This is a genomic window from Paenibacillus sp. MAHUQ-63, assembly GCF_028765165.1.
In the GTDB taxonomy this organism is placed as follows: domain Bacteria; phylum Bacillota; class Bacilli; order Paenibacillales; family NBRC-103111; genus Paenibacillus_E.
This window is the reverse complement of sequence record NZ_JARADB010000002.1, coordinates 1,092,285-1,149,955: the sequence shown is the minus strand read 5'-3', so window position 1 is coordinate 1,149,955 and position 57,671 is coordinate 1,092,285. Positions and strand designations below refer to the sequence as shown.

The window sequence follows — 57,671 nt, the reverse complement described above, 5'->3', positions numbered from 1 at the left end:
ATGCTCTTATCCTTTCCGCGGTTGTTGTTTCATGATCAAAATGCCCAACCGCCGTTCCGGAAAATCGGCTGCGATTCGCCGTTTTCCAATATTCCGTCAATGCTCAAATCCGCCGCACCCATCATGAAATCGACATGCGTCAAGCTCGTATTCAAGCCGCGCTGCTGCCATTGCTCCGCGCTCATCGCAATGCCGTCCTTGAGGCAAAACGGAAATGCCCGGCCAATGGCAAAATGGCATGAAGCGTTCTCGTCGTATAACGTATTGTAGAAAACAAGACCGGTATCCGATATCGGGGAGCGATGCGGGACCAAGGCGATTTCCCCCAAGTAGTGGGAGCCTTCGTCCAATTCGATCAAGCTTTTCAAAACATCCTGCCCGTTCGCCGCATGGTAATCAACAATTCTTCCTTCTTCGAACGTTAACGAGAAATGTTCAATCAAGACGCCGTTATACACTAACGGCTTCGTGCTTCTAACGGTTCCGTTCACCCCTGTTTTCAGCGGCGATGTAAAGACTTCCTCTGTCGGTATATTGGCTATATACGTCGTGCCTTGCCGGTTCCTGCTGCCTGCCGAAACCCATAAATGATCCCGCGGCAGATCGATTCTGATGTCGGTGCCCTCAGCGCGATAATGCAGAGATTTGTATTGTTTCGCGTTGAGATATGACGATTTCGCCGACAGTGTGCTTGCATGCTCCTGCCAAGCTGTGATCGGATCTTCAAGGTCGACACGCGTCGCTTTGAAGATCGCATCCCATAATGCCTCCACCCGCTCTTCCGGCATCAGGTCCGGGAACACTTTATCCGCCCACTCCTGCGACGGCGCAGCGACGATAGCCCAGCTGACCTGATGGGTGAGCCTGGCGTTCGTTAGCCCCATCAAGGCTGTATTATTGGTTTTGCTGGCTGTCTGCAGGCGCTGCGGATCGATGCCCTTCATCAGGTCCGGATTGCTAACCTCCACGTACAAGAACGCGGCGTTCTGCCCGGCCAGCTCCTCGTAGCCTTTGGCCTGCCACATCGGGTATTCCAGCAAGGCGTCGAAAGGCGCCCGGTCATATTTGATACGTGTGATATAACTGTCGAACCACTCGACATAAACATGCTTGGCTCCGGCGTCATAAGCCCGATTGACCAAGCTGCGCACCAATTGAACGGCGCCTATTGGAGCAAAAATGACCAGCGATTGATTCTGCTGAAGATTCACACCCAATTGTATGGCTAGAGCAGCATAGGTATCTAATTTGTCTTGAAAAGTCGGCATCGTACTCCTCCTTTATTGTCCTGGTCACATAAAAAGACTGACCAGTCGTTTTATTATTATGTGTATAATCGTTATTCTCTGTCAAGCAAATTCTCACGATCCGGACAAATAAAAAAGAAGCTGCGATAAGGCAAGCTCCTTGACATCCATCAGGGTCATGATATTTCCCGTATATCGGCCGGAAAGGTGATTTCAAAAACCGTTCCCTTGCCTTTTTCACTATCTATTCTGATCTTGCCTTTCATCGCTCTGATCAAGCTGAAGGAGACCATCGTCCCGAGTCCGGTTCCTTTCTCCTTAGATGAAAAATAAGGCGTCCCCAGCCTGCCGATCTGCTCCTGCGTCATACCGATTCCGCTATCGCGGAAAGAAACGATCACGCTTCCGCCGTGCCCGGATGACGACGTTATTTCCAGCAATCCGCCGGTGTTCGCCATAGCTTCAATGGCATTCTTGCCGATATTGATGAACGATTGCCGCAGCTTGTTCCGGTCTCCCTCGATGATCATTTGGGAATGTTGCAAAGAAACCTCAATTTTGACGTCATGATAATTCGCCAGCGTTAATAAAACCTGAGAAACATAGTGTACTTCTTCGTTAATAAGGATAAGTTCATCTTTCTCGGGCTCAGGCTTTGCGACCGCCAAATAATCATTTATGATGGATTGAGCCCGATCCAGTTCCTCCAGCGAAATTCGCTGATAAAATTGTCTCTTCTCCGGGTCAATATTCGGCGCACCCATCAATTGGACGAACCCGCGCACAGTTGTAAGCGGATTTCGTATTTCATGAGCGACGGAAGCAGCCATTTCGCTGACGAATTGTACGGACTTCCAATGATAACGCGGCAAACAATCGTTGCCGCATATAAAACCATGGATACATAGATGCCTCCGTACAAAGAACCGATCAGCAAGGGAATGGATCGAAAATCATAAACCAATCCGTTGAAATTAACGGGAAAGAGCATCGATGCGGCAATTGCGAGTGTGAGAAATAATGCGATGACAACACGATACTTGAACACATCCCGCTGCGATCGGTACAAATACGGATAGACAGTCAATGGTGAAAAAATGAAGAAAATATTTAACAGAAAATCTTTGAAAAAATTGATCATCGAGACATCCTCTTAATAAGGCCCCCGAATATAATCTCTAACCTCTTCCCGATAAAAGGCTTGAAGACGTTCGAGCTCCTCCGGGCTGAAGGAGGCGACTTGCGCTGCGCCCAGGTTGTCTTCCACCTGACGTTCGTTCTTAAAGCCCGGGATTATGCAGGTGATATTCGGATTGTCCAAGATCCACCGCATGGATGCCTGAGCCATGCTCCCACGGCCTTCTGCGATCCAAGCCAATTCTCGCGCCAGCTCTACGCCTTTGACAAAAGGCAGGCCTGCGAAGGTCTCTCCGACGTTGAATTGGGCACCGTCCGCATTGAAATTGCGGTGATCGTCGGCCGCGAACGTGCTCGATTCCGTAAACTTCCCGGTCAATAATCCGCTGGCTAACGGGAGCCTGACCAGAATGCCTGCGCCGGTAGCCTTCGCTTGCGGGAACAACGTCTCGGCAGGTTTCTGCCGGAAGATGTTATAGATCACTTGCAGCGCCTTCACACCAGGCTTCGTCAGCGCGAACAGCCCTTCTTCGACGGTCTCCACGCTCACGCCGTAATGGCGGATTTTGCCCTCCGCTTGGAGCTTGTCGAGCACCTCGAACACTTGTCCATCCTGCAGAATGGCAAGCGGCGGACAGTGGATCTGATACAAGTCAATCCGTTCGCGCTGCAATCGTTTCAAACTGTTCTCGCAGTATTGGCGAACGGTTGCCTCCGAGTACGTATGCGGATCATGAATATCGCCTGCACGGCAAAATTTGGTCGCTATATATATGTCATCTTCCTTGCCTTTGGTAGCAGCAGCCAGAAGCTCTTCGGCATGACCCGATCCATAAACGTCCGCCGTATCAAAGAAGTTGACGCCCGCCTCCATCGCCATGCGCAGTCCGTTCAGCGCCTCGGCGTCTTTCGCCTCGCCCCATCCTCCTCCGATTGCCCAAGTGCCAAAGCTGACTTCACTAATGCTTAACTCCGTATCGCCCAGTTGACGGTACTTCATATCCATTTCCTCCCCTAGACCTAACGTTCCTCAAATAGTCGTACAGCGTAATGGTATTCTCCATAACTCCCCTAACTCCTCCTCCTTTTATTTCCAAAACCAATTCTCGTACACCAAATAGCCGAAATAAGAAAGGACGCCGAGAGAGATATTCAAAACTCCTGTAATCTGAGCGCTTTTTTTCTCTTTCAACATGTTTGCTTTTGCATACAATTTAACATCGAAGATCAACACGAGCAGCCCGGAAATCAATAGCAGCAAGACCGTGTAATTGTTAAAAGTAATCAAGCGTTTCGCCTTCCTTCGTTACTTGGTTTTCGTTCCGATCCGTCTAATTTTGACCTGCATGCTGACATCGACGGTTATCTCTTTGTACTTGTTGGCCCACATTTCTTTGTTGCGGACTTCCTTATTCCAGTAGCCCGGATGCATGGCCCGCACATACTCGCCGAAGCCAAAAATGTCACTTCCGTCTTTCTGTGTCTGCTGGATTAATTTCTCGAAGCCGACTTCGGCGTCTTTCTTGATCTTCTGCTCCAGCTTCATTATATTTTGTTTCGTCATCAGCAGTTTCTCGTTGGATTTCTCCTCCAAATCGCCTTCGACTTGACATTTGATATCCACATGCACCTGGTTATTCTGAATCATTGTCTTGATCTTCGATTTCCGATGCTTCGTTCTGAACATGACCGCCGTTTCCGAATCCGGCACCTGTTGAAGCACGCTGTACCCGCCAGGGTTAATCTCCTTCATGGCCATATAATGACCGATCTGCAGCGCCGTTGTTCTGCCAACCATTTTGTCATTGTGGAAATAGGCCATCCCGGCAATTTCCACGTTCGATTTCTTCTTCAGCTCCACGTAGGGAAGCGTCCCCTCCTGCCCTTTGGCAGACGCAGCACTCAAGAAGACGCCTAGGAAAATGTTCGGCAGTTTGCCCATCTCCCTGGCGTGTTCCAAAGTGGCTAACAAATACAGCGCCGGTACGCGCTCCAGCTGCGGGTTGGCATTCATGATGTCGGCTGCCTTCCCCTTCGACACTATCATCCAAACCGTTCTTCTCACTTGCGGCTGGCGGCGGAAGAAATCGTTCTCGTTCTGAATGCCTTCTCTAGCCAATTCCTCGGACAAAACAATTACCCGCAAATGACCGTAAAATAACCGGTCGGCGAGCTGCTGCTGCAAATTCATCAGGGAATCTTCTACCGTTTTGCCGACGCTGGTCAGCACCCAGACGGGCTTCTGCCCGGAAGGACCGCCTTCGCCCCCGCCGGCTCCAAGCGGAATGCGTCCCGGCACGGCGATTTGCGCCGTTGTCCGAATTAATTCTCCGCCGAGGTTGGGGGCATCTTGCAAAATATGCGTTGCATTGCTCGTCTCCTTCTCATCACCCGGTTTGGCTTTGTCAATACCGATCGCCAAGACGACTGCCCGGTCCTCAATTTCCAAACGGTCCCAGCAGCCTGTCAGCAGCGGAGTGACCAGCAGGAATATGAGAACCAATTTAATCAGGTTTTGCAGCAAGAGGCTCACCCCGACTTTGTTTCTTGCGAATAACCGCAATAACGAGTAAAGCCAATGGATAAGCAACCGTAAATACGAGGCCGAAGCGTCCGACGATTTGAATAATTTCATACATCTGCAGCAGGTTCTGCGGGAACATCGCAATGACATAGATAAAGGGCACGAGAAAGAAAGTAAACATCTTGTGGTCCTTTAAACGCAGCAGCTGGCTGCTGAAACTAATGGCCAAATAGTAGGTGGACAGCAAAGTAGTGAATACGGCAGTCACCCAAATCGCCAGGAAAGCACCGTCCAGCCGTTCCAAAATGTTCGCCGGGAGCGACGTCGTCTTCGCTAATTCCAATGTCGGCCAAACGAGCTGCTTGATTTCCTCTGAGCCGAAGACACCGACAGTTGCAATGACAATAAGCACGTACAGCGCTCCGGGAATGATCATGCCGATGTAACCGGCGATCATCGCCTTCTCCGGCCTGCGCATGGCCGGGATGACAATCGTCATCACAAACGAACCTTGAAACAATGCCGCCATCGTCAACATCCCGCTGATGAAATTGTTATGCTCGTTTCCCCACACGGGCAGCAGATTGACCAGATGCGCATTCTTCAGCGAGAGCACGACAATCAGAATCGCCGGAAATACGATGATGGGGAAATAGAAATGATGGAAATACGTAAAGGTCGTGATGTCTGCCCGCGATGAAACGGCTGCCAGCAGCAGCATTACGATGACCGTCACTTCTAACGGTGTTTTCGTTAATACGGAAGTGACGACGACTTCCCCGAATTCGCGGGCTGCCAATGACGTCAGCAGGGATACGAAGACGATGAGCAATACACTGAAGCTCCTGGCAACCCATTTGCCGATCAATTGTTCACTATACTGAATGATGGATTGATTCGGAAATCGCATCCCGAGCTTCGTGAGCAGCCAAAGTCCCAGTAAACCGATCAGGAAGCCTAACAAGGTTACGAACGGAGCGCCGGAATCGGCAGCTCTAGCTGCAAACAGGGATAGGGCTAGTACCCCTACCCCAATGATTGTGCTAATCAGAATGATCGCCGCCTGTATGACCGTTATCTGACGCGTATGCTCCTCCATGCGTTACGTCCCTCCTTGTATTTCCAACTTTCACTGGATCTAACGTGTTGTTAGGCGCCTCTTCGCTCATTTCTTTCGTTTTTTTACTTAACCGGTTCGCATCCGGCGTATGCAGGAGGGCCGGACGCTTCGGCATGGACCATAGCGGCAAGCGAGCCAGCGTATCCTTCATCCCTTGGAAATTGCCCGGAACGATCGGACTTAAGTAAGGTACACCGAACGAACGCAAGGACAGCATATGGTTCGCAATGAGAATCAAGCCGATCATCACCCCATACAAACCGAAGACGCCCGATAAAATGACCAGCGGAAAGCGCAGCAGCCTGAGCGCTAACGCCGCGTTGTAGGCCGGTGTTGCGAAGGAACCGATCGTTGTCAAGGCAATGATCACGACGGTGATCGGTGAGATGAAGCCTGCCGCCACCGCCGCTTGTCCGACGACAAGCACGCCGACGATCGAGAGGGCGCCGCCGACCTGCTGAGGCAGCCGTAGCGTCGCTTCCCGCAGTACTTCCATCGAGACTTCCATCACCAACACTTCGATAACGGATGGAAACGGCACACCCGCCCGGCCCCCGGCTACCGCGACGGCGAACTCCGTCGGAATGAGCTCCGGGTTGAAGGAGATAAGCGCCACATAGAGCGACGGGAAAATGAGCGAGAAAATGAGCGCAACCAACCGGGCTAACCGGATAAAGCTGACGAGAAGATACCGTTCGGAATAGTCCTCAACCGTTTGATAAAATTGGCTGAAAACCGTTGGTAATATGAGTGCGAACGGTGAACCGTCGACGAGCAGGATGACCCTGCCTTCCAGCAGATTGGCCACCGCTTTATCCGGCCGCTCGGTGTTCTGAATCTGAGGAAACGGTGAAGTATGATTATCCTCGATAAACTGCTCCAAGTATCCGGCATCCAGAATGCCGTCGATGTCGATCAGCGACAACCGCCTGTATACTTCTTCAACCAGCGCAGGATTAACAATGCCCTGCAGATAACAAATGGCTACTTTGGACTTGGTGACACGGCCGATACGCATCGTCTTCACCCGGAAATCCGGCGTCGGCAGCCGGTAGCGCAGCAGCGCCAGGTTCGTTCCCAGCATCTCGATGAACCCTTCCCTGGCGCCGCGGATAACCTGCTCGGTCTCCGGCTGACTGATCGAACGCTTGTCGACGTGGCGCGTGCTGAAGACGAAGGCCTCGGTCAAGCCTTCTACCACTACCACGGAATCGCCTTGCACGATCGCCTGAACAATTTCGGGCAGCAGCTTCTCCGTTCTTCCTTCACAGGTATAGATCGTTTCAGCCATCAGAAACTCTTGCAGCGGACGGCTGGATTGCGCCCACATATCATAGGAGGTCGGCTGCATGAGCGGTTTCAAGACATAATCGTTCAAGTTCTGCTTATCGATCAAATCAGCGAAGTACATGACAGCCGCAGGATATTCATCAAATATGCGGAAGTGGCGCATGACGAAGTCATCATTTTCGCCTAAAATGTCTTTGACCATGCCCAAAGTCTCGTTAATCTTGCCGTTGATTTGTACCTTTTCCTTCTGTTCCAGCAAATGATGAGGCGATTTTTCCTTACCGGGCAGCATCCGAGGCTGTTGATTTTGGGTTGCAGGTCTAGACCTTCGCTTATACCACTGCCAAACGGTCACACGGAATCCCCCCTACACTTGGCTGTCTGTTTCCCAAACATTGCCTTTCCCGTATTTTTATCCAAATCCCGGATTCTATGCATGCAAAAAAGCTGCCCCAATGGTTGACGAACCTTTGGGGCAGCTTCTGGCGCCGGATTTATTTATAAGGATCAATCGTCCGGATCGTGCCGTCTTCGTTGTAAGTAAGCTCCGCATATTTGACACAGCGTTTGTGGTTAACGCCGTCGGACAGCGAGCAGTCATGGTAGAACAGATACCATTTATCCTCAAACTGAACGATGGAATGGTGCGTTGTCCAGCCGATGACCGGAGTAAGAATAGTGCCTTTGAAAACGAACGGACCCTGCGGGTTCGGACTCACGGCATAGACCAGACAATGTGTGGTGCCCGTCGAGTAGGATAAGTAATAATTGCCATTATACTTATGCATCCAGGGGCCTTCAAAATATCTGCGATCCTCATCGCCGGCCAGAATCGGATTGCCCGCTTCGTCAATAATTTGAATCTCTTGCGGCGCTTCTTTGAACGTGAGCATGTCATCGTTCAATTCGGCGAATCTTGGCCCGAGCGCAGGCTCGTTCTCCGCCGGTCCGGCGGCGTCGGGAACGAAGGTGCCTGTCTGCCATTTCTCAAGCTGACCGCCCCATAGGCCGCCGAAATAGACATACGCCTTGTTGTCTTCATCGATGAATACGGCAGGGTCGATGCTGAAGCTGCCGGGGATATAATCGGGCTGAGGTGTGAACGGTCCGGCAGGCGAGGAACTCGTCGCTACGCCGATTCGGAAAATATCGTCCTTGTCTCTGGCCGGGAAGAATAGATAATATGTGTTGTTGCGGTATGCGGCATCCGGAGCCCATAGCTGCTGTTTCGCCCAAGGGATGTCTCGCAAATGCAGCGCCTCCCCATGATCGACACAAGGCGAATTGAAATCGTCCAGTGATAGCACGTGATAATCTTCCATGGCGTACTGATCGCCGTTATCGTTGGAAGGCCCGTCGTGATCCACATCGTGGGACGGATAAATATAAATTTTGCCTTCGAATACGTGAGCAGACGGATCGGCCGTATAAATATGGGTAACTAAAGGTTCTTTAGGCTGCACGGGCTTGGTCATCGGTATATTCTCCTCATTCGACTTAGTTTGTTTAATGAACTTACATACATAATTATACCGATGTTCGCCAAACTTTCAAGAAATTTTTGGACGTCCTGCACCGTCTTCTTTTTCTTCTTCCTCCACACCTATTTCTTAACGGCGGCAATCAATAAAAATATCGGCCGGCGCGCTTCGTGCCTCATCTCCGGATCTTTCATCAGTGCCTCTTGCGTTGGTCCAGGCTCTGACACTCTATCGATCGCGAAGCCGGCATCCAGAAGCGTGTTCATGTAGGAAGCTACCGTCCGGTGATATTTCACGACGTCATGGTCCAGAAAGCGCGCCGCCCGCTCGCCTTCGTCCTGGTAATGATCGATGGGCCAGTGCATTTTCTCGCCATGCTCGTCATAATGCCAATCCTGTTCGGCACGGGATGTAAATACCGGATGCTCAACGGACAGCACGAAGCTTCCCCCTTGCGCAAGGCAATAGTGAATTCGCCGGCTAAGAAGTTCGAAGTCTCTCACGTAATGGATGGCTAGCGAGGAAATGACCACATCGAACTGTCCGGCTTCATAGTCGATGTCCTCAATGGCCAGCTTGCGGTACGTGATTGCGGAGTCGTTCGTCATTTCTCTGGCGCGTTGAAGCATTTTCTCCGAGAGGTCGAGCCCGACAACCGAGTGCGCCCCTCTCTCGCGCGCATACCGGCAGTGCCAGCCGTACCCGCACCCGAGATCGAGCACGTTCTTACCGGCAAGCTCCGGCAGCAGCGCGCGGAGTGCCGGCCATTCCCCCGCAGCGTCCAATCCTCCGATCGAGCGCGCCATTTGACTATATTTCTCGAAAAAGCCGCTATCGTCATATTTGTTCTCTTTCATTTGTCTGATGCTCTCCCGTCGTAATCTTTTGTTTACCCGTACCTATTTTACATTTCTCACCTGCCCCATGCTAATGCAAGTTTGATTGTAATTAAATTATATGGGGCTTGCCGCATGGGCAAGGCCGCGATTTTTCCGTATAAAAATCGGATAATCGGATACATTACTAAGCGAAATGTCACAATGTGGAAAAGTGGTCACGTGCCGCTTTCATTGAATGGATAATTGGAGACGGCGATGAAACAAGAACAAATTAGCGCACTTCAGCTCTTCTACGTTATGCTCGGCTTCGAAATCGGGAATACGCTGATTTTCTCCGTCGGGGCCGGCGCTAAGCAGGACGCTTGGCTGGCCATTCTTGTTTCGATGCTAGGCGGTATTATTCTCATGGGCGTTTACATCAAACTATCTTCCATCTATCCCGAAGACACCCTAATTCAGATGCTTCCCAAAATTATCGGGAAATATCTGGCTTATCCGGTTATCGTTCTTTATATTTTCTACTTCACCTTTCTCGCAAGTACGGCATGCCGGGATTTCGCCGAATTGATCCTGTCGACGATATTGCCGAATACCCCGATGGTCGTCATCATCGGCTGTTTTGTCATGCTGATCATTTATTGCTTGCGCGGGGGCATTGAATCGTTCGGAAGGATGGGCGAATTGATGTTTCCCGTCTACATACTTGTCATGTTCGCCGTATGGATCCTCATCTTGATCACGAACGATGAATTCGATCTGCAGCGGCTGAAGCCGGTGCTGGGGGAAGGCTGGAAGCCGGTAATGAACGAAGTGTTTCCGTTCCCTTCACCCTCCATCCTGGTGTTTCCCTTCGGTGAAACCGTGTTGATCTTGATGTTCTTCCCGTTCCTCTCGAAGGTTAGCAAAGCCAAAACGGCGGGCTTCGCCGTCATTATTGCCGGGGGCATATTGCTTGCCCTTAATGCCATCGTCATGATAAGCGTGCTGGGTCCGCATATTTATAAAGAAGAATTTTTCCCGCTTCTCGCCGCAACCCGAATGGTTTCCATCGCCGACTTCCTCGAACGTTTCGATGCCGTCATCATTTTGCTGATGGTGGCCGGCGTCTTCTTGAAGGTAGGCGGATGGACTTTCGGAGCTTCCGTCGCTATCGCCCAACTGTTCCATATTAAAAATTACGACTCGATAGCTCTCGCTCTTGGCGCGCTAATCACACCGTTTTCCATTATTTTGGCAACTAACTTCGTTCAATTCCGTTTCATCGGCTCAAACTTTATTGATCCTTATCTGCATGTGCCATTGCAAATCGTCATCCCGATCGGACTGCTCGTCATTGCAATGATTCGCAAAAAAAGCAAAACGTAAAATTCCAATTCGTTCATGGAGGCGTTCATGATGGTACAGGAAAGGACGGTTTTGACGGGTATTCTGCAAGACGACTTCCAGCAACTAGAAGTTATGTTTGAGCGTACCTTCGATTTCGCCTACCGGAATTTCGAAATTAACGCCTCCCTCGACGCTGTCATGGTGTACATTAACGGGCTGGTCAATATGGAGCGGCTGGATTCGAATGTGCTTCAGCCCCTGCTGCGGTATAGCGGAACCATTGATCTGCTAACGGAATTTCCTCCCGAATTGGAGCAGGCCGTCACCTCTGGCGGTGTAAGTAAGTGCGTCACGCTCGAAGAGGTAGCCAGCCACTTGCTGGAAGGGGATACGATTCTCCTCGTAGACGGCTGCACGCAAGCCCTGATCATAAGCGAGAAGACGTTGGAACAACGGTCTGTTGAGGATCCTAATACCGAGGTGGTTGTATACGGTCCACGCGACGGATTTGTCGAGAGCTTGCGCACAAATACAAGCTTGGTACGGCGAAGACTCAAAACAACGCAGTTCAAAATGGAAAGTATGACCATCGGCACGTTATCGAAGACCGAAGTTGTGATTGCTTATCTAGACGGAATCGCCGATCCCGCCGTCATTGAGGAAGTTCGCCTGCGGGTTAACCGGATTCAAATCGATGGCGTGGAGGAAAGCAACTATATTCAAGAGTTTATTGAGGATAACCCGTACTCCGTCTTTCCGCAGGTGCTGCAAACCGAGCGGCCCGACCGGGTGGTCGGCAATTTGCTGGAAGGCCGGATCGCCATTTTCACCGATAATACGCCATTCGTGCTGATTGTTCCCATTACGTTCTACCAATTGATGAATGCGACGGAAGATTACTATGAGCGGTTCATACTGGCTTCAGCCATTCGTCTCCTGCGCTATCTGTTCCTGGGAATCGCGCTTCTCTTCCCATCCATCTATATTGCTGTCACTACGTTTCATCAAGAGCTGCTGCCGACGAATCTGATGTTCAGCGTTGCCGCCGCCAGAGAAACCGTTCCTTTCCCGGTCATCGTAGCCGCATTGCTCATGGAAATATCGTTCGAAGCGCTGCGTGAAGCCGGAATTCGGCTTCCTCGTCCGATCGGCAGTGCCGTCTCCATCGTCGGCGCGCTCGTGATCGGCCAAGCCGCCGTACAAGCGGGTATCGTGGGGGCTCCGCTTGTCATTGTCGTTTCGATCACGGGGATCGCCTCCTTCATGTTTCCGAGCTACAGCCTTACCGGAGCGATCCGCTTGCTGCGTTTTCCGATGATGATTCTCGCATCCGTGCTCGGTTTATACGGAATTCTGATCGGTATCTTCTTCATTATTATCCATCTCACGCGGCTTCGGTCCTTCGGAGTTCCTTACCTGACCCCTCTGGCGCCTTTTAACTTTAACGGGCTTAAAGATGTACTCATTCGCGCACCGTGGTGGGCGATGACGAAGAGGCCTCAAGAGACGGCCAAGCAGAATCAAAGACGTTTCAAGAAGTGGCTCCGTCCCGGCCCCTCGAACCGCAACAACTAGACCGCGCACAAAGGCAGATGAAATTGTTGAAAAACTTCAGACTCGTATCGCTGCTGGCTTGTATCGTCCTCTTGCTAACAGGCTGCTGGAACCGGAAAGAGATCAATGACATCGGCATCGTTACAGCGACCGGCTTGGACTTGATGCCGAATAAAGAGATTCGTCTTTCGGTTCAAATCGGCATTCCTGCCAAATTGGGATCCACAGCCGCCGGCAGCGGCAGCTCCGATATTAAGAACAGTACACTCGTTATTTCCGAGACTGGGGAGACGATCTCCGACGCCTACCGGAACTTGCAGAAGAAAATATCGAGGCATATTTTTTTCGCACACAGCCGCAGTCTGGTGATCGGAGAGAAATTGGCCAAGGAAGGCGTTGCGCATATTATCGACTTTTTCGCCAGGTACCACGAACCGCGGCTGCACAGCTACCTGATCCTCACGAAAGGCGAAGCCGTCGAGCTGTTGAACAGCAGAACGCTGCTGGAGAAGGTTCCTTCCGAGGAAACGCGAGAGCTCGTCAAACAAGGCATCGGCTTGAAGATCACGATCAAAGATTTCTGGGACATGATGCTCGCCGATGGGCTCGAACCGGTCGCACCGCAAATCAATATCACCCCGCGGGAAGTCGGCGCGATGGCTGACGCAGCAGCCGACTCGGATCCCAAGACACAAATTATCGAGGGCTCAGCCGTCTTCCGGAAAGATAAACTGGTCGGTTGGATGGACGATATGGAAACACGTGGGATCCTGTATCTGCGCAACGAAATATCCATCGGGGTCATAACGGTCAGTTTGCCTAAGGAGAAAGGCGGGGGTAAAGTCAGCGTGGAAATTATCAAAGTGGAATCGAACATTACGCCGAACCTGGGAGACGGGCAATTATCCATCGATGTCGATATTCGCTCCAATGTGAACGTCCTGGAGAGTGCTTCTGCCATTAATCTCGCGCAAAATGATATGATCCTCTACCTGCAAAGCAGGTTGAACAAAGAATTGAAAGACCGCGTCGAACTTGCGCTCAAGCAAGCACAGCAAAAATATCGATCCGATATTCTCGGCTTAGGGCGTGCCGTTTATCGGGCCTATCCCAAGGAATGGAACCGGCATTACAAAGATAATTGGGATGACATCTTTCCTGACTTGAAAGTTGCCATTCACCCAAATGTCGTCATTGGCCGGATCGGTCTTATTAAAGGGACGGGTGGCTAATGCAATGACAATTATTATTTTCACCGTATTGTTCTATGGCGCACTGACTGCCTATGAATTCCCCCGTTTGAAGAAAAAAAAAGAAAAGAACGAATGGTTCGTTTTTGTCGCTCTCATGCTGGTAGGATTAACCTTAAGCATCCTGATCGCCAATCATATCACATTCAAAATCGCCCCAAGAGCTTAAGTCGAACGAATTCGGAACTAGGTGAATATCCTACTGTTGTATAAACGTTGGGAGGATCGCCTATGCATCCGATGTATCCTTATTACAGCTATGAAATGAAATGTGAAAACAAGCCCATTACGTTCCCGCCGCAGCATCAGGCTCAACAGCCCGGCTTGGAATACTTGATGGTTCCGGCGCCGATATCGGATAATCCGGATTATGTCGGAAGCGGCAAGCTGCAAGGAAAGGTGGCCATTATTACCGGCGGCGACAGCGGCATCGGGCGCGCGGTTGCCATCGGCTTCGCCAAAGAAGGCGCGGATGTCGTTCTTGTTTATCTCAATGAGCACCAAGACGCGCAGGCAACCGCTGACATGGTCGCCAAGTACGGCCGTCAAGCGCTGCCCATTGCCGGCGATCTCAGAGACGAAGCTTTCTCCGCCGAGGTTGTGCGCCGGTCGTTGGAATGCTTCGGAAGAATCGATGTGCTAATCTTGAATCAAGCGGTGCAATTCCCCCAGGAAAGCATTCTCAACATCAGCAGCGAGCAGCTTGAGGACACGTTCCGGACGAATATTTTCCCGCACTTCTATATGACGAAGGCGGCGCTGCCGCATCTGAAACCCGGCAGCGCCATTATTAATACCGCTTCTGTTACGGCGTATGCCGGCGCTCCGCTGCTGGTCGACTATTCGTCTACCAAAGGGGCTATCGTCTCTTTCACCCGCTCCTTGTCGCTGCAGCTCGTGGACAAAGGAATCCGCGTCAACGCAGTCGCTCCCGGTCCGATCTGGACCCCGCTCATCGTCTCCAGCTACTCAGCCGACTATGTGCGGTCGTTCGGTCTGGAAACGCCGATGAAGCGGGCCGGTCAACCCTTCGAGCTGGCACCCGCTTACATCTATTTGGCGTCGGATGACGCTTCGTTCGTTACGGGGCAGGTGCTGCATGTCAATGGCGGGATCATCACGGAGACGTAAGCCAAAAAACCTGGCCCAGGGCCAGGTTTTTCAGTGCTTCGGCGGACTGCCGTCCCCGTACGGCTGCCGGTTTACCGGCATCCCGGGAACATGCCTGTGGAGATAGCAATCCGGTTCCAAGCATTGATCGTATTGATAGCCATAATCAGCGTTACAAACTCCCGCTCATCAAAATGCTCCCGAACCCGCTCATAGACCGCCTGCGGAACGCCTTGCGCGGAGATCGATGTGACAGCCTCCGTAAGCTCCAGCACCGCTTTCTCCCGGTCCGAATAGAACGGAACTTCGCGCCAGACGCCCAGCAGTTGGATGCGCTGCTCCGTCTCGCCCATGCTGCGCAGCTCCGTCATATGCATATCCAGGCAGAAAGCGCAGCCGTTGATTTGCGAAGCCCTAATCTTGATGAACTCGTACAAAGTTCGGTCCAAGCCGCTGCTTTTAATGAAGCCCTCCAGCTTATACATCGTTTGCTGCGCCTCCGGATTAGCCTTGTTGTATTGAAATCTAACTTCCATGCGAATCTCCTCCATTGCGGTTAATTTTGTTCCCGCTTAGGAGACCGATCAGCTTGGCGTTTTGTGACAGGTCAGCGAAAAAAAGATGTTCTGAAGCTTATCGGGATTAACAATCATATAAATTCCCGCTGCCTGCTGCCCCTGTGCAGGCAGGTGGAAGGCGATGAACTTGACCGGTTCACGGTCTTGAACAAGCAGCAAACCGTCCTGTCCATTGTGGCGGACCGGGAGCCATTCCCCTTGCAGCGACCCTTTGGCGACAATCCCTTGGAAGAAGGCTTGAATGCGCAGCTTGCCGATAATCGGATGGATCGCAGCCCGCCTCTTGCCTCCCCCATCGGAAATCAAAACCGCTTCATCCGTCAGCATCGAGACGAACGCAGTGAAATTGCCCGTCGAGACGGCACGCATAAACAGCCGGGCAAGCGGCTCGGTATCTCCTGCCGGATCGGAGGACCGCTCGCCTGAGCCTGCGACTTTGCTTTTGGCCCGGCTGAATATTTTCCGGCAGTTATCCTCCGATTTATGCAGCATGTCGGCAATTTCGGCGTATTCGTAGCCGAGCGCTTCTCGCAGAATGAAGACGGCCCGTTCCGTGGCTGTCAGCTTCTGGAGCAGGACAAGGAACGCATAGTTGACAGTTTCGTCCTGCTCGATGCGCCGCATCGGATCATGGGCGGCGTTTTGAATTTGCGGCTCCGGCAGCCACGGTCCTACGTAGACTTCCCTCGTCTTGCGCGCTAATTTCACGACGTTCAGACAGCGGTTCGTTACCATTTTGACCAAATAGGCTTTCAGATTGTCGACGCTCGCCAAATCTACCGATGGAAGCTTCATATAAATTTCCTGCAGGATGTCCTCCGCATCAGCTTCAGACCCAAGCATGCGGTAAGCGACGGCGAAAAGCAGCTTATGATAAGTCCGATAGATCTCCTCCATATGGAATTTCCTTTCCATTTATCTTCATGAGCTTTGCTGTATTCATACCACAATGGGTCCCCCTCTGTAAAGAACGCAGCAAGGCGTCTGTACGCTGACAAGCATACGGACGCCTTGGCGAAATGATTAATGAAATTGTTTGATCAAACGCTTGGCGGTGCCGTTAGGCGTGGCGATGACTTCGTACATATTGACGACGACACCGGTGTCCACCTGCTCGTTTTTGAGACCCGAAACGACGACCTTCTGCACGCCGTTCGTCAGCTTCGCGGTACCGGTAAGAGCGGACGTTTGGGTGCCGACGATGCGGCCTAGCGAATCCACCATTTCGAATTCAATCGTCGAGAAATTCGAATCGATGATCACTTGATCCTCATGCGTGATTGTAAGATCGAGCGTTAATTGATAGGAATAGCTGCCTCCGCTGTACAGCCAGGAGATCGAATCGCTGTTCACCTTCAACGAGAATGGATACAGATCTATCGTATCGCCGCCAATATCTTGCTGCAAGGCGACTTGATAGGTGCCTAGCGAGACTTTGCCTTCGGAGACGGACTTATCGTCATAGATGTTCAGGGCGAAGGACTCGTCATCCTCCGTTGTCCGGTTCGGAAGCAGATACGAGTAGCTCACGACATAAGAACTGCCGGGCGTAAGCTGAGCCGCAACGGTGCTTTGGCGCGTGCCCGTGTAGGAATTGCCGCTGCTGTCCAGGAGCTCATTTTGCAGCTCCGGCAGCGCGATGGTCGTGGATCCGTGATTCGTAATCTTATACTTGGCGATGGCCGTCTTATAGCCGAGATCGTCGTTCTCGTGGGCATGGAGCTCGACCAGAGCGACATCCACATTCTTGTTCAGAACCGAGTTGTCGGTTAACTTCAGCTTCGTACCCAAATCATAGCTCACCGCAGTCGTAAACCCGCTTGGGGCTTCCTTGGCACCCTTAAGCAGGAACACGGCAACAGGCATTTGCCCCGAAGCACCGGCATTGGAGCTTCCGGAGCTTCCGGAGATGCCGGTGCTGCTGCTGCTGCTGGTGCTGCCAGAGCTCGAGCCGGAGCCGGTTGTCGCTGCGGCAGCCGTACCCGAGGCCGCCGTGCCGGACGCGCTGCTCGCCGTCGAAGATGACGATGTCTTCTCCCAGAGGACAAGCTGCGCCGAATTCGGGTCGGTGCCTGCCGGCAGTACCGCATTGAAATAATAGGCAGCCGTTTCTTCCGGAGCCAGATAGCTGCTGCGCGCCGTATTATCCTCTGCCGTAACGGCTGTCCCTGAATCGCCAACCTGATAGGTGGCGAAAAACGAAGGAATCGCTGCGCTTTCCTTCCCGTCATTGCTAAGCGTCACGATCGTTTGCACGTGTACACCGTCGGCTTGCTCCGCATATTGCGTCGAGTTGGCCCGAACCGTCATCTGCTCCCCGGTTTGCTGCCCGATGTAGGCTTGTTTCGTATCCAGCGGTGTCGTCTGCATCGATGCATGCAAGCTCATGCTGCCGAGCGAAACCTCCTCGGTCAGATTCAAGTAATAAAATTCCAGCGACGCTCCGTTCAGGTTCATCCCTTTGGAAATTGGCGTCTTCAGCGTAATCGTATCCCCTTCGCCCGGGAGGAAGGTTGTTCCGGACCCGTCCAGCACCGTCGATGTGTATTCCATACCGGCTGCGTCTACGAGTCTGAGCTGCAAGCCTGTCGGCAGCTTCACGCTGCTGGAGCCCAGGTTCTTGGCCGCCACCTGCGTGTACAAATACCACTTGCCATTCTCCGAAACCCGCACGCTCTGACCCAACTGGAAGGCAAGGGCCGCATCGTTCGGGAGGGTGCTGTCGATGGAGTGGAGATTCACAATCTCCTCAGGGACCGTCGTTTGTCCTTCGCCGATGACAGAGCTGACCGGCAAATCTCCCAAATGGTTCATGAAATCAACCTGGCTTGCATCCCAGCGGAAGACGTCAATCTTCAGCCGGTCCGCCGTTTCCCCTTCTCCCAGATTCGCATAGAAGCGGAAGCTTTGCTCCTGACCGGGAAGAACGCTCGCGCTCTTCTTCTCGCTTAATTTGGCCGTAAAGCTGTGTCCTGCATCATCGGTTACTCGGACACCATATTGATTGAAATCGATGGCCTTGCTGTCGCCGTTATGCAAAGCGACTTCGAACTGAAGGGATGAAGACGAAAGCGCCGCTTGATTCAATATGAAGTAGGATGAGGACGTGATGTATACGGCTTCGCCCGCCGCAAGCGCGGAACCGCCGGGCAGCGCCGCAGCCAATAAACTGCCTGTGAAGAGCAGCGCCAGGCTGCTTTGCTTGAATGGAATCGATTTGAATTTGCGTATCATGATGAATAACCTCCCAGAGCTAGATATGGTTGCTGGTTGCGCCGAATTAATCGTACCGGAGTGCGTCGATCGGTTTTAATTTGGATGCTTTATTCGCTGGATACAAGCCGAAGATGACGCCGACCAGCGCAGAGAACAAGAAGGCATATACCCCCACATTAAGCGAAAGACTGGTCGTCTGGCTGGGATTGATATACGGCCAAGCCAGCGATAACCCGACACCGACCACAAGGCCGATGAATCCGCCCATTCCGCTAATCAGCGTTGCTTCCACGAGGAATTGGAGCAGTATGTTCCGCCGCTTGGCGCCGATCGACTTGCGAATGCCGATTTCCCGCGTCCGCTCGCTAACCGTCACGAGCATGATGTTCATAATCCCGATACCGCCTACAAGCAGGGATATGGCGGCAACGGCGACCAGCTGATTCGTCAACGTACTGGAAGCCGCCTGTCTGGCACTTATCAATTCGGAGGAATTGAAAATATTGTAGCCGGTCGTACTTTTGAATTTGTTATACAGCCAGCGTTCCAATACCGCCTGTACCCGGCTTATATCGTCACCCGTAGCCGCCTCCACATACGTGGAACGAATGTTGCCCAGCTTGAAATCCCGGCTCATCGTCGGCAGCGGCACGATGACTGCACTGTCGAGCGACGTTCCGCTCGTATTGGAACCTTTGCTTTTCAAAACGCCGATAATGGTGTACATGTAACCGTTGACGTTGATTTCTTCGTTGAGAGGATCTTCTTTACCGAAAAATTTGGCGGCAACCTCCGTCCCGATCACGGCAACGTGGTTGCGGAAATCCAAATCCGCCGGTGCCAGGAAACGGCCGGTGCCGACCTCCCCTTTTTGCATATCCAAATAACGGTCATTCGTTCCGATCACACTATACGTCTGCGTAGTTCGATCGAATTTAATGCTCGTATTCGCTCTGGTCATCGTCGGCGCGATGCCGCTAATGCCCGATGTCCCCTCCAGCTCCATGATTTCGTCATACTTCAGCTGCGTAGCCCGGCCGTTGCCAAGCAGGTTGACGGTCAGCAGGTTCGTCCCCAAGCCTTCGTACTGCTTCTCAATCGCTTTGGACGTTCCTTGCCCGATAGAAACGAGTGTGATGACTGAGCTAACCCCGATAATGACGCCGAGCATCGTAAGAATCGTGCGCAGCGGATTGGCTCTAACCGTCGCCATGGCCATCTGAATAAGCTCCCAAGGCCTCATAACGCAACCACCTCCTGGCCGGCCGCCGCCGGCACGGGTTCGTTGCGCACATCCTTGATGATTTGACCGTCGCGAAGCGTGACGACACGCTTGGCATGATCGGCAATATGATTGTCATGGGTGATCAGCACGATCGTATTTCCCTGCCGGTTCAGCTCCTGGATCAGCTCCAGCACTTCAATGCCGGTCTTGGAATCCAACGCGCCGGTCGGCTCGTCGGCCAGGATGAGCGAGGGCGATATCGCCAATGCCCTTGCTATCGCGACACGCTGCTGCTGGCCGCCGGACAGCTCGCTGGGCTTATGATGTCCGCGCTGGCCCATCCCGAGCTTCTCCAGCATGCGCTGCGCCTGTTCCCGGCGTTGTTTGGCCGGAACGCCCGCATAGATCATGGGCAGCTCGACATTCTCGATCGCCGACAATCGGGGCAGCAGGTTGAACTGCTGGAATATAAATCCGATCTTCAGGTTGCGCAGCTCGGCCAGTCCGTTATCGGACATTTTCTCCGTCGAAACGCCGTCCAGCGCATACGTGCCCGAGGTCGGGATATCCAGCAGCCCGATCGTATTCATCAAGGTGGATTTGCCGGAGCCGCTGGGACCGATAATCGCAACAAAATCGCCTTGTGCGATGTTCAGCGTGATTCCTTTCAGAATCTGCAGCTCTTCCTCGCCACGGGCATAGCTCTTGGTAATTCCGGATAATTCAATGATATTCATGCGATTGGCTCCTTTCTGCGGGATGAGTGATCACTGACGCGTTCCTCCCCCGCCTTGGCCTTGGAAGCCGCCGTTGCCTCCGCCGCCTTGGAAGCCCGCGGGCGGACCGCCTTCGCCGCCAGGGAAGCCTCCCGTTTGCTGCTGGCCGGTCGTCGTCGTCGCTTTGCGCGTCGGCATGACGACTTCGTCGCCTTCGGCCAATCCGCTGACGATCTCGACTTGCGTTTTGCTGCGAATCCCCGTCTTGATTTCATGCTGCTCTTCCACGGTTCCATCCGCTTTCTTCAGCGTAACGGTCGATTTGCCTCGCGTTGTCGTCACGACTTGAATCGGTAGCACGAGAATATCTTTCTTATCCTGGATATAAATTTCCGCCGTTGCCGTCATGGCATATTTCAGCTCATTGGACGCTGAGTTCGGAATGGAAACAACCGCATCATAGGTCGTGACCCCGTTCGTCGTCGTTCCTACATTGGAAACCGAGGTCACTTCGCCCTCGAACGATTTCCCGGAAATCGCGTCGACTTTCACGACAGCCTTCTGGCCTACCTTCACACTCGTCAAGTCCAGTTCATCCACCGCAATGGCGAGCTGCATCGTGCTCAAACTGGCCACAGCGCCTAATGTCGTATTGGCCGTGATTTGCGCACCGACCGGATAGTTGCGCAGCACATTGCTCTTGCTGTTGGCGAAGTCGGCCGAGAACACGCCGTCGAACGGTGCGGTGATCGTCAATTGGTTGACCTTCTGCTGCGCGTCGTCCACCTTGATTTGCTGGCTTTCAATAGCCGCTTGCTTGCTTACGATGTTCTGCTGGAGATCGTCGTTGAACAGTGACGCAATCAAGTCTCCCTGCTTCACCGTCTCGCCGTCTTTGAATTTCATCGTTTTGATCGTGCCGCCGGCTTCAGCGAACACCGGCGTCGTCCGCACGTATTCCAAGGCCGCCTGCTCGGTCGATTCGATCAAGCTGTCGCCGCTTCCGACGCTGCCTTTCATCTTCAAACCGGCCGAAAGCGTCCCGTCATTCGTAACCAACACTTCCACGTCGACGATCTTGTTTCCGTTCGCATCCGCTTTGATTTCACGCGAAACGGAGGATACCGTCCCCACCTTGGTGAGCAAATAACCGTCCACCGAGAGCTCGACATTCCCGCCCTTCTGCAATTGAACCGCATCCTGCAGCGGGAACGGCAGCTTCACCTTAAATTGCGACGTATCCGAGATCGTGCCGATCTTCGTCGTTTTGCTCACCTGGCTGCCTGCATCCAAATTGGCGGTCAGCGTCAGCTTGCCGCTCATCGTCGCAGATACGGACATATGGTTCTGTTCGCTCTGCAGCTCCGCCAACTCCTTCTCTAACTGCTGAAGGGTGACTTGCGCCTCCTTCAGATTCGTTTCGGTAGAAGGAACGGAGAGCTCAAGAAGCACATCGCCTTTCTTCACCGGCTGATTCTGCGTCAAGTTCATCGTTTTGATGATACCGTCCACCGGGATGACGATATTTTGCTTGTCCTTCGCATCCAGCTGGGAAGTACCAGAGATCGAGGAGGAGATCGCTCCTTTGGACACCTTCATGGCCGTCTGCTGCTGTGTGGCGGCTGTCGCAGGCTGCGCCTTGTTCTGTATGTAATAATAAGTTCCGGCACCGCACAGCATCGCTGCCAAGACGATAATGATCCATTTCTTCTTCCGACTTACGCTCATTGATGATTCCCCTCTCCAAGTTCCAAGACCACGATTGTCTTCGTCATAACCATCTCACAAGTTGAAGTGTAAGGGACACGGCTGAATCCATACTGAGCGGCGGCTGAATAAAAGTTGAAAGCTGTCTGAACGTTTGCTGAAAAATGGTACGGCCGCCACGGCTCCGGCTCAGACCGGGCGGCGGCGCCTCACGACAAAAAAGCTCGGCTCCTCTAAGAGAGCCAAGCCTCTACCGAGAGTCCCGCCCATAGCGGGAATTTCTCCTGTTACATGCAGCCTGGCGGATCCTCGAATGCTCAATAACAGGAATTCCTCCCGTTATTCAGCCCGTACTCGCAGCCTTTACGCGAAATGGGGACGAATTAACGGGAGGAATTCCCTTTATTCGTACAACTGGGCTAATTTTCTCGCGAATAACGGGAGAAATTCCAGTTACGCCCTGCGTTTGACCAAGAAAAGCTCGGCTCCCTCAACGAGAGAGCCCCGCCACGCCGCAGTAAGAAAAACCGTCAGGGAATATCCCCCTAACGGTCCTTTTAAGTTTGACGAACATCGGTAAACTTGTATTCATGCCCACGAATACCTTTGTAATACTCAGGATGCATCGCTTCACCACAGTTTTCACAACCGAATTGTGGGGTGAAAAAAACCTGGCACGCCGCAGGTCTCGCATCCGATTCCTCTCACATCGATCTTATCCGTACAGGTACGATTTCACATCTTTTCCCACATAGGCTTTCCAAATGATGAGATTATAGGGATAACTCCAGTCGATCTCATAGCCGCCGTACATTTCGTGCAGCCGGTTGCTGTTGAAAATGATCGAGCCTTTCTGATCGAAAGCGACGCCGTCCACCCATAGCATCCTGTCGTCCGACACGAATTTGTGGAAGCTGCGGTCTCTGGCATCGAAGAAGCCGACCCCTTTCCCCTCCAGCATCGTATAAAACAAATTCCCCCTGTTATCCGCATGCATGCCGTCTGTCGTCGTGCCTTTGCTGCCTAGCACTTGCACGGAGGCGTTCAACTGCTCCGCAGGAACTTGCTCGTTCCGGAGCAGTCCCGTATGGATCGCATATAAATTGCGGCCGGTTACTTGGCAGTAGAATAAAGTCGACCTGTCTGCGGACAAGGCGATCCCGTCGGCGCCGATACGCAAGGGAACTTTTTTGTAAACCGGCTTGTAGTCGATCTGGAAATGGAAGCCCGGAAAGTCCTGCGTGCTGTCCTGCCGGTCCAATACGCGCCGGAACGTTCGAGTTCGCATGTTATAGACGATGATGCCTCCGCGCAAAGGACGTTTGGGATCGCCGCAGCCGGAATCGGTTATATACACAAAGCCGTTTCTATTATCCACGACCAAATCGTTCAGAAAAGAAGTTTGGTACGGCGCAATCGCATCGGGGATGACGATGGAATCGAGGAGCTTGTTCGCGTTCAAATCCCAGATCACTAGCTTCTGCGAGCCTTCCGGCGAAGGCTGATACGCGATTTTCCCTTGATCCAGCAGCCACATCCGGTTGTGCTCATCGATCTCATAGCCGAGCACGGATTGCAGGGCATCCGCCTGTCCCTCTTCATTCCACTCCCAGCTGGGAAAGGCGTCCAGCAGCGGCTTACCGTCCTTGGATACGATGCGGTTCATCGTAGCCGGAATGCCGGATACCCAGCGCGGTACAGAGACGTAATACTGGCCGTGATGATCGATTTTCACGCCGGCGGGCATTGCTTTTTTCCAAATTTCACGACTCTCGTAATCCTGCTTCTTCGCTTCTTGCGGGAAGTGCCAATCCAACCGGTTCCAGTGGCAAATGATCTTATACATGATGCAGGCCTCCTGTCACCTCTTGATCTCCATATGCTCCTATCCTATAGGTATGCGCTCAAGATCAAAAGGCGTGGGCGCGCAGCCTGCTAATGGGGCTTCGTATTCACTTCGAAAATCCAGACGGTCCCTTTCTTATCGATGCCAAAATCGTACCCCAGCATGCCGATGCCCGGATAACGCGCTTCCAGCAGCATGGTCGAGGTTCGGGCGACGCCGATCATCGTGGCGATTTTGTCTCTAACGATCGATGCAGGGAACGTCCGCCTAACAGCCTCTCTGCCTTTCAGCTGCGTCCCCCCTTGGCAGAGGTTGGTAACGAATAATCCCGGACGCGCCAACCGTCCTACAACCGCGCGGATCTCCCAATTCCTTCCTACTTTGGCCAGCTTGACGCGGTAATCCACCGGTCTGCCGCCAATCGTCGTCAGATGAATCCCCTGCTGCAGCATGAGCGCCCGTTTCCCGGCGATTCGCCGAATGGCTTGCAGCAGCTCGTTCATGCTGCCGTAGGTCTTCTTCACCCCTGCATGGTGCAGTACGAAGCCGCTGCCCGCTTTGTACAGCTTCATGACCCGGTTACCGCCTGTTCCGACTATCGGTTTGGCCACGATAAACGAATGCTGACGAAGCATCGCCTCCAGATTCTCCGGGCTAAACCGGCGCATAGCCGGGATGTGCTTGGCCACGCCGGAATGCTGCTGCAGGACTGCAAATTTCACCCATTTATTAGCAACCTTACGCAATGAAACACGCCTCCTCTGTACATGCTCTCCTCTCTGCTACTGTATGTCTGTCTCTCTGGAAACGAAACGGACAATCCGGCAAACAATCCGCGAATGAGATTTAGCGGCATATCAAAAAAGCAGATGTCGGATTTCTCCGCATCTGCTTCTGAAGGTTCATATTCATGGCGCAACGATCAGCCGCAATTGGATATCCGACGGGTCCGTAACGATCAGGGCCTCGCCGTCTGCCGCGCAGCGCGATCCGGCGCGCGCCAACCGTTCCGCCGCTTCGTTCCGGGACTCGGCATCCGGGAAAATGAGGGTGCAATAAGCTAACCCCGTGCCGTGCGGCGGACGTGACGGGGCGTCTTCCCCCGCCCAGACGTTCAGCCCGATGTGATGATGGTACCCGCCCGCCGAGATGAACAAAGCTCTCATCGAGGCTCTGGCATCGGCCGCAATGTCAAAGCCAAGTACATCGCAGTAGAAGGCTTTGGATTGCTCCAGACTTTTGACATGGAAATGGATATGGCCCATTGTGGTGCCCGCTGGCAGCCCGTTCCAGACCGTTCCTTCCGCTTCCTTCAGCAAGCCCTCCCAATCGATCGGGTCCGCGGCCATCACATAATAACCTTCGGCGTCCCGCTGCCAAGCGCTTCGCGGGCGGTCGCAGTAAATTTCGATCCCGTTCTGATCCGGATCGGTGATGTACAGCGCTTCGCTCACCAAATGGTCCGCTTGACCGATATGGATGCCGGAAGCGATCAGATTCCTCAGGCTTCGGCCAAGCGCTGCCCGGTCAGGCAGGAGAATGGCAAAATGATACAATCCGGCAGCCGATCTGCGCGGAGTCACCGTGGCATGCGGCAGTTCCTCGAGCAGCAGAAACGGTTCGCTGCCGTCAATCGTAAGGTCCGCCTTCGTTCTATCGCAACTTCCCAGCCGCAGCCCGACGATGTCCCGGTAAAAGCGGATGGAGCGCTCCAGATTGGAAACATACAGCTTCACGACACCAAGCTTCATATCCGAAGGTAAAACTGAACTCATGCTGTCGCCTCCTTGACTTACTATTTATAATCAAGTTTAGTTAAGTTATTTAATTACGTCAAGCGCGTCATTTGTGCCCATTCCTTCATAAGCTCCCTAAGTTCCTCCGATGTCCGTTCCATAAACTCCTGAATCGTATCCATCGTTATGTACGCAGGAGTGATCCGCGGCTCCATAGATGCATCCCGCAAGTCCCTGACAACCCGATCACCGTAAGAAGCAATTTCCTGCTCCTTCAGCAAAGGCGGCAGGGAATACGCACGAGAACGGGCGACGGAAGCAAGCATAGCATCCGCTCGTTTCTCCATTCTCAGTAAGTCATAATCCAGTTGACATACTTCCCGATTATAGATACTTTTCAAATCTCCAAACGGTTCGATCCGCTGCTGTCCCGCTTGTTCGACAAACGATTGCCAGACCGTCTGCGTCCAACGCAGATCCGTCCATATATGAGCGGCATAGCCCAGCGCAAATTGCCTGAAGAAAGGATCCCGACTGCGTAAGCGCTCTTCGCAAAAACGATGAATGACCGCAAGATCCGGCATCGTGCCATCGTCCAGACACAAATGAGTCCGCCCCTTGTCCTGCCGGTTCGTCCCCTCCCTCATATGGATGGCATCCGGCGCCAAACTCCCCAATAGGAACTCAGGAGTCAACTCCTCCTCCCAAACTCGTAACGCAATACTAAAATGAACCATTGGCCAAGGCATTGTCCCCGCACGCTCCCCAAACATCATCATCTCCCATACAGAGAATAGACGCTTCCAGCATGTGGAAAGTTGAAAAAAAGCCCAAGTCCCGTTCGTCACGGACCTGGGCTGGCATATCCTTACATGCCGGCATCTGCTGCGGCAGGTGCCGACGGAAGCTCTTCCTTGGAGGAGAGCACTTCCTTCTTCAACAGCAGACAGGCGGCGAAGGCGGCAATGGCGAAGACGATGCTGATCGCAAATATGTGCTGGAAGCTCTCCGCAAACACCAGCTTGATCTTCAGCAGCAGGTCAGCCGAAAGCCCCTGAGGCATACCTCCGTTCATAATCGTCTCGCTTGTGCCTGACGGAAATTGCCCTGACAAGCCGGTTATGCCGGTGACGATTTGTCGCGATAGAAGGCTGCCGAAGATGCTGAAGCCGAGCGTCGTCCCGATCGCCTGGAATAATTGCACGGTCGCTACGCCTACGCCGGAATGCTCTTTGGCAACAGACTCTTGAACGATCAAATTGTCGGAACCGAACAAGACCCCGATGCCCAGTCCCATGATGAAGAAGGAAGCGATGATATACAGCACCGTGGTGTCCGTATGAAGGCGCGACAGCAGGATGAAGCTGGCGACCGGGAATAGAAAGGAAACGATAAACAGCCGTTTGTAGGCAACCCGCGTAATCAATCGCCCGCAAATGATACTTGCCGGAATGGCGCCCGCCATGAAGGCCAGCGACAAATAACCGGAGGCTGTCGGCGTCATGCCCATAACGTTCTGGGCAAAGAACGGAAAGGCGGAGATGCCGCCCATGATGCCAAGCATCGTGATGAAGACAATGCAGGATAATACGACGACGGAGCGGTTGCGGAACAAGGCCAGCGGAATAATCGGTTCCAGGGCTTTCGACTCGATGCGGATGAATACGGCAATCAGCGCAGCGGACAGCACCAAAAGGCCGATAACGGCCGGCGAGCCCCATGTATAGCCCTTCACGTCGATAAGTACGGGAGCCAATAACAGGGAAAGCATGGAAAGAACCAGCGTGACGGCTCCCCACCAGTCAATCGATTTCCTAGCGTCGCTCACGGATTCGCGCAAGCCTTTGGCGACGAAGATGGCCGACGTCATCCCAACCGGTATATTAATCAGGAATATCCAATGCCAGCTGACATGGCTGACGAGGTAACCGCCGACGGTCGGGCCCAATAACTGAGGCAGAATTAGCAAAGGACCGACCAGGCTCTGTACTTTGGCCCTCATCTCCAGCGGGAACGTATCGCCGATGATGATCATGCCGAGCGGCATTAATCCCCCGGCGCCGATGCCTTGCATGCATCTGCCGATAAGCAGCATCGTCATTGAGCCCGACAAGCCGCAGATGACGGAGCCCAATAGAAAGAGCGTCACACAGCTCAAATAAATTTTCTTCCTGCCGTAAATATCGGCCAGTTTGCCGAAGATCGGCATGAACATGGTGATCGAAAGCATGTAAATTCCCGCCACCCAGCCGTAGAGCGAGAGTCCGTGCAGCTCACGGATGATTGTCGGCAGCGCCGTGGAGACCACGGTTTGATCCAGCTCCGAGAATACCAAGCCAAGCAGGAGCCCGATTAATATGAGTTTTTTGTCATTGCCTTGCTTATTCACACCTACACCTCATCTTTCAACTTATTTGGTATAGGTTAATCTTACCTTCGCGGACGCAGGAGATCATCGGACCGGAGAATTTAAAATGTATCCGTCTCCAGACGTAGTCCGGTTTCCGAACGGCCCTCGGAACAAGTCAAGCATTCAAGCTGCTTATCTTCCCGTATCACGCCTTCCAGGAAACCGTCCGCGCAGAAAATATCTTTGCCGCAAACACTGCACTGCCCAACAAGCTCTCGCATAAGTGCCCTCCCCTTCAGTTCCCGGTCATGTGCCGACAATCTTGTAATAGTGCTCGAAAAATCGCTGCCGATTCACATCCGACGCGATCTCATGGCAGCCGGCGCTGCTCGCTTGAAATTCCATCATGCCAAGCCTCTGCTCTTGCCTAAACTCCACCTCGATCTTTCCTCTGCGGTACGCGCACAGCTCCGGCTCGAACAGACAAGCCGCTACAAGCGGATCGTGGAACGTCATCTCATGGTGCTCAAGCCAGGGTGAGCCGAAAGCCTCCACCGCCTGCATCACGGCGGATTGAAACAGATCAGGCTTCTCGCTTCGCGCCAGGACCAGCTGCGTCGTGACATTCAACCCGAACGTGCGCATCACCGGCACATCCGCCGCATAAACGATGGCTGCGGCGTGAGGATCCACCCACGCGTTCCAATTATCCTGCGGCATATTCAAGCTTCTCTCCAACGATTCCGAGAATACGCCGCTCATGATGTACAGCTCTTTGATCAGCTTCGGAATGCCGGGATCAACGGCGAAGAGCAGCGCAATATTCGTCAAATGGCCGATCGCGGCGAGCGAAATTTCGTGCGGATGCTCGCGGATCACCTGCCGCATCCGGTCTACGGCCTCATACTTGCGGAAGGATGTATCGTGGGGGAACTGGTCAAGACGCCGCGCCCCATCCGGCGTGGGATACAGACTGCTTGGGAGCAGCTGCCGGTCAGCCCCTGCATATACCGGGATATTTCGGCCTGCAGCCTTGCAGATGGCGTCCGCAATCATGGCTCGCTTCTCCGCTTCTCCGCCAACGCTAGAAATGCCAATCAGCTCGCAAGCAGGTTGGCGCAGCAGATAGGCCAAACAAAGGGCATCATCAATATCGCCGCCGATATCGGTATCCAACCACACCTTTTTCATTGCTCGATGAAACCTCCCGCTCATTCATATATGGCTGCCGCATCCTGTGGCAGCTGACGAACATGAGCGAGATGGGCGCTAACCCGCTCATCTTCCTGGACATTATAAGCAAAGCCGCCATACTGGGCCACTTCCTTCGCCGTCTCCCGAAACAGTCCGCACATCGTTTCAAGTCCTTCCCAGATATGGTCATAATCACCGTCCGGGTATGTCCGCACGAATGCCTCCCACAGCCTCGGCTCCAGCCATTGCTCGAAATATTTGCCGCATTTCCCAGAATCCGCGGTGAACCCCGTTCTTATCCCGATATGCCACTGAAGCATCCTGACCAGCATATCGCGCACCGGCCTTTCATACATAAATTTCGCGTAGGAGAGCTCCCTGCGCCACAGCCCTTTGGCAATGTACGTACTGACCCACCAGAATTCATTGCAGCAAGCGGCGAACTCGGCAGCCGTCGGCGGTTTCGTCAAATAGTCGCTATTGCTGGGCTCCGCAAAAGGCTCGATCGATCCGTCCTTATCCAATAGCAGCTTGCTGAGGCTGTCTCTTGAAAGTGTATCCATGCTGTCTGCTGCGCAGAACGTCAAGTCGATCCGGTTGCCGTCGGTAAATTGCATAAGAAATGCAAAACGCTGCAAAGGACGCATCCATTCGCCGTCCATCTCGTCGGGCGTCTGCATGATAATCAGCTCCCCGAACCGTTCGATCCAGCTGCGATCCTCGACAAATGCGGCTACCGAGGTGACGAAGAACACGATGTCATAGTCCTGAAAAATGTCGCGCGGCGCCTCCGGATTCACCCGCGAACCGTTCATTATGACAGCTCGAACGCAGTCGTTCTCCTCGGCAAAGGCAAGAATGAAATCCATCATTTCTTTTTCCGTTCTCACTAACACATCTCTCCTTATGTATATCGTCCGACTGCCACATCTCATCGACTCACAATATTTACCTTGGGCAATATCCCCACTAGACCCAGTAATCAACTAGGGATCACTAAGTTTTTCTATGGTACAGTAATCCCATACAAACGCTTAACTACCAAAACTGGAAAAAGGATGTGCGATTTCTTTTGAAAAAATTAATTCTTTCCACTTCGGTTGCTCTATCCGTTTTATTTTCGACAGCGGGACTGTCCATGCCTGCTTCCGCCTCGGCTCAAGAAATTTATGCGACCAACGGCCATAAGTTTGTAAATACAGCAAAATCATATATCGGTCGAGTAACCTACCGTTTCGGTACGAGAGATCCTCAACACTTGGTGTTCGATTGCTCCGCGTTCACGCAGTTTGTATTCAAGAAGAACGGCGTCAATCTTCCTTGGGGCTCCAAGGCGCAGACAAGCTTCGGATCCAGAGTGCCTAGCAAGAGCCAATTGGCGATCGGCGATCTGGTCATGTTCAGCGTCAGCAGGCCTGGGCAGATCGACCACGTCGGCATTTATGTCGGGAATGGCAATTTCATCAGCAACACGAAGAGTGAAGGTGTCGTGATCAAATCATTGAACACCGGATACTGGGGCAGCAGATACATAACAGCTAGACATTACTAGCACCCGCCGGATTGAAAAAGAGAGTTCAAGGAAATGCTAATCCTGAACTCTCTCTTTTTTTATTTGATGGCTAAGAATGGACGGCAGGCAGGTGTTCATGAATTGTGGCTAGAACAGCGTGCGGTTCGTCAATTTGAAATATGACTTTTCCGAATTCGTGTCCTTCAAGCTCAAGTATGACGACGTCCTGATGATTTTCGTAAGATACGAAGCACCAGCGGTCACCGATCAGGAACCGGCCCTCGCGAATATCAGCAATCGAAGTACCGACTCTGAAGCGAAACATGGAAAGCTTGTAATCGTCGACGGTGGCTAGCTTGATTTGGCTATATGGAATGTCTACCTCGCGTTTCAACGCCGCGGCGCTTGTTAATCCTGATAGATGAAGAATAAGGCTATCTTTCGTAAATTCAATATTTCTTGCCATTGAAATCCCTCCATGCCTTCTTTTTCTGTTATGAACAACTATATTACGTCCAGGCCCGGAAGATCGTTCACGCCATCCTGAATTTTTTTGCGGGGAGGCCCTTCCTGCCTTTACCGATCTAGTTCCGAGAATGATATCATCTAAAATTGATTTTGTTTTTGCGATGACTTTTCAATAGAATGATTAAATTCGCTAACAACTATGCAAAGAAGGAATCAGCATGCCTTTTCTCCGTTTCAAAGGATTTCAGAGCGATTTCGTGACTTCGATTTCAAGCGATATTATTGAAGAGTTTTCTAGAATTACAGGTGTTGTGCAGCAAAAAGTAAAAATTGAGCTTCTCCTGGTCGAGCAGCTGAACAATTCCCCGCAATCGCTGGAGATTATGATGTTCCCGAGAGATCAGGACATGCACGACCGCATCGCACTAGCCATGAACAACCTGCTGGCCGCGCACGGTTTCGGTGAGGTTCACATCTTCTTCATCCTGCTTTCGCCGCACCTGTACTATAAAGAAGGACAACCCCTGAAATCGAATCTGGAAGAGCCGATTTCGCTCACTTGAGCGTACATACGCACACTTCCGTTACGCAGGAAAAACCCGAGGCATGCCTCGGGTTTTATTTGCATAAGGGCCATCACGATGACGGCTATTCATTCACCGTTCCATTCTGGTATTTATATTTCCAACCCATCAACGCCGCCACATTCCTTGTTGTAATCGAGTGAACGCCCATTGCTATAAACGTCTTCATCAGCGGTTCGTCATTGACCGTCCAGACATAAACCTCCAAGCCGTATTTCGCAGCGAATCGAATCAGCTCCGGTCTTACGACTGAATAGTTTAGATTGAGTCCGAAGCAATGAGCACGGACAGCGTCTTCGCAGATGAGACGAACCGCGTCCATATAGCCGTGCGCGGTGAATACGGCCGGATCGACGTTCAGCAGCTTACGCAGCTGCGGGTTCACCTGTTGAACGAGCAGCGCACGTTCGAGCTCACAACCCGACAGGAGTACCCGCTGCGTCAGCCCATGCTGTTCTACCCATGCCGCAACGGGCTCGACACACGCGTCGGATTTGAGATCCAGATTCATCGCGATGCCCGGCGCTTCACAGAAAGGCAGGATGGCATCCAACGGAAGCACCTTCATCATCTCGCCCGGCACACCGCCATGGGCTCTCACTTCCAGCTCGCTGAGCTGGGCGAAGCTTAACTGTGAGATGAGCCGCTCCGTTCCGTCGGCCAACCGAACTAGATCGTCGTGGGACAACACCAGGACGCCGTCGGCCGTCAGGAGCAGATCCTCCTCCAGAATATCGGCTCCGCTGCGCAGTCCGGCTTCAAGCGATCTCCGCGTATTGTCCGGCATGCCCATGCAGCCGGTATGAGCGGTTATTTTGGGGAACACTTCCATATGCCCATCTCCTTCCTAATGTACCTGCCGAATACCGCGTTGGGCAATGTCCAGCGCCTTGCCCCCGGATTCCGTCTTGATGACGAAATCTAACATATGAACCTGCTCCATGGCCTCCATCAGCTTAACCGAATTCTGTGCATGAAGCACGAATTCCAGCTGCATGGAAGTGACTTCCCCGGAGTTCCTCGAAGCCTCATGGCGTGACATTTTCACCTTCATGATTTGAATGCCTTCCCTGCTTAGCGCAGTGGCGATTTGCGCCAGCGCACTCGGATTATCCAGCGTCTTGATGGTCATTTCGTGATACCGCCGGTTGCGCATCACATGCTTCTCCCATTTGTTCAGGGCGAACAAGGAAATCAGGGAAAGCATGGTCGCGAAGACGGCTGCATAAGTAAAGCCTGCACCGATACATAAGCCGATTCCGGCAACGACCCAGATCGAAGCGGCCGTCGTCAAGCCGCTGATCACGGAGCCGTTCCGCAGGATCGCACCGGCTCCGATAAAGCCGATTCCGCTGATCACCTGAGCGGCCAGGCGGGCCGGATCCATTCGCACGTTCGGCTCGTTCGCGAACTCGGAGAATCCGTACATCGACAGCAGCATGATCGTCGTCGAACCCAAGCATACTAGGATATGCGTTCGGAAGCCCGCAGCATGATTATGCCATTCCCGTTCGATCCCGACTGCCCCTCCCATGAAAACAGCGAGCACTAACCGCAATAACAGCTCGCTATGACTAATCGTCCACACACTCGCAGTTCCCGTCATGTGATGACATTCTCCCTTCTGACTTTGGACATGCTTATTTTGGCTTTAGCTTCCCTAATCACAGTATCCGCACCCATCCATGGTAAGGTAAGCGCTTAACCTTTTGACAAAAAGCTAGACCGCCATACCTGCCGCATGTTCACGCAGCAAGCGGGGACAGTCTACTGTCTACCTGTATGTACCTGTTGAATGACGCAATACAAGCTCCGGCAGCAGGACAACCCGCTGCTTCAGCACTTTCTCCCCTTGGATCTCCTGGACGAGCAGGTCGACCGCCCGGCGTCCGATCTCCTGGATCGGCTGTGCGATCGTCGTGAGCGGCGGATCAATTAACGTTGCCAGAATCGTATTGTCAAAGCCTACGACCGAAAGATCGCGCGGCAGCTGCAGACCCGCTTCCCTGGCTGCCCGTATAGCGCCGATCGCCAGCAAATCGTTGCAGGCGAACACGGCGGTCGGGCGATCCTCCAATCCGATCAGCTGTGCCATCGCCTTGTGGCCGGTCTCTACCGTGAAGCCTCCGGTAGCGATATGCCGCTCCTCCACCTGTAAGCCCGCATTGGCTAAGGCTTGCTTGCAGCCTCTGATCCGCTCGCGGTTGCTCGTATTATCCGGATCTTCCACAAGGATCGCAATATGCCTATGGCCCAGCTCCACCAGATGGCTGCCTGCTTGGAATCCCCCCAGATAATCGTCGACCATCACCGTATCGACTGCCAGAGTTGGCATTTCGCCAGTAATTAAAGCGATCGGGATATTGTGCTGGATCAGCTTCTTGAGAAAGCGGTCGTTCTGAATCCGGGTTGCGGATATCATCCCGTCCACCCGCTTCTGCGTGAGCAGGGATAAATATTTCACTTCCTTATCCGGATCATTATCCGTCGAGCAAATAAACACGCTGAAGCCGCACTCGTGTCCCCTGTCCTCCACCGCACGGGCTATTTCGGCAAAGAACGGGTTGGCCAAATCAGGCAGCGTAAGCCCGATCGTATACGTGCTCTTCCCTGTCAGTGCGGACGCGACCATGCTCGGCTTGTATTTCAGCTGCTGCATGACCTGCTGCACATGCGCCCGCGTTTTCTCGCTGATGCGGCCCGTCTCGTTAATCACCTTGGATACGGTGGCGATCGATACTCCGGCGGCTTGCGCCACGTCGTAGATAGTCGGTTTCATTCCATGCCCCTCTCAACGTTCGGTTCTATCGCATTTTGGGTCTATCATACGATAAGATCCGCACACTGTAAATATGAAGGGCCGCCGTTACATAACAAGCCGCAGCGTATGCACCTCGAAGGGCTTCGTGAACAGCCCGTAATGGTGCCGGTTCATCGTCGCGACCTCCTCATCCTGCTCTAGAAGATTCGTGATCCGCAGCTCCTTCACGACTTCCGGGAGCACGATCTCGACGAGTCTGCTCTCTCCCTTGCATTCGCGGAGACGAAGGATGAAGCCCTCGCCGTTCTCTGCGGCTTTCAGACAGGTGACTGCCATCCCGTCCAGCCCCGCCGGAAGCAGCTCCTGAACGGGATGCTGCGTATCGGCTTGCACCGCAGCCGTCACGGTCCGATGCATCGTTTCCTGCGCGATCCGCCAAACCTCGCCCTGCCGCCAATCGCCGGCATGAGGGACAAGCCTGTAGCGGTAGCGCAAATCTCCCCCGCTCCATTGCGGGAAATTCGTTCCCCACCAATTGTTGAACAGATTGAAATGCAGCTCCGGTTTCTCGGGCTTATACGCATGCTCATAGTCCCACATGCCGTTCTTCCCGATGAAAAAGAGCGGTGAATCCTGGGCAATAATCGCCATGCCGGCAAAGCCGTTGGAGACATCCACAAAGTGTTCGCAGCAGTGCAGCAAAGTACTGGAGGAACGTATCGTATCCGTGACGGGATTGACGACCGACCCTAGCTTGTTCACGCTGAATTGCGGCCGTTCCAGCATGAGCGGGAACACGATATGGCCCGACTCCGCGAGCGGCGTTTCCTGCTTGTCATGCAGCATATAGTCCAAATCCAAGTATGGCGCATCCACACCCAGGGAATAGCTCCATTCCACTTTGGGCGCGTTTCCGTACGCTGACGTTGTTTCCGTCTCGGACATCGCCGAGCAGAGGATACGGACGGCATGCCCCTCTTCCATGACACGCACGTCAACGCGGTCGGTTGTAAACGTGAGTCTTCGCTGTCCTTCGGGATAATCCGTTTTACCGAAATCGTGAACGCCCCAATCGTAGAACCGGTAAGCATATTTCTTCAAATAACGCGTAATTTCCTGATTGGAATAAATATCGTAGACATACTGTCCGAAACCGTTTTCAGAAGTGCGGTCAATCCATTCTTTCCGCAGCTTTTTGTCCCAGAGACTTCGAATCCAACCTGTGCGGCGGTCCACCTGAACGACCATATGCGCGTTCTCGATGACGGCTTCGGTCTCCGTTACATAGCTCTTCAACTGCTTATCGGTCACCTGCGGTACCGGGGCGCCAAGCTGATCCGTCTTCACATAGCGCAGCGTCTTATACCCGAGCGCAGGGAGCCCGTCAATCCAAGCTTCCGCGCCGCCCTCGCAAGGCTGCAGTACAATCGCTTCACCCGATTCCGCATCGATCAGCGTTTCATGCTCGTCAGGCAGGTCGCAGGCTGCGATGAACGCTTTGCCGCTGCGTTTCCAACCGAGCGAGTGATGAACCCGCAGCGCTTTCTCGCCAGGTGACGGCTCCGTATGCAGCATCGCTTTCGCTTCATTGAGCAAATCTTCAGCCTTGTTCAAGTAATCGGCTTGCTCCGCCCAGGACTGCTCCATTCGCTGATAACGCTCCGTTTGCTTCAACTCCAGGAATGACTTCTTGTCGTATGCGGCCCTCGGGAACAGGAATGTTTTGCAATCCATTCCCCATGTGTGCTCGCCGAACAGCAGCGTTTGCTCGTAGCTTGCATCGATGACCGCTTTGGCCGCCTCTCGGCTTCCCGGCTTCTCATCGGCTAACCGGCTGACCGCCAGCGCGCTTTCCACCGCCGCAATCTCACTCCGCAGCGCTCTCACTCTGGACACCTCACGCGGTGCAGTGCCTACGCCGTGAATCCATGAATCGGCCATATCGCCGCGCACCACCGGTATTTCCGGATTCCTCGAGAGGAAATCCGCAGCGAAATCGCCCAGAGAGCCGATATGCAGTTGAGCGGACGAGCCGCTGTCCCGAATCGAGGCCTTCATCTCTTCGATAATGCCGGCCTCATGCGGTCCGTGATTGTCGCTGGTCTGAATCATGGCGAGCCAGACCGGATGCTTCCATTCCGGCGGCGGCAAAATTCCCGTGCCATAAGAGCCCTTGGAATAGAAGGTCAACAGCCTCTCGCCGTCCGGACCTTCCCAATAGAAAACAGGCGGCACGTCAGGCGGCGTCGTTGCCGGGTTACAGCCGAGGTGCAGGATGTCCACGCCGGCTTTCTTCAGCAAAGACGGCACGATCCACGTATGTCCCGGGACATCCGTCATTTTGGCGTCCTTCGGGTCATATCCGAAGCGGTCCGTCAGTCCCTTCGAGACATACATGCCGCGAATCCATTCCTCCAAACCGCAAAATTCCGTATGCGTCGTATAAGGGAGCTTATGCCAAATCAACTGCCTGTTGTGCAGAAAAGCCTGCGCCTTCTCTTGCTCCTCTGCGCTGCTGCCAATCAGCGACTGAAGCAGCGGCCACGCCGACATCGTCCAGACGTATTGCTCACGCTCGGCATTGTCTTGCGTCTTTTCGCAAATATCGATGACATCCTTCAACATCTCCGTTCTGTATCTCTGCACGACATCGGATGCCAAACCTGTAAAACCAATATCAAAATGCGTTTTAAATACGACATAAATTTTCTCTACCGTCATGCCCCTGTCTCCTCCCGCCCGTTAGCCGAATGCAAGCTCCTCGCACTCCGGTCACTTCTCGAAATATATCGGATTGGTAAGTCCCGCCATTAAGGTCTGATTCACTTCCTCGAAATGGCGCCATACTTCTACGCGGTAGAACAGCCGGCCGCTCCGTTCAACCTCGAAATCGATTGATCCGGCAGTCGTACAAATCTCCGTCCGCTCGACACCAAGTTCGCTGATCAGCTTGATCTCATCGCCGGCGAGCAGCTGCTGCACATGCACCTTAACAGGCTCCGCAGCGTCAGCGGGCACCGCATCTCCCGTCATGTAAGCGCCGCAAGCCAGCTGCGCGAACGGTCCCTCAGGCGAATACGTGATGGCAACGCGGCCTTGGCCAATCGCTTCCAGGATGCCTGGAACCGTTCTCGTCGCGGCATATACCCACGTACACGGCATGGCATGCTTGACGTACGGATCAGGGCGATGCACATCGCTGCCCCCGATTGCGACAAGCCGCCGGCCCGAAGCAAGCTGTTCCTGCCACCACGCCAGCGCACGGTCATTGCGGGCCGTCCAAGGGCCGTTCCATACTTCCCACCAATCGTGATCGACCTGCAAGTCCCACTCCCACGGACAATAGTCGCAATGCGGATGGTTAAGCACGATTTTGGCGCCTCGCTCGCGCGCAGTCGCCAGCCGGGCGTTCACGTCCGCTTGATTGCTCACCCGGAAATCGTCGATCGGCTCGGCAATCCCCAGGAAATTGCTGTGCCCGAAATTGGTCGTAAACTCCATGCCCGGAATCATGACGACCGATGTGCTGCGAGGGTATGTATAATTCTGGCTGACGGCATTGTGATCCGTCATGGCGATGAAATCGCAGCCAAGCTCTTCCATAATGGCGGCGCTTTCCTCTAAGGTATAAGAACCGTCGCTGTTAACGCTATGCGTATGCAGATCTCCCTTCAACCATCGCGGCGTCTGGAAATAGAACGTTACGGTCAGCTCCACTTCGCAGCCTTCCTCCGGCACCTTATAAGCGTTATGCAGCACCGCCCAATCGCCGCTCTGCAGCTCCCCCGGCAAATAGCCGGGCGTCGCCTTCTCCAGCCCGATGAAGAACCCGGTGCGGGCGCCGCCGCTCCAGCCCCGTACCTTCCGGCTGTCCCTTATGCCCAGATCGATGACCGGTCTGGATTCGCCAAGCGAGCGCACTATGAAGTTCACATGAATTTCCTCTACCTGCTCAGGCATCTGGAACGGCACCTCAAGGTAAGTGCTCTGCTCCGCATGCACAATCACTCTTCGATACGTTTCGATTTGTTTTCTTCGTTGATCCATCAACATCATATCGCTTTTCACGCATCCTTCCGCTTACTCTTTATTGGCACCGACTAGAATGCCCTTGACGAAATATTTCTGCACATAAGGATAAATAATGACGAGCGGGATCAGCGCGATGACAATACCGGCCATTCGCACGTTGGTCGTCACGATAAAATTGCTCGACGTAGAATCCGTATCGACAATTAGCGATTTCAAGGCGATTTGCAGCGTATACTTCGCATGATTGCTGATGAACAGCAGCGCAGGCGTAAACTGATTCCACCGGCTGACGAATTCGAACAGCGTTACCGTCGCAAGCCCTGCCGCTGCCAGCGGGATATACATGGTGAAGAAAATACGGAACGCTCCGGCTCCGTCCATCGTAGCGGATTCCGACATTTCGCCGGGCACGGACAAGAAGAAATTACGCATCAGCAAAATGCTGAATCCGGACACCAAGCCGGACATGATTAATGCCGTTAATGAATTTAACAGGCCAAGCTCCTTATTCACCACATATAGCGGGATCATGATCGCTTCTCCTGGAATCGTCATGGTAAGCAAAATTGCGGAGACCATCAGCTTTTTACCCGGCAGTCCCTTCTGGATCAGTACGTATCCTGCCATCGAGCACAAGAATACATGGCATACCGTACCTACAAGCGTTACGATTACATTGTTCATGAACGGCAAATACAATTGCATGCGATTCCAAACGGTTGTGAAGCCTTGAAGGCTGAACTCTCTTGGATATAGAATGATGCCCGGCTGCATGGAAGCAAAATTAGATGAGAACGCGAGCGCGAACGTATTGAGCAATGGAATGAGCATCGTAGCAAGCAGCAGCATGAGAAAAAGAAGGTTAACTCCATCGAACAACCGGCTTCCCCAGCTTGTATTCATTTTGTTGACTTTCATGAAGTTCTCTTCACCCCTCGTCATAACGGATGACCGCTCGGGTCACGAACGTAATGATTAACGTTGCAAAAATGACTAAAAAACCTGCCGATGTCGCCAATCCGACCTTGAACTCCAGAATCCCCTTCTGATACGTGTACATCATGATGACATCGACTTTCTTGGCGATCGCGCCGTTTCTCATCACAATGATTTGATCGAAGATCCGCAGAATGCTGAGGATGTTCAGCATGATGACAACTTTCATCGTCGAAACAAGCGACGGCAGCGTCACGTACCGGACCAGCTGCCAGCGGTTCGCCCCGTCGATGCGGGCCGCTTCGTACAGCGCCGGATTAATCGCGACGATCGTCGCCAAGTACAGGATGCAGATGAAGCCCATCTCTTTCCACACCGAAGTGAGTACCATGACCCATCGGGCCGTATCGGTACCCGACATGAATGCAACCGGCTTCTCCGAACCAAGCAGCTTCAAGATCGCATTCACGATTCCCGTGTCCGGGGAAAGCATGAGAATCCACATGCCGCCAACGACGACCCAGGAGAACAGGTGCGGGATATAGACGATCATTTGAATCACTTTTTTAAACCAAGCCTGTAAAATTTCATTTAGCGACAGCGCCAGCACGATCGGCATGACGAAACCGATGATCAGCATACCCCCGCCGAGCAGCAGCGTATTTTGCAGCATCTCCCAGAATGTAGGATCTTTGAGCACCGTCAAGTAATTGTCGAACCCGACAAACGGCCTGTTACCGATCAACCGGAACTCCTGAAAAGAGATGATAAAGCCTCTTACAAGCGGATAATAGGAGAAAACAACAAAGTAGGCCATGATCGGAAGCATCATCAGGTATAGCGCTTTGAATCTCCATATAGCTTTCAAACGAAGTCACCACCATGCTATGAATAGTCAGGGGACTATGACGGTGCATACTCCCCTGTGTGCAGAAGCTAATCGATCAATTTCGCCGCTTTCAATTGTTCGCGCATTTTCTTCACCGCATCGGCAGCAGGCATCTCGCCGAGGATCGCTTTGAAGGAGTATTCGTTAATAATTTTCTCGGCATCCGCCCATTTCGGAGGCGTCAGTTCCAGGGTTGCGTTCTTGATCACCAGATCCTGCGCTTCTTTCACGCCCGGCAGCAGTCCGAACGGATTCGGAAACTTCTTGTTATACCAGAACGGTACGCCATGGTCCATCGCATGGTCTTTCCCTGCTTGTGTCAGCTCATATTTGCCGCCGTTTTCCCTGTAATCCGTATCTTTGATCCCCATGCTGCCCAGCACGATGCCGTCCTTGGAATGCCACCACTCAATGAATTCGAAAGCGGTCTTCGGACTTTGCGCATTTACCGGAATGACCCATACGTCCGGATCGCCACGGCGCAGCATATACTTCCCGTCGGCGCCGGCGATACCCGGCAAGCCTTTGGCATCGAAGGCGGTATTGCTATCTGCCAGCTTACGCGTATTGTTCAGCATGCCGACCCAGGCATCCCAGTAAGTAATCATGCCAACCCGGTCAGCCAGGAACAGGTTACGCATTTTGCCTGTGTCATTCGTTGCGAAGTTCGGATCGAGAATGCCTTCTTTATACAGCTTGTTCAACCATTCATAGACGGGAATCGCCGCATCCGTCGAGTAAGGCACGTCCAGCTTACCGTCCTTCTCCACATAACGCTGTTTAAGACCGGCGCCGCTGAAGAAGCCCTGCAGCTCGTACATTCCGGCTGTGCTAAGTCCGTAGGTATCTTTCTTGCCGTTGCCGTCTGGATCTTGCTCCGTGAAAGCTTTCAATACCTTATAGTAGTCGTCGAACGTCTTGGGCTCCGGCAGATTGAGCTTCTTCAACCAGTCGGCCCGTACGATCGGCATGGTTCCGCCCTGGAATTTGCTGAAGACGCCATAGATTTGGCCATCCTTCGTTTTCACCTGATCCCATTCCTGCGTCGGCAGCACGTCTGGATCCTGCAAGGTTTTGGACGCCTTGACCTGATCCGTTAGCGGCATCAGAATGCCTTGGGCCGTCAGCGTGTTCATCAACTCTTTACTAACTTGCAGCAGATCGTATTTCTCGCCGGAGGAAACGGCCGCCATCAGCTTCTGGTTATAGTCGGACGCAGGCTTCTCCAGCTTAGCTTTGATACCCGTCAAGCGTTCGATCTCCTTCTCGAACAAGACGTTCTCTTCCGGCGTTTTGCCGCCAATGACGGCGGACATCATGCGCAGGGAGCGCTCTTCCTTCTTCCCTTCGGCCTTAGGCTGCTCGGAACCGGCAGGTGCTGGCGCTCCGCTGCCGCTATCCGTCGTACAACCTGCCGTTAAACTTCCTACGAGCAGTACAGCCAGCATCGAACTTGCAATTTTCGTTTTCTTGGCTTTCATATTACCCCTCCGTTATGGCGTTTATATGGTGAAGCTCGTTTACGAAACCTTAATAAAGCGCTTTCATTCCAAGCGGCAAACCTCTCTAGGAAGAGAGTCAACTCTCCTAGACGGTTCTGCAGGATTCTCTGCGGATCAGCTCCGCCTGCACAATACGCTGCTCGGTAGCGGACGGATCGTTCATCTTCTGAATCAAGATGCGGCCTGCCTCCGCGCCCAGCGTTTCCGCCGAAAGCTCCACAGAGGTCAGCTTCGGTGTCATTTCTTCGGCAAGTCTCACATCATTGCTTAATGCGACAATGGAGAGATCTCTCGGCACTTCCATCCCCAGCTCTCTTGTAGCCCGTAAAATACCGAGCGCAACGCGGTCTGTGTCCGCAATGACAGCCGTATAACCAAGCTTGCGATATGTTCCCATCGTCGTTATGTATCCGTAATCGATCGGCGATGCATGCTGTTTCCTCACATAATTGATGACATGCTCGTTCCTGAACGAAATGCCTTGTTCCGCGAAAGCTCTTCGGAGTCCGTTCTCCCGATCGACTGAAACCGTCATATCGTTCGAGGCGTTCAGGAAGAGAATGGAACGGTGACCTTCCGACAGCAGGTACGTGCCGACGTCATAGGCCAGCTTCTCATTGTCATTATCCACATAGGAAATTGCGCTGTCCAAAGGATCGGGACGGCCGACGAGAACCAGAGGGATTCGCATCTGCTCGTATCTGGCAATGCGCTGATCGTCCTTGCGCGGATTCAGCATGATGACGCCGTCGACGGGATCGCTTGAAAACTGGGTCAGATCGTCGAATTCGGGAAGCGTATCGAGCAGAATGCGGTAACCGTGCTTCGTACACTCCTTAATGACGCCATTTAACATTTGAATCTCAAATTGGGACAAGGAGCCCGCTTTGGAAATGGGCATCTTCAGTCCGACAACCATCGTCTTCTTAATGGCCAAACTCCTGGCGATATGATTTGGGAAGTAACCCAATTCCTTGGCTACCGAAAGCACCCGATCGGTAACGCCTGCAGAAATCGGCCTTTTCTTGCTAAATACGCTGGAGACGGTTCCTTTGGAAACGCCCGCCAGCCTGGCAACGTCATCGATGGTAGCCATTCATCCACCCCCTTCATGCATCTGTCGAGGCATGTTGTATGTTTCATTAAAGCGGTTTAATTAAACCGGTTTAACGCCCTTCGTAATTTTTATTATAGTGGGTTACTAACAAATTACAACATGTTTTTTATTAATCTTTCGTAAAATGCGGGTAAGCGTTTAACCTATTGATTTACTTGGTCTTTTACAGATTTTTAACATGAGGTGAAATCGCTTACTTTTCCCGTTTTCCCCTCCGTCACGAAATGACCTCTTTCGCCATAAATCGACACATACCTTCACGTGGCGACTCGTGTTTTTCCGGCGAAATGAAACCGAAGTCCGACACATACAATGGTATTGGCAGTATTCAACTTAAGGGAACGCGGAGGGATTGGAACTTGAAAGCATTACTTCGGCTGGAGGATATCGGACCCGGCGGTTATTATGAGACAACGGAAAGTCAAATGAAATTGCGTGCCGTTGCGGATTATTTATATATGCAGCATATTCCGTTTCACGTCGCTGTCATCCCGCGATTCATAGATCCGAAGCGAGGGTACGACTGCACCATGAGCAATCCCTTTGACGCTGTCTCCGTCAGATTTGTCGACATGCTGCAAACGCTTCGCACAAGAGGTGCATCGCTGGGCATGCACGGTTATACCCATCAATACGGCCAGTCGGTCAGCGGCGAAGGCTATGAATTTGCCTATGAAGGCTGTCAGATGGATTGTCCTCCGGACGATGCGCCGAGCTCTCTTTCAGGCTCCGTTCATATGCAGCGATCGTACGCTTACGGCCGGTTTCACATGGCCTTGTCCGCCTTTCAAACCGCCGGCCTGCGTCCGGATTGGTTTGAGACGCCGCATTATGCGGCTTCCCCCGTGCAGCGCAAACTGCTGGAAGCGTGCGCTTGGCTCATCTACGAGAATAACCCCCGGGAGCCTTCCCGGCGTCAAGTGACTTCCTGCAGAACGGCGTCCCTAGTGGGTAGAACGTATTACGTGCCGACCCCTCTGGGCTATGTGAGCGGGGAACAGATCGACGGTGACGTGAACCGAATAATGAGCGAAAGCTCCGCTTACGGTGAGGAGGATTTGGCGTCCTTCTTCTACCATCCGTTTCTTGAATTTCCCTATATTCACATCCGCAAATATGCGCCTCCCTATTATGAGGAGCGAACGCCTCTGAAGCGGATTATCCAACACATGCTGTCCGGCGGAAGACGGTTCGTGAACATTCAAGATTTGATTTATTCGGTCATTTCTTCATAAGCCGTATAAAATGGCCGGGATCGTGACACAATAACCTTTGTTGTTTATTGAACGAAGGAGGTGTTAGCATGGCGAATCAGAATGAGCAAGCGACCAAAGCGCAAGTACAGTCTGACGAATTTAATAAATTACCGGTTCCAGGCCAAGATGATACGGAATTTTCCGCAGAGGAAGCGGCGGAAGTTTTCCAATCCAATCCGAACTCGAACTCGAACAACCAATCTCAAGATCAATAATTACATAGGTTGAGTTCAAATAGGGCTATCCCGCAAGTCTGCCGACTCGGGATAGCCCTTGTTCTTTCGCTGCGTCCGTTCCATGCTCTACAGATCATAGAACTGCATATGCGGCTTATGGTTCCTGTAGTACGTTAACCGATCCAGCAGCGTACCCGTATGGAACTCAAATTTATGCCCGTCCGGGTCTGTGAAGTAGACCGAACGTTTATCCTGTTCATCTCTCGTGCGGCCCGGCAAAATATGAACGCCCAGCTGCTCCAGCTTGCTTACCATCCCGTCAAAATCTTCCTCATCTACCGAGAAGGCAATGTGCGTATACGACTGGGCGATCTCACTTCTCGGAATATCCTGCTCCACATTCAAAGCAAGCCAGGTCCCGCCCAAATCAAAATACGCCAAGCTCCTCCCTTTCACCAGAAGCTTCGCGCCGAACACCTCCGAATAGAACCGGATCGACGCGTCCAGATCGGATACGGAAAATAGCAAGTGATTGATACCGTTAAGCCTCATTCTTGTCCCTCCTCGTCTCCCCTCTTAAGTTCCAGACGTTCGTGAATGATTCCTGCCTTCTTGGGAATATTAACTAGGCAAAAATCCATTTCCTAGGAGGTCGCTCCATGTCTGACTATCAATCCGATCTGCAAGATGCAGAAATCAAAGCGCATAATGCCGTCGCTCATGCGCTAAGCAATTTGAATGCCGCGCAAACCGCCAATAACGATCGCCGTCAAGCCATTCAAGAAGCGCAGGAGCAGCTCGATGCCGCACACGCCCAATTGGCTGAAGCGCGCACCGCACAAACCGCGAATGCGGACGAAGATACGCTCTCGTAGCTGCAAAGAACAACCACCCCTCGGTACACTGAGGGGTGGTTCGTATGTTCAGATCGAACCATCGTTGAACGCCAGGTCCTGAATATAGGTCCGCATATGCTTGCGGAGCTGCGATTCATGCAGCTTGACGCCGCTTAATTGGCCGTTTGACAGCTTGCTTAGAGGGAACACCTTGTACTCCGCCATTTGACGGTAGTAGGTGAAAGTAGACAGAAATGCCGGCTGGCTTAATTCTATCCTGGAAGACTCTTTCGTCGATATTTTCTTCACAAGAATGCTCGCGATGCCGCCAGTCCGTTTGGGGATGCCTCCCTGTGCGGAAATGAAGTTCCCCAGCGAGTAAAGAACGAACGTCTTATGCCCGTTGCGAGCCGTCACCCATGCCGGGGGCTGCAGCACATGCGGATGGTTGCCGATGATGATGTGCACGCCCAGTTCAGCCAGCTTATGCGCCAATGCTTTCTGGCTGTCATTAGGCAGAGGCTCGTATTCGTTGCCCCAATGCATGGCAACGACGACGACATCGGATGCGAGCTTAGCTTGTGCGACGTCGTGAGCCATTTGCGGCATATCGATGCGATTGATCAAGTACGATTTGCCCTTTGGCTGCCGGATCCCATTCGTACCGTACGAATAGCTCAGAAATGAGAACGTTATTTTATTAACGGTGAGCGTGCGGATTTTTTGTCTGTCCTCCTGGGATTTGTATGCGCCGGTATACGGGATGCCCAGCACATCCCAATACGAGAGTGCGCTCTGGATGACTTTCTCCCCGCGATCCAACGTATGATTGTTGGCCACCGTGACGACGTCGACACCGGCTGCCTTCAACGCGTCTCCGACTTCATGCGGGGAGTTGAACGCCGGATAACCGGACAGCCGAAGCGCCGCTCCTCCGATCATCGTCTCCTGATTCGCCACGAGGATATCGGGTGCCTGCATATAGGGACGAACGGCTTCGAACATGCCCGTGAAGTTGTACGTGCCGTCCTTCTGCTTGGCATCTTGATACACTTCACTGTGTATCAGCACATCGCCGATCGCGGCAAGCGTCGCCTTGTTCACTTCCGGCTTCTCGGGCACGGCCCTCGGCGACGGCTGCATCCCCCGAGCCGGCGGCTCCGCTTGCTGGACATGCAGCCTCGGCTCTTGAGGCGCGGCCGGCCCGCCCGTATGGGTATAGAAGCAGCCGGTTAGGGTCACCAGCAGCAGGACGAAGACAACTTTGCGATTTCTGAGCAAACGGCATCCCTCCAAAGGCATCCTTTGGCATAGTATGCCCCAACGTATAAATCCCCTCTGCCGCCAGAGGGGATTTATTCACGAACTTGTCGAGAGCTTTAGGATTTTTGATGGTTTGTATAAATCCCCACGACCGAAAGCAGCGCGGCAACTCCGTTGGCAATTGCATTTATGTCATCATCTTCAATGATGTTCACCCCATACGCGTCTAAGATCAGTTTGGCTGCTCCAAGCAATCCTAGTGATAATGTGTAGTAGTTCAATTTCAATTCTCTCACCTCCTATGAAAATAGGATGCTATATGCTATGTGAGAGATTGCGTATCGGACATGTTCAAATGACAGGCTGCAAGGACACAAAAAACGTGCCGCCGCCTTCTTCAAGGCAGGGCACGTTCTACTTACTTGGCAATCGCCGGCTCGGCTATGACTTGATATTTGGAGGAGACGAAAGTTTCCGCTTTCGCTTCTGTGATGACCTGCGGATACATCATATCGGGGTTCGGCTGCTGTACGGTATAGTGCACAACCGCCTGCCCGTTTCCTTGGAATTCGATTCCCGTAATCGTGAGTCCGTATCCGGGATGCGGCATCTCTTTGGACAGTGTCACTTTGTTGACTTCCTCGTTTACTTTCTCCACATTCACGGTTACGTTCGCGGCCGGCGCCTCGTTCTGCGCATGGGCTTCTACGAAGCGAATCGCTTGATACACCCAACCGGCCGCCTCTCCGCGCGTTAATTCAGTTTTCGGATTGAAGTTGCCATCCTTATCAAGCTGGGTAATTTTGTACAGCAATAAGCGTTGCAAAGCGCCTTGATAATTGATATTGATCTGATCTTCATCTTTGATCATAATATACATTTTGATAAGCGGGAAGTTGCCTTTCGTTTCCATTGCACGCACTAACAAATCACCGAATTGCTCGCGCGTAATCGCCGCATTCGGGTTTACATCCTTAGGAATCTCCAACCCGTTGTAATGGGCGATTATGAAAGCATTCGCATACCAGGCATCATTCGGGATATTCGTGTACGTGTCCGAAGCCAGCGGCTCTTTGATGAAACGAATCGTATCCATGTTCAGTTTCAAGCCATTCACAATCATTTGCACGCTCTGAGCGTAGCTGATTTTGCCTCTCGGCACGTAATGCTCGTTATCAATACCGCTTACGACTCCGCGGTCTTTCAGTGCCAGCACCGCCTCAGACTGGCCTTCCTCCAGATCCGTAAAGGCGAATGCCGGGCTGATCGTCAAGGCGCTGACCAAGAGGGACGTTAACGTCAATGCAGCTAATTTCTTCATGTTTCAATCTCTCCTTTGCATTTTGAACGGTTGATTTCATGGTTACTCTTCCTAACGCAGGACAGCTCAATAATGTTGCAAAGGCGGCAAGCGAATCCATCAAAATTAGGTTCATCGATTCACCCTGCCTATCTGCAAAGGATATGGCTTAATTTGGTAAATGGGTTCATATAATGAACTTAGCTGTACGGACTGGCCTATGCCATGAGGAAAGGAAACGTTCGATGCAAAATTGGTTCATTATATTTATCTACAATTTGTTAACCAACGTCGATAACGCCATTATGATTCAAAATTCCTTAAACCGGTTCAGCGTACGAAGTAAATTCAGGGTCTATCTGCTCGTACTTTTATGCGTACTCCGCATTGTTTATATCGCATGCGTCCAATCCTGGTCCAAAGTGCCGTACATCAATATTGCGACAGCGATCATCATGTTTGCCTTTGCCGTCCGCATGGTCATGCCGAAGAAAGAAATGAGGAGACATTTCTCCCTCCTTTGGATCTTCACCAGCATTGCCGCTCTCGATTTGGTGATGGGGATCGACAGCATTCTGCTCTCCGCCAGATTGTCGGGGAATGTGGTCTTCATCGCGACCGGCGTACTGCCGGCCTTATTTCTGCTCTTTTTCTTCTCGTACAAAATGGAAGAGTTTCTCAGCAAAATGCCTTGGCTGGAAATTGCCATTGCCGGTTTGCTCGCCCAGCTTGCCGTGCTGCAAATCAAAAAGGAACCAGGCATCCTGCAGCTGCTCCAGGAAGAATGGTTCGACCTCATGGGCATTCTCGTCATGTGTCTCATCTGCGGTGTCGGCTGGTTCAACTTCTGGCGCAGCAGGTCACATCAGCTCTAAGAGCGACAGGGCGCCTTGATGACCTGACGCTAATGCGACCGTTCTGTCTGCGTGGTGCCGTGCAGCCTCAAGCTCGCCAATCTCGTAATAGCAGATCGCCATCTCATACTGCACTTCGGCATTCGTGTCGTATGCTTCATCCGTCTGTTCGAAATAATCAAGCGCTTCCCGGTATTTATCCATCCGGTACAGCAGCGATGCGCTGGCCAGCGCCAGCTCATGCCTGCTTGTAAGCGGATAGTAGCCGTTCCACATGCAGGTAATGCCTTGGGACAGCGACTCCCACCGCCACTCCTCTCCCGGAAGCAGCTGCTCGGCGATGTGTTCCGCACATTGCATGAAGAACTGCGCATCATAGCCGGTTAACCGCCAGAAAGCGAGAAACTGCGGGATTTGGAGCTGCTCCAAATAACCGTCCAACCATTCTTTGATCGTGATGTAATCGTCGGGCCCATATCGTTCTACGAACCTTCTGAACGCAAGTTTGGTGTTCCCGTACATATGCGGCTCTGCGACATGCAGCAGGCAGCCAACGTTCAAATGGTGATAAGGATGGGACGTAAATAAACATAAAGCCCCGCTTTGCTCCAAATGAAACCGAATGGCATGGTAGTTGGCCGTCAAAGAAAAGCTTCCGTGATGAATGAGCTCCGGAGGATCGTTGTACGCCCAGCTTTCCAAGGTATGCTCGCCCTTGTCCCCCGTCAAGATTACGGCGCCTTCGGCGGATAGACGGTGCAGACGTTCCAGACATTGCAAACCGACCGTTGGAAAAAGAATATGGGAATCCTCCAGCTGGCTCGCGTACAGCTCCATGATCGGATGGTACGGATGATCCTTGTGCCGCATCTCGTCCGCCAAGCGGTACTGAAATGTCGGCACAATCCGACTGAGCAGTTCAGAGCCTATCGGTTCCTCCGTCTCCTCGGAGAGCGACAGAGATACCATGCAATCATACATGTGATTGTTCTCAACGTAGATCAACTCTTGCGGAATACTATCGAAGAAATAGTTCGCAATGACGACCAAGGGCTGCTTCAAGTCCCCGTGCCGAATGGCCATTCCCGATTCCAGCAGATGCAGCTCTGCATCCTGCTCCGCATCAAACCGGGCAAAGTCCAAAATGCCTCTCCGCACATACGGCTGCAAGCTGGGGTGCTGCCGCCAATACGCCGTGTTCGCTTCAGCCAAATCGGTCATCACATAGCGAAATGATGGCAGCTCAACCCCCGCATAGTCCATCATCGCGCATAGCTCATGGAGAATATGATAAGCTAGCAAGCCGGATCCGGCGCCCAGCTCGACAATCGTAACCGGCTCGGACACACAGCCTAGGCAGGAGCGGTCCTGCAGGAAGCCATAAATCATTTCCGCATAGACGGCAGCGATCACAGGATTGCTCGTAATATATTGCGGAACCTCATGCTGCTGCCATGCCTGAATGCCTTGCTCTTCGTAATAGGCTCTCTGGAGCTCCCAGATCGGCGACTCGCTGAAACGATAAAGTTTCGTATCGATTGATGGCATTCTCTATCCGTCCTTACATTATTGATTGGTCAATCAAAAATTTCCCTTATATCTAAGACCAGCTCCCTATCAGGGACAGCTTTCTTTCTTTTCCATGGGCAACCGGCCATTCTGGGCATATAGTATTACATCTTACCTCTTGAAAGGAAGTACACGATGAATCCCTATTTCGATAATCGCCCATACCCTCCCCTGTATTGGCCGGTTCCTTATACGCCTCAGTTCCCGTTCCCCCAGGAGGGCTGGCCATTCGCGCAGCCTGCTCCCTCAGAACAGGAGGACGGGCAGGAGTACCGCGAGAGGGAGCAGCCGCTGACCTTCGTCCTTATACACGGCTCGTGGGCGGATGCTTCCTTCTGGGCCGGCGTGGCCGCGGAACTGCGCAAAAAAGGCCATACCGTCTACGTCCCCGAATATCCGGGACACGGGGCTGACCCTAACAAGGCTGTTACCCATGCCATGATGTCCAAATCGATAGCCGATTATATTCGGTCCCGCAATCTCAACAACATCATTCTCGTCGGGCACAGCTTCGGCGGTTCATTAGTGCAGAAAGCAGCGGAGCTTGTTCCCGATCGCTTGAGACGCCTTGTCTTTATCAATGCCTTCGTCCTGAAAGACGGTGAACGGCTTGCCGATGAATTTCCGGCCCCTATGCTGGCTATGTTCGAGAAGCTGCGACAAAGCTCGAAGGACGACACCATCATGCTGCCATTCCCTGTCTACCGCGAGCAGTTCTCGAATTTGGGCAGCCTAGCGCAAGTCCAATCCCTGTATAATAAAATAACGCCTGAACCGGCCGGTCCTTCTTTCGAGAAGCTCGATTTGAAAAAATTTTACAGCCTCACGGTTCCTAGAAGCTATGTATACCTGACGGAAGATACCGCGATTCCGATGGGCCATCCCGACTATGGGTGGCATCCCCATATGTCAAGCCGGCTGGGTTTGTTTCGCCTCATCCAAACGCCTGGCGACCATATGACAACCATTCAATTCGAGCCGCAGCGCATAGCCCGCAAACTGTACGAGGCTGCCAGAGACTAAGAGCAGCCCTGCGTATAGCTTGGCTTCGGGTGGTCTTGAAGCCAATTCAGCATATCGTCCAGCGTGCGTACGGGAACGATCAGCAGATTCGGCGCACCTTTCCTCGCTTCAGCCTCGTTGTCCGCCGGGACGAAGAATACGTCGGCATTCGTTCTGCTGATCGTATATGCTTTCTGCTCAAGCCCGCCGACCGCGCCGATGATTCCGTTCGCTTCCATCGTCCCCGTGCCGGCTACGTGGTTACCATAAGTCACTCCGCACGGTGTGAGCTGATCGATTAATGTTAATGCCAGCATTGCGCCGTGAGAAGGACCGCCTTCATGAAGCAAGTAATTGTGATAGCTGACGGGCAGCGGAATATCATAGCTCATCTCATTGGCAACCTGAATACCGAAGGCCGCCCGGCTTGCGTCATCCGGATTCGCTCGCGTCGCTGCTTGGACGCTGACAGGCTTGCCATCCCGCAGCACCGTGACGGCTACGACATCGCCGGGCTTCGCAGCCTTCATGCGCTCGGTGAGTTCCGTTATCATCGTGATGCGCTGCCCATTCATTCGCTGAATCACATCTCCAAGCCGGAAATAGCCGGCAGCCGGGCTATCCTTCAGGATCGCGGTAATTCTGACGCCGCTCGTCGTTATCCCCTTCCCTTTGCCGACCCTTTGCAGGGCAACGGCGCTTCCGGCAGCATTCGCATCAGCCTTCATCGTACGCACCTCTTGATTGTATTCGCCAAGTGTCATCCCCAGATTCTCGACCTCGAACGAATACTTGGCGAACAGCTTCGCATACAGCCAATCGATGGGAAAAGCGGGCCGCTCGAACACGAGTACGCCGGATATGTCCCCATGCACCGCTCCTTCGCTCACTTGCGCATAACGGTTCATGTTCAAGGTTAATCCGGGGTACGTCACCAAATACTTCGTGGGCCAGAACATGACGAGCAGCAAACCGACCGTTACGGCAAACGCGGACAAACTCCGAACGGGCAGTTTGCGGCGTCTTCGCTCATACATACAGAGGTCGAGGAAGACCAACAGCCATGTTAGGATGAATGCTCCCGCCGAAAATTCCAATTTCTTCGGTATCGCAATGAGAATAACGGCGCTAGCCACACCAGCTGCGCACACAGCAGCCGTCCTGATCCGTACCCATAATTGCGTCTCCAAGCGGAAGTGAAGCGCCGCGCCGACAGTCCAGATTATGGGGATGAGCGCGAGCACATAGATCAGATCATCGATGACATCGATCCAATATACGACCCCGCCAATCCGCAGCGGATCGGGCAGCCAAATCAATTCGCCTGTCACGATTAGCAGCATGGCGAAGACCATACCGGCGTAATAAAGCTTTTGCCAGAGAGCCATTGTACGCACTTCCCCTTCTTGAAGGCAAAAAAGTAGCAGGCACTCCGCTTGAGCGTCCGCTACTCGATCACCTTGCCATTATTGCTTCTTCATGTAAGCTACGACCTCATCATACGAGAGCTTGCCGCCGAAAATATCGAGCGCGCTGCCGATCGTAATATCGAGCTTGCCCCCGGATAACGACTTGAACAGTTCGATATCAGCAAAAGATCTCGCTCCGCCAGCATATGTCGTCGGAATCGTAACCCACTCCGCCAGCGTGCGGACGAGACTTTGCTGGATGCCGCTCTGCTTCCCTTCTACATCAACGGCATGAATGAGAAACTCATCGCAATACGCTTCCAGGAAGCGAATATTGGCCGCATTCAGCTCGAAATTGCTGAGCAGCTTCCATTGGTTCGTCGCAACGAACCATTTGCCGTCTTTCTCTTTGCAGCTTAAGTCGATGACGAGCCTGTCCTTTCCCACAGCCGCTGCAATTCGGTCCAGATGGTCACGGTTCAACTCGCCGTCACGGAAAATGTAGGAGGTGACAATCACATGGGAAGCCCCCTCTGCGAGATAAGCCCCGGCATTGTCAGCATGAATGCCCCCGCCGATTTGCAACCCGCCCGGATAAGCGCGGAGCGCATGCTTGGCCTCATCCTCGTTCCCCCCGCCAAGCATGATCACATGTCCGCCGAGCAGCTCGTCTTTCTTAAACATCTCCGCATAATGCCTGGAGCCGTACGATGATACGAAATTCTCAACAACCGCTTTCCCCTCGGTACCTAGCGTTTCCCCGACAATTTGTTTCACTTTTCCATTATGTAAATCAATACACGGCCGAAATTTCAATGTCCTTCCCCCACGATCCTCTTGATGTGACTCGAATTATGATTACTGCTTGATGAAGCCTTCCTCATCCATGTACTCTGCAACTTCCTCGTAGGTTTCGAACGCGCTGTCGAGATTGTCGCCGGCATAGACGTACCAGAGCTCCTGCTCTTCGTCATAGATAACGGCAAGCCGATGTCCTTCGCTGCTTACCCAAAGTTCTTCCTCCGTTACCTTGTTGAGCGTTTCCGGTTGATCCGTAACGGACGGCTTCTCCCCGGATAAAGACTGGATCGAAAGGCGAACGATCTCGCGCAGCTCCTCGGCTCCGAAATCACGAATGTTGACGAACCCTTTCGGGTCGGTCGCATACCCTTTCATCCGTTCCGCATACACGAAGCCATTGCCGTTCGGATGTAAATGATAGACGACAATCTTCTTGTCATACTTACTTGCCTCATAATGAAAATTAATGCGCCCCATCGAAACATCTCTGCGCTGCAGCTCGGGGAATGATTCCACAATCGCTAACTTTTCTTCTACACTAAGCATATAAGCCTCCGTCAAATTGTACAAATGCTGCTTCTTCTTGATATATTGTAAATTATAACACATATTTATTTATTCTAAGCTTGATCTGGTAAAAATAACAACAGGACGGATCCCATTATGGCATTTGGCGTAAAAAGAGAGGAACTTATGCGTTGGAAGGAAGCCGTGAAGCGCGGAGAAATCGCCTTCTTAACTCACTACTGGCTGGATGACCGCTTCGGCGACATTCGGACGGTGACCAAGGTAGGGTGTTCGGATTTGGAACGGCTTACCGCTTGGTGCGTATCGCACGGTCTCAATCCCCGGTACATTCACCATAACCCGTCCTATCCCCATTATGACCTATTCGGACCGGTACAGAAGCAAATCCTTGAGCTGGAGCAGCAATGGGATCAGATTGAGAGGTTTAAGCTGTGACAGCACCTAAATTGAAAGTAACCTTCGTTCTTTTGCTGAGTATGGCCGCACTTGTTTGCTTTATCGCGGTTTCCTCGCAAATTCATAGCGAGCAGCTTCAGTTCTTTGACCATGCCGTCATTCAAGCTGTGCAAAGTCTGGAGTCACCGGAGTTAACCCCGATGATGGCATTTTTCAGCTTTATCGGCTCTACCTGGATGGTCATCACGCTTTCGCTAGCTGCAATAGCCTTTCTTTATTTTGCACTGCATCATCGGTTCGAGCTGCTTTTTTTCGTTCTGGTGGAAACGGCCTCGGCCATTCTAAATCAGCTGCTCAAGCTTTCATTTGCCCGCGAGCGGCCGGATCTGCACCGGATCGTTGAGGAGGCGGGCTTCAGCTTCCCGAGCGGCCACTCCATGGGCGCGTTCGCGCTGTATGCTTCGCTAGCCTTCCTGCTGTGGCGGCATATCTCCTCCGGGATCGGGCGAATCGCCGTCATCCTGCTCAGCTCGCTGATGATTCTGCTGATTGGAATAAGCCGAATTTATCTGGGCGTGCATTATCCCAGCGATGTCATTGGCGGATACTTGGCCAGCGGCGCCTGCTTCACGCTTGCCGTCTGGCTCTTCCAATGGTACCGCGAATACAGGGCGTACCCCGCCCTGCTCCAAGAAAAAACCTCCAAACCGTAGGATTACGGATTTTGGAGGTTTTCTTCTTGACGGTCCTGCCTTAATCTGGTTTCAAACTTACTGATGGCAACAATGCTGTACTCGCCAAGCGATTGGATACGCTCGCGGGCGCCGGCCGGAAAGCCCGGGTGCCCGATATCCAACTCGTCGGTCAACTCATTATACCAGGGCAATAAATTCATTTTGATAACCAAAACCCGATTTTTCACACTAAGATACCACCTTTACAACGCTATATCCCTAGTTTATTCATATGCGTTGATAGTGTACTAGATGAATTCTCTAATTCAAAATCAAAATGCTTAACTCCACCCGATACTCTCGAACCATAGCCCTTCGTGCTTGTGCTCCACGGCAACCCGAATATAACTAACCATATTGGAAGGGAGCTCATCTAGAGGAAACCATTGTAACTGCTCGCATTTGTCAGGCTCAAGATTCGTAATCTCACCCTGCCAGCGGTGTGCGATCAGGAAGAAATCAACCCATTCCGAGCTCATGTTTTTGCGGTGCATGACCCCGATCAGTTCCATATCCTCGGGTCTGATGTCCACTCCCGCCTCTTCTTTGGCTTCTCTTATGGCTGCAGCAACGACTTCCTCGTTGCCGTCCATCCGGCCGGCAACGACGCTCCAATTGCCGTCTTGAAATCCGGTATTTTGCCGCTTGAGCAGGAGCACTTCGCCGTTTCGATAAAATAAAATGTGTACCGAACCATACAATATAGGTGTGCGCATTGCGATCCTCCATGTTCATGTCCCTATTAATCTATCTTATTTTACATGAAGTGTCTGAAACGATAAAGCCACATCCATAGAAGCATCGTCGCTCGGATACATCGCGATATCCGCCTTGCCGTTGCCGTCGAAATCCGCCACCGTAAGCCGTCCGTTCGCTTTGCCCCAAGGCCCGAAGACGGAGAGCAGCTGGTACGTATGCTCCGGAGTTTGCTGGTACACGCGGCTCGTCAAATTATCCGCATCCCAGCGCAAAATATCTTCCTGTCCGTCGCCATTGAAATCGCCAAATCGAATGCCGCCAAGCTCATCAGGAATGGGCAGCTCAACTTTATTCAACTGCCACTGCATGCCGGCCGCATCCAGCTCAAACTCGACGCCTTGCGACGAATTTTCCTTGAACAGCATCAACTTCCGGCCCTGGGCTCTTCCCAAGTCCCTTACGATCAGCTCTCGGGATGAGTTGGAGCGGAACGTATAGGGCTTGATGCTCTTCACTTGGCCGTTATGAATATACAAGCCAAGCAGTTTGCTCCGGTCTTGCGACTGCCCGGCGAGAATGCAATCCCCGTTAGGCTGATCAAGCTCGTATAAGTCATGCCAACGATTGGCGGGAATCGTCCAGGATTGGCTGAGCGTAAACGAGCTGCCGGTTGATGCGTAGGCTTCCAGTTTGCCGGTTGGACGCACGATCCATAGGCCATTCCTGTGCTCATCCGACCTGCTGTTCAAGGCAAATGCAGCGCCTTCCGAGTATGGGATCGTCGCCCACTTCCGGGGAGCAGGCTGAGCGTCATTACGCAGCTGCTTGAACTGTCCTTGCAGGACGGACATGCTCCCGATTTTCTTATCCCAGAGGACGGCATCCGATTGGTCTCTGCCGCTGACATGCCCGATTAGCACCTGCGTCGTCTTCGGGCTGCCGAGCTTCAACCGCGATGCGGGTGTGAACGGCACATAATCGAGAATCGAATAGAAGGGATATCCCTTGCTCTGAAGCTGGGCAATCAGCCTCTGCAGCACGCTTGAATGATCTCCCTCATAGCGGAACTCCGGTATGCCGTCTCGGATCACCGGCCTATCGAACTCATCGACAACCGGCACTAGATGGCTGAATTCCAGAAACGGATGATAGAAAAATGAATGAATGCGCTCCGGCACACTTAGTTGGTTGAGAATAAATTTCTCATCTTTGCCGTCGGGAATATATGACAGAGTTGTCGGCACGTAGACGCTGCCCAGTGACGTGCCTCCGAATCCTTTGTTCGGCACATTCTCATATCTGGCCGATGGCGGGTTCGGATCTATCGTCATATCCGGTTGGTACTGAAGCCCGAAATAGGAGCGAAACACTTGATCCTGCTCCGGAGCCGTATGATAGTGCGGGGCTTCCCAGAAATGGGGCGTAATACCGGCCCTTTGAAACCTCCCCCAGCTTTCTTGCACACGCCGTTCGGCGAACGAAACCGTCTTCGTTTCCGGCAGATCCGCAACATCGAACTCGTTGCCGATCCCCGAAGCATGATGCCCGTCATTCCTGTAAGTATCCCCTGCTTGATGCGTATAGCCGTGCATCCCAACTG

Annotated in this window: 60 protein-coding genes (2 of these 60 cut by a window edge); 14 read left to right on the top strand and 46 right to left on the bottom strand. The window is 52.7% G+C overall.

Translation table 11 applies throughout. The annotated features are described in order from the left end of the window. The 11 genes from PUT07_RS13550 to PUT07_RS13500 all read right to left on the bottom strand — a co-directional run. Nucleotides 1-2 carry a 2-nt sliver of a TetR/AcrR family transcriptional regulator gene (locus tag PUT07_RS13550; protein ID WP_274468623.1) on the bottom strand. 622 nt of this gene lie to the left of the window's left edge, so a 2-nt sliver of its 624-nt coding sequence is all that appears in the window; its start codon straddles the left edge of the window (only 2 of its three bases are visible, at nt 1-2); its stop codon lies off the left edge, out of view. 33 nt (nt 3-35) lie between these two features. After that, the gene (locus tag PUT07_RS13545; protein ID WP_274468622.1) at nt 36-1,268 is read right to left on the bottom strand and encodes an aminopeptidase; all 1,233 of its coding nucleotides are present in this window, start codon (nt 1,266-1,268) and stop codon (nt 36-38) included. A gap of 155 nt (nt 1,269-1,423) precedes the next feature. Further along, on the bottom strand, nt 1,424-2,077 hold the full coding sequence (locus tag PUT07_RS13540) for an ATP-binding protein (RefSeq protein ID WP_274469316.1): 654 nt from the start codon (nt 2,075-2,077) through the stop codon (nt 1,424-1,426). After that, on the bottom strand, nt 2,011-2,388 hold the full coding sequence (locus PUT07_RS13535; protein ID WP_274468620.1) for a LytS/YhcK type 5TM receptor domain-containing protein: 378 nt from the start codon (nt 2,386-2,388) through the stop codon (nt 2,011-2,013). Before PUT07_RS13535 ends, PUT07_RS13540 begins: the two co-directional genes overlap by 67 nt. A 12-nt stretch (nt 2,389-2,400) precedes the next feature. Further along, nucleotides 2,401-3,384: an aldo/keto reductase gene (locus tag PUT07_RS13530; protein ID WP_274468618.1), complete on the bottom strand. Its 984-nt coding sequence runs from the start codon at nt 3,382-3,384 to the stop codon at nt 2,401-2,403. A gap of 87 nt (nt 3,385-3,471) precedes the next feature. After that, nucleotides 3,472-3,672 (bottom strand): CLC_0170 family protein, encoded by a 201-nt coding sequence (locus tag PUT07_RS13525; RefSeq protein ID WP_274468616.1) that lies wholly within the window; start codon nt 3,670-3,672, stop codon nt 3,472-3,474. An 18-nt stretch (nt 3,673-3,690) separates the two neighbouring features. After that, nucleotides 3,691-4,908 (bottom strand): Ger(x)C family spore germination protein, encoded by a 1,218-nt coding sequence (locus PUT07_RS13520; RefSeq protein ID WP_274468615.1) that lies wholly within the window; start codon nt 4,906-4,908, stop codon nt 3,691-3,693. Beyond that, complete coding sequence (locus tag PUT07_RS13515) at nt 4,889-6,007, bottom strand: GerAB/ArcD/ProY family transporter (RefSeq protein ID WP_274468613.1); 1,119 nt, start codon at nt 6,005-6,007, stop codon at nt 4,889-4,891. The genes PUT07_RS13520 and PUT07_RS13515 overlap by 20 nt, the downstream gene beginning before the upstream one ends. Beyond that, entirely contained in the window at nt 5,952-7,610 is a 1,659-nt protein-coding gene (locus tag PUT07_RS13510; RefSeq protein WP_274469314.1) for a spore germination protein, read from the bottom strand. Before PUT07_RS13510 ends, PUT07_RS13515 begins: the two co-directional genes overlap by 56 nt. 202 nt (nt 7,611-7,812) lie before the next feature. Continuing rightward, nucleotides 7,813-8,793 carry a glycoside hydrolase family 43 protein gene (locus PUT07_RS13505; protein WP_274468612.1) on the bottom strand — a complete coding sequence of 327 codons (981 nt, stop codon included), beginning with the start codon at nt 8,791-8,793 and terminating at the stop codon, nt 7,813-7,815. 128 nt (nt 8,794-8,921) lie between these two features. Then, the gene (locus PUT07_RS13500; protein ID WP_274468611.1) at nt 8,922-9,656 is read right to left on the bottom strand and encodes a class I SAM-dependent methyltransferase; all 735 of its coding nucleotides are present in this window, start codon (nt 9,654-9,656) and stop codon (nt 8,922-8,924) included. A 237-nt stretch (nt 9,657-9,893) separates the two neighbouring features. Here PUT07_RS13500 and PUT07_RS13495 point away from each other — a divergent pair, with 237 nt between their 5' ends. From PUT07_RS13495 to PUT07_RS13475, 5 genes are all read left to right on the top strand, one after another. Then, the gene (locus PUT07_RS13495; protein WP_274468610.1) at nt 9,894-11,003 is read left to right on the top strand and encodes a GerAB/ArcD/ProY family transporter; all 1,110 of its coding nucleotides are present in this window, start codon (nt 9,894-9,896) and stop codon (nt 11,001-11,003) included. 27 nt (nt 11,004-11,030) lie between these two features. Beyond that, a complete protein-coding gene (locus PUT07_RS13490; protein WP_274468608.1) occupies nt 11,031-12,539 on the top strand; it encodes a spore germination protein in 1,509 nt (502 codons plus the stop codon). A gap of 26 nt (nt 12,540-12,565) precedes the next feature. After that, on the top strand, nt 12,566-13,750 hold the full coding sequence (locus PUT07_RS13485) for a Ger(x)C family spore germination protein (protein WP_274468607.1): 1,185 nt from the start codon (nt 12,566-12,568) through the stop codon (nt 13,748-13,750). 4 nt (nt 13,751-13,754) lie between these two features. Continuing rightward, nucleotides 13,755-13,937, top strand: coding sequence for a hypothetical protein (locus tag PUT07_RS13480; protein ID WP_274468605.1), 183 nt, complete (start codon nt 13,755-13,757; stop codon nt 13,935-13,937). A 62-nt stretch (nt 13,938-13,999) separates the two neighbouring features. Further along, complete coding sequence (locus PUT07_RS13475) at nt 14,000-14,899, top strand: SDR family oxidoreductase (RefSeq protein WP_274468604.1); 900 nt, start codon at nt 14,000-14,002, stop codon at nt 14,897-14,899. A gap of 71 nt (nt 14,900-14,970) precedes the next feature. Here the strand turns inward: PUT07_RS13475 and PUT07_RS13470 are convergent, their stop codons facing one another. The 14 genes from PUT07_RS13470 to PUT07_RS13405 all read right to left on the bottom strand — a co-directional run bounded on the left by PUT07_RS13470 (nt 14,971) and on the right by PUT07_RS13405 (nt 30,336). Continuing rightward, the gene (locus PUT07_RS13470) at nt 14,971-15,414 is read right to left on the bottom strand and encodes a carboxymuconolactone decarboxylase family protein (RefSeq protein ID WP_274468603.1); all 444 of its coding nucleotides are present in this window, start codon (nt 15,412-15,414) and stop codon (nt 14,971-14,973) included. A 48-nt stretch (nt 15,415-15,462) separates the two neighbouring features. Next, complete coding sequence (locus PUT07_RS13465) at nt 15,463-16,353, bottom strand: RNA polymerase sigma-70 factor (RefSeq protein WP_274468601.1); 891 nt, start codon at nt 16,351-16,353, stop codon at nt 15,463-15,465. A gap of 126 nt (nt 16,354-16,479) precedes the next feature. Continuing rightward, nucleotides 16,480-18,690, bottom strand: a complete 2,211-nt coding sequence (locus PUT07_RS13460; protein WP_274468599.1) for a hypothetical protein — start codon at nt 18,688-18,690, stop codon at nt 16,480-16,482. A 46-nt stretch (nt 18,691-18,736) separates the two neighbouring features. Continuing rightward, nucleotides 18,737-19,915 (bottom strand): ABC transporter permease, encoded by a 1,179-nt coding sequence (locus PUT07_RS13455; RefSeq protein WP_274468597.1) that lies wholly within the window; start codon nt 19,913-19,915, stop codon nt 18,737-18,739. Further along, a complete protein-coding gene (locus PUT07_RS13450) occupies nt 19,912-20,634 on the bottom strand; it encodes an ABC transporter ATP-binding protein (protein ID WP_274468596.1) in 723 nt (240 codons plus the stop codon). The genes PUT07_RS13455 and PUT07_RS13450 overlap by 4 nt, the downstream gene beginning before the upstream one ends. Before the next feature lie 30 nt (nt 20,635-20,664). Then, nucleotides 20,665-22,341, bottom strand: coding sequence for an HlyD family efflux transporter periplasmic adaptor subunit (locus PUT07_RS13445; RefSeq protein ID WP_274468594.1), 1,677 nt, complete (start codon nt 22,339-22,341; stop codon nt 20,665-20,667). A gap of 694 nt (nt 22,342-23,035) precedes the next feature. Next, nucleotides 23,036-24,166, bottom strand: coding sequence for an L-dopachrome tautomerase-related protein (locus PUT07_RS13440; protein WP_274468593.1), 1,131 nt, complete (start codon nt 24,164-24,166; stop codon nt 23,036-23,038). A gap of 89 nt (nt 24,167-24,255) precedes the next feature. After that, nucleotides 24,256-24,912, bottom strand: a complete 657-nt coding sequence (locus tag PUT07_RS13435) for a YheC/YheD family protein (RefSeq protein WP_274468590.1) — start codon at nt 24,910-24,912, stop codon at nt 24,256-24,258. 162 nt (nt 24,913-25,074) lie between these two features. After that, nucleotides 25,075-25,941, bottom strand: a complete 867-nt coding sequence (locus PUT07_RS13430) for a VOC family protein (RefSeq protein ID WP_274468588.1) — start codon at nt 25,939-25,941, stop codon at nt 25,075-25,077. 53 nt (nt 25,942-25,994) lie between these two features. After that, complete coding sequence (locus tag PUT07_RS13425) at nt 25,995-26,597, bottom strand: hypothetical protein (RefSeq protein WP_274468587.1); 603 nt, start codon at nt 26,595-26,597, stop codon at nt 25,995-25,997. 173 nt (nt 26,598-26,770) lie between these two features. Next, nucleotides 26,771-28,291 carry an MDR family MFS transporter gene (locus tag PUT07_RS13420; RefSeq protein WP_274468586.1) on the bottom strand — a complete coding sequence of 507 codons (1,521 nt, stop codon included), beginning with the start codon at nt 28,289-28,291 and terminating at the stop codon, nt 26,771-26,773. A gap of 80 nt (nt 28,292-28,371) precedes the next feature. After that, entirely contained in the window at nt 28,372-28,533 is a 162-nt protein-coding gene (locus PUT07_RS13415; RefSeq protein WP_274468585.1) for a hypothetical protein, read from the bottom strand. 25 nt (nt 28,534-28,558) lie between these two features. Next, on the bottom strand, nt 28,559-29,443 hold the full coding sequence (locus tag PUT07_RS13410) for a nucleoside hydrolase (RefSeq protein ID WP_274468584.1): 885 nt from the start codon (nt 29,441-29,443) through the stop codon (nt 28,559-28,561). Nucleotides 29,444-29,463: 20 nt separating this feature from the next. Next, a complete protein-coding gene (locus PUT07_RS13405; RefSeq protein WP_274468582.1) occupies nt 29,464-30,336 on the bottom strand; it encodes an aminoglycoside 6-adenylyltransferase in 873 nt (290 codons plus the stop codon). Between the two features lie 182 nt (nt 30,337-30,518). Here PUT07_RS13405 and PUT07_RS13400 point away from each other — a divergent pair, with 182 nt between their 5' ends. Continuing rightward, nucleotides 30,519-30,998 (top strand): C40 family peptidase, encoded by a 480-nt coding sequence (locus PUT07_RS13400; RefSeq protein WP_274468581.1) that lies wholly within the window; start codon nt 30,519-30,521, stop codon nt 30,996-30,998. Nucleotides 30,999-31,068: 70 nt separating this feature from the next. Here PUT07_RS13400 and PUT07_RS13395 read toward each other — a convergent pair whose 3' ends face one another. Next, nucleotides 31,069-31,425, bottom strand: a complete 357-nt coding sequence (locus PUT07_RS13395; protein WP_274468580.1) for a hypothetical protein — start codon at nt 31,423-31,425, stop codon at nt 31,069-31,071. A gap of 220 nt (nt 31,426-31,645) precedes the next feature. Here PUT07_RS13395 and PUT07_RS13390 point away from each other — a divergent pair, with 220 nt between their 5' ends. Further along, nucleotides 31,646-31,990, top strand: coding sequence for a DUF1904 family protein (locus tag PUT07_RS13390; RefSeq protein ID WP_274468578.1), 345 nt, complete (start codon nt 31,646-31,648; stop codon nt 31,988-31,990). 85 nt (nt 31,991-32,075) lie between these two features. Here the strand turns inward: PUT07_RS13390 and PUT07_RS13385 are convergent, their stop codons facing one another. The 9 genes from PUT07_RS13385 to PUT07_RS13345 form a co-directional block, all read right to left on the bottom strand. Continuing rightward, nucleotides 32,076-32,843: a glycerophosphodiester phosphodiesterase gene (locus PUT07_RS13385; protein ID WP_274468577.1), complete on the bottom strand. Its 768-nt coding sequence runs from the start codon at nt 32,841-32,843 to the stop codon at nt 32,076-32,078. A 15-nt stretch (nt 32,844-32,858) separates the two neighbouring features. Continuing rightward, complete coding sequence (locus tag PUT07_RS13380) at nt 32,859-33,617, bottom strand: MgtC/SapB family protein (RefSeq protein WP_274468575.1); 759 nt, start codon at nt 33,615-33,617, stop codon at nt 32,859-32,861. A 168-nt stretch (nt 33,618-33,785) separates the two neighbouring features. After that, nucleotides 33,786-34,790 (bottom strand): LacI family DNA-binding transcriptional regulator, encoded by a 1,005-nt coding sequence (locus PUT07_RS13375; RefSeq protein WP_274468574.1) that lies wholly within the window; start codon nt 34,788-34,790, stop codon nt 33,786-33,788. A gap of 87 nt (nt 34,791-34,877) precedes the next feature. Further along, complete coding sequence (locus PUT07_RS13370; RefSeq protein WP_274468573.1) at nt 34,878-37,493, bottom strand: DUF5054 domain-containing protein; 2,616 nt, start codon at nt 37,491-37,493, stop codon at nt 34,878-34,880. Nucleotides 37,494-37,544: 51 nt separating this feature from the next. Further along, nucleotides 37,545-38,840, bottom strand: a complete 1,296-nt coding sequence (locus PUT07_RS13365; RefSeq protein ID WP_274468571.1) for a CehA/McbA family metallohydrolase — start codon at nt 38,838-38,840, stop codon at nt 37,545-37,547. Between the two features lie 12 nt (nt 38,841-38,852). Next, nucleotides 38,853-39,722 (bottom strand): carbohydrate ABC transporter permease, encoded by an 870-nt coding sequence (locus PUT07_RS13360; protein ID WP_274468570.1) that lies wholly within the window; start codon nt 39,720-39,722, stop codon nt 38,853-38,855. 10 nt (nt 39,723-39,732) lie between these two features. Beyond that, entirely contained in the window at nt 39,733-40,608 is an 876-nt protein-coding gene (locus PUT07_RS13355) for an ABC transporter permease subunit (protein ID WP_274468568.1), read from the bottom strand. 68 nt (nt 40,609-40,676) lie between these two features. Continuing rightward, a complete protein-coding gene (locus tag PUT07_RS13350) occupies nt 40,677-42,110 on the bottom strand; it encodes an extracellular solute-binding protein (protein WP_274468567.1) in 1,434 nt (477 codons plus the stop codon). A 106-nt stretch (nt 42,111-42,216) separates the two neighbouring features. Then, a complete protein-coding gene (locus tag PUT07_RS13345) occupies nt 42,217-43,227 on the bottom strand; it encodes a LacI family DNA-binding transcriptional regulator (RefSeq protein ID WP_274468566.1) in 1,011 nt (336 codons plus the stop codon). 380 nt (nt 43,228-43,607) lie between these two features. On the opposite strand from PUT07_RS13345, the gene PUT07_RS13340 reads away from it, so the two are divergent. Beyond that, nucleotides 43,608-44,483: a DUF2334 domain-containing protein gene (locus PUT07_RS13340; protein WP_274468565.1), complete on the top strand. Its 876-nt coding sequence runs from the start codon at nt 43,608-43,610 to the stop codon at nt 44,481-44,483. A gap of 68 nt (nt 44,484-44,551) precedes the next feature. After that, nucleotides 44,552-44,719, top strand: coding sequence for a hypothetical protein (locus PUT07_RS13335; protein WP_274468564.1), 168 nt, complete (start codon nt 44,552-44,554; stop codon nt 44,717-44,719). 87 nt (nt 44,720-44,806) lie between these two features. Here PUT07_RS13335 and fosB read toward each other — a convergent pair whose 3' ends face one another. After that, nucleotides 44,807-45,232, bottom strand: a complete 426-nt coding sequence (gene fosB, locus PUT07_RS13330; protein WP_274468563.1) for a metallothiol transferase FosB — start codon at nt 45,230-45,232, stop codon at nt 44,807-44,809. Nucleotides 45,233-45,339: 107 nt separating this feature from the next. Between fosB and PUT07_RS13325 the strand changes: the two genes are divergently transcribed. Continuing rightward, on the top strand, nt 45,340-45,555 hold the full coding sequence (locus PUT07_RS13325; protein WP_274468562.1) for a hypothetical protein: 216 nt from the start codon (nt 45,340-45,342) through the stop codon (nt 45,553-45,555). A 48-nt stretch (nt 45,556-45,603) separates the two neighbouring features. Here PUT07_RS13325 and PUT07_RS13320 read toward each other — a convergent pair whose 3' ends face one another. The 3 genes from PUT07_RS13320 to PUT07_RS13310 form a co-directional block, all read right to left on the bottom strand. Further along, nucleotides 45,604-46,797 (bottom strand): CapA family protein, encoded by a 1,194-nt coding sequence (locus PUT07_RS13320; protein WP_274468561.1) that lies wholly within the window; start codon nt 46,795-46,797, stop codon nt 45,604-45,606. Nucleotides 46,798-46,895: 98 nt separating this feature from the next. Next, nucleotides 46,896-47,066 (bottom strand): hypothetical protein, encoded by a 171-nt coding sequence (locus tag PUT07_RS13315; RefSeq protein WP_274468560.1) that lies wholly within the window; start codon nt 47,064-47,066, stop codon nt 46,896-46,898. 131 nt (nt 47,067-47,197) lie between these two features. Continuing rightward, nucleotides 47,198-48,100, bottom strand: coding sequence for an S-layer homology domain-containing protein (locus PUT07_RS13310; RefSeq protein WP_274468559.1), 903 nt, complete (start codon nt 48,098-48,100; stop codon nt 47,198-47,200). A gap of 224 nt (nt 48,101-48,324) precedes the next feature. Here PUT07_RS13310 and PUT07_RS13305 point away from each other — a divergent pair, with 224 nt between their 5' ends. Continuing rightward, entirely contained in the window at nt 48,325-48,954 is a 630-nt protein-coding gene (locus PUT07_RS13305; RefSeq protein ID WP_274468558.1) for a TerC family protein, read from the top strand. Here the strand turns inward: PUT07_RS13305 and PUT07_RS13300 are convergent. Beyond that, nucleotides 48,940-50,481 carry an SAM-dependent methyltransferase gene (locus tag PUT07_RS13300; protein WP_274468557.1) on the bottom strand — a complete coding sequence of 514 codons (1,542 nt, stop codon included), beginning with the start codon at nt 50,479-50,481 and terminating at the stop codon, nt 48,940-48,942. The genes PUT07_RS13305 and PUT07_RS13300 overlap by 15 nt on opposite strands. Nucleotides 50,482-50,637: 156 nt before the next feature. On the opposite strand from PUT07_RS13300, the gene PUT07_RS13295 reads away from it, so the two are divergent. Then, on the top strand, nt 50,638-51,525 hold the full coding sequence (locus PUT07_RS13295) for an alpha/beta fold hydrolase (RefSeq protein ID WP_274468556.1): 888 nt from the start codon (nt 50,638-50,640) through the stop codon (nt 51,523-51,525). Here PUT07_RS13295 and PUT07_RS13290 read toward each other — a convergent pair. The 3 genes from PUT07_RS13290 to PUT07_RS13280 all read right to left on the bottom strand — a co-directional run bounded on the left by PUT07_RS13290 (nt 51,522) and on the right by PUT07_RS13280 (nt 54,260). Beyond that, complete coding sequence (locus tag PUT07_RS13290; RefSeq protein WP_274468554.1) at nt 51,522-52,892, bottom strand: PDZ domain-containing protein; 1,371 nt, start codon at nt 52,890-52,892, stop codon at nt 51,522-51,524. The two genes, PUT07_RS13295 and PUT07_RS13290, sit on opposite strands and share 4 nt — an antisense overlap. 78 nt (nt 52,893-52,970) lie before the next feature. Continuing rightward, nucleotides 52,971-53,729, bottom strand: coding sequence for a phosphoribosylformimino-5-aminoimidazole carboxamide ribotide isomerase (hisA, locus tag PUT07_RS13285; protein ID WP_274468553.1), 759 nt, complete (start codon nt 53,727-53,729; stop codon nt 52,971-52,973). Nucleotides 53,730-53,771: 42 nt separating this feature from the next. Continuing rightward, nucleotides 53,772-54,260, bottom strand: a complete 489-nt coding sequence (locus PUT07_RS13280) for a hypothetical protein (protein ID WP_274469312.1) — start codon at nt 54,258-54,260, stop codon at nt 53,772-53,774. A gap of 117 nt (nt 54,261-54,377) precedes the next feature. Between PUT07_RS13280 and PUT07_RS13275 the strand changes: the two genes are divergently transcribed. Then, a complete protein-coding gene (locus PUT07_RS13275; protein ID WP_274468551.1) occupies nt 54,378-54,677 on the top strand; it encodes a hypothetical protein in 300 nt (99 codons plus the stop codon). After that, nucleotides 54,674-55,351, top strand: a complete 678-nt coding sequence (locus PUT07_RS13270; RefSeq protein ID WP_274468549.1) for a phosphatase PAP2 family protein — start codon at nt 54,674-54,676, stop codon at nt 55,349-55,351. Before PUT07_RS13275 ends, PUT07_RS13270 begins: the two co-directional genes overlap by 4 nt. Before the next feature lie 2 nt (nt 55,352-55,353). Here PUT07_RS13270 and PUT07_RS13265 read toward each other — a convergent pair whose 3' ends face one another. The 3 genes from PUT07_RS13265 to PUT07_RS13255 form a co-directional block, all read right to left on the bottom strand. Next, complete coding sequence (locus PUT07_RS13265; RefSeq protein ID WP_274468548.1) at nt 55,354-55,560, bottom strand: hypothetical protein; 207 nt, start codon at nt 55,558-55,560, stop codon at nt 55,354-55,356. 93 nt (nt 55,561-55,653) lie between these two features. After that, nucleotides 55,654-56,088, bottom strand: coding sequence for an NUDIX hydrolase (locus PUT07_RS13260; RefSeq protein ID WP_274468547.1), 435 nt, complete (start codon nt 56,086-56,088; stop codon nt 55,654-55,656). A gap of 36 nt (nt 56,089-56,124) precedes the next feature. After that, a protein-coding gene (locus PUT07_RS13255; RefSeq protein WP_274468546.1) for a DUF2334 domain-containing protein crosses the window boundary here: on the bottom strand, nt 56,125-57,671 show its 3' portion. The gene runs 373 nt beyond the window's last position; 1,547 of the gene's 1,920 nt are visible here — the last part of the coding sequence; the start codon falls outside the window, past its right edge; the stop codon is at nt 56,125-56,127.

Coding starts and splice junctions, on each gene's coding strand:
- PUT07_RS13295 (WP_274468556.1), top strand. CDS start 50,638: ATGAATCCCTATTTCGATAATCGCCCATACCCTCCCCTGTATTGGCCG.
- PUT07_RS13505 (WP_274468612.1), bottom strand. CDS start 8,793: ATGACCAAGCCCGTGCAGCCTAAAGAACCTTTAGTTACCCATATTTAT.
- PUT07_RS13495 (WP_274468610.1), top strand. CDS start 9,894: ATGAAACAAGAACAAATTAGCGCACTTCAGCTCTTCTACGTTATGCTC.
- fosB (WP_274468563.1), bottom strand. CDS start 45,232: ATGAGGCTTAACGGTATCAATCACTTGCTATTTTCCGTATCCGATCTG.
- PUT07_RS13325 (WP_274468562.1), top strand. CDS start 45,340: ATGTCTGACTATCAATCCGATCTGCAAGATGCAGAAATCAAAGCGCAT.
- PUT07_RS13280 (WP_274469312.1), bottom strand. CDS start 54,260: ATGCTTAGTGTAGAAGAAAAGTTAGCGATTGTGGAATCATTCCCCGAG.
- PUT07_RS13260 (WP_274468547.1), bottom strand. CDS start 56,088: ATGCGCACACCTATATTGTATGGTTCGGTACACATTTTATTTTATCGA.
- PUT07_RS13300 (WP_274468557.1), bottom strand. CDS start 50,481: ATGCCATCAATCGATACGAAACTTTATCGTTTCAGCGAGTCGCCGATC.
- PUT07_RS13480 (WP_274468605.1), top strand. CDS start 13,755: ATGACAATTATTATTTTCACCGTATTGTTCTATGGCGCACTGACTGCC.
- PUT07_RS13290 (WP_274468554.1), bottom strand. CDS start 52,892: ATGGCTCTCTGGCAAAAGCTTTATTACGCCGGTATGGTCTTCGCCATG.
- PUT07_RS13305 (WP_274468558.1), top strand. CDS start 48,325: ATGCAAAATTGGTTCATTATATTTATCTACAATTTGTTAACCAACGTC.
- PUT07_RS13380 (WP_274468575.1), bottom strand. CDS start 33,617: ATGACGGGAACTGCGAGTGTGTGGACGATTAGTCATAGCGAGCTGTTA.
- PUT07_RS13500 (WP_274468611.1), bottom strand. CDS start 9,656: ATGAAAGAGAACAAATATGACGATAGCGGCTTTTTCGAGAAATATAGT.
- PUT07_RS13530 (WP_274468618.1), bottom strand. CDS start 3,384: ATGAAGTACCGTCAACTGGGCGATACGGAGTTAAGCATTAGTGAAGTC.
- PUT07_RS13350 (WP_274468567.1), bottom strand. CDS start 42,110: ATGAAAGCCAAGAAAACGAAAATTGCAAGTTCGATGCTGGCTGTACTG.
- PUT07_RS13345 (WP_274468566.1), bottom strand. CDS start 43,227: ATGGCTACCATCGATGACGTTGCCAGGCTGGCGGGCGTTTCCAAAGGA.
- PUT07_RS13475 (WP_274468604.1), top strand. CDS start 14,000: ATGCATCCGATGTATCCTTATTACAGCTATGAAATGAAATGTGAAAAC.
- PUT07_RS13440 (WP_274468593.1), bottom strand. CDS start 24,166: ATGTATAAGATCATTTGCCACTGGAACCGGTTGGATTGGCACTTCCCG.
- PUT07_RS13540 (WP_274469316.1), bottom strand. CDS start 2,077: ATGGCTGCTTCCGTCGCTCATGAAATACGAAATCCGCTTACAACTGTG.
- PUT07_RS13460 (WP_274468599.1), bottom strand. CDS start 18,690: ATGATACGCAAATTCAAATCGATTCCATTCAAGCAAAGCAGCCTGGCG.
- PUT07_RS13455 (WP_274468597.1), bottom strand. CDS start 19,915: ATGAGGCCTTGGGAGCTTATTCAGATGGCCATGGCGACGGTTAGAGCC.
- PUT07_RS13275 (WP_274468551.1), top strand. CDS start 54,378: ATGGCATTTGGCGTAAAAAGAGAGGAACTTATGCGTTGGAAGGAAGCC.
- PUT07_RS13430 (WP_274468588.1), bottom strand. CDS start 25,941: ATGAGTTCAGTTTTACCTTCGGATATGAAGCTTGGTGTCGTGAAGCTG.
- PUT07_RS13410 (WP_274468584.1), bottom strand. CDS start 29,443: ATGAAAAAGGTGTGGTTGGATACCGATATCGGCGGCGATATTGATGAT.
- PUT07_RS13535 (WP_274468620.1), bottom strand. CDS start 2,388: ATGATCAATTTTTTCAAAGATTTTCTGTTAAATATTTTCTTCATTTTT.
- PUT07_RS13510 (WP_274469314.1), bottom strand. CDS start 7,610: ATGCTGCCCGGTAAGGAAAAATCGCCTCATCATTTGCTGGAACAGAAG.
- PUT07_RS13545 (WP_274468622.1), bottom strand. CDS start 1,268: ATGCCGACTTTTCAAGACAAATTAGATACCTATGCTGCTCTAGCCATA.
- PUT07_RS13465 (WP_274468601.1), bottom strand. CDS start 16,353: ATGGAGGAGATCTATCGGACTTATCATAAGCTGCTTTTCGCCGTCGCT.
- PUT07_RS13450 (WP_274468596.1), bottom strand. CDS start 20,634: ATGAATATCATTGAATTATCCGGAATTACCAAGAGCTATGCCCGTGGC.
- PUT07_RS13390 (WP_274468578.1), top strand. CDS start 31,646: ATGCCTTTTCTCCGTTTCAAAGGATTTCAGAGCGATTTCGTGACTTCG.
- PUT07_RS13385 (WP_274468577.1), bottom strand. CDS start 32,843: ATGGAAGTGTTCCCCAAAATAACCGCTCATACCGGCTGCATGGGCATG.
- PUT07_RS13310 (WP_274468559.1), bottom strand. CDS start 48,100: ATGAAGAAATTAGCTGCATTGACGTTAACGTCCCTCTTGGTCAGCGCC.
- PUT07_RS13370 (WP_274468573.1), bottom strand. CDS start 37,493: ATGACGGTAGAGAAAATTTATGTCGTATTTAAAACGCATTTTGATATT.
- PUT07_RS13515 (WP_274468613.1), bottom strand. CDS start 6,007: ATGGAGGAGCATACGCGTCAGATAACGGTCATACAGGCGGCGATCATT.
- PUT07_RS13415 (WP_274468585.1), bottom strand. CDS start 28,533: ATGCGAGAGCTTGTTGGGCAGTGCAGTGTTTGCGGCAAAGATATTTTC.
- PUT07_RS13470 (WP_274468603.1), bottom strand. CDS start 15,414: ATGGAAGTTAGATTTCAATACAACAAGGCTAATCCGGAGGCGCAGCAA.
- PUT07_RS13360 (WP_274468570.1), bottom strand. CDS start 39,722: ATGAAAGTCAACAAAATGAATACAAGCTGGGGAAGCCGGTTGTTCGAT.
- PUT07_RS13490 (WP_274468608.1), top strand. CDS start 11,031: ATGATGGTACAGGAAAGGACGGTTTTGACGGGTATTCTGCAAGACGAC.
- PUT07_RS13445 (WP_274468594.1), bottom strand. CDS start 22,341: ATGAGCGTAAGTCGGAAGAAGAAATGGATCATTATCGTCTTGGCAGCG.
- PUT07_RS13335 (WP_274468564.1), top strand. CDS start 44,552: ATGGCGAATCAGAATGAGCAAGCGACCAAAGCGCAAGTACAGTCTGAC.
- PUT07_RS13395 (WP_274468580.1), bottom strand. CDS start 31,425: ATGGCAAGAAATATTGAATTTACGAAAGATAGCCTTATTCTTCATCTA.
- PUT07_RS13375 (WP_274468574.1), bottom strand. CDS start 34,790: ATGAAACCGACTATCTACGACGTGGCGCAAGCCGCCGGAGTATCGATC.